This is a genomic window from Pseudomonas sp. TH07, from assembly GCF_016651285.1.
Classification (GTDB): domain Bacteria; phylum Pseudomonadota; class Gammaproteobacteria; order Pseudomonadales; family Pseudomonadaceae; genus Aquipseudomonas.
On record NZ_JAEKED010000001.1, the window covers coordinates 5,389,483 to 5,443,643 of the forward strand.

Here is a 54,161-nt window from a genome sequence, read left to right on the forward strand (position 1 = left end):
AGGCGGCAGTGAAGGACCTGGGCGCCAATAATCACGGTAGCCACCGACCACGCCCAGTACACCGCCCCGGTCAATGTTGGGCCCGCGATCCCAATCATCTGCGCTGGAACCTTTCCCCTTGTTGTCCTGGTGGCCATGGCCTTGGCCGCCTTGGGAGTTGCCCTTCCCATTTCCTTGGCCTTTCCCGTTGCCAGGATCGGCCAGGGCCGTCACTGAGCCTACGGCCAAAGCAAGGCAGGTAACAGCGGCTACAAGCGAGCGAGAATTAAACATGACCGTCTTCTCTGAAAGGGAATGCCCCCTTGAAAGGTAGACGGTATTGCCGACTTTAGTTCCGCATAATCCACACTGCTCGCTGCATCCGGTAACGGAGGACTGCTCTTAGTCCGGTATCGGGACAGCTGAGCTGGGTGGTGAAGTGCAGAACTGCTTACGAGCATCCGGCGGCGGTGGCGATAAAGCACCTGCAGCTACCAGCCTGGCACCCATCTCTCGCCCGGCAACCTGTGCCAGGCCACCGTCAGGAGAGGGGCGATCACCCGCGACAACCGGCACCACCACTTAGCCGCCCCGCTTCACTTCGACGTTGATCCGCCAGGTCTCCCGGCCCTCACGCCATGTAGTTCCAGAGCAGAAAGCCTTCGTGCCCATCATAAATACCGTGCTTTGTCATGGGCCTGCTCATTTGAGTGAAGCGCACTCGTAGCACCCATCGCCTGGACAAGGCTGGCAATGAAATTCCGCATGACGACTGAATACATGCTGGGCCGACCAATCGATCAGTGGGTCAGACGGGACTTAGAGTTCGTACTGAAATCCAATAATTAGCTGCGCAGTTGAGTTGAATCACAGCATTTAGTAGTTGAATTTAAAGGCTGCTTTCATTTGTCGAGATTTATCAACTCGCGCATCCGCTCTCCTATCATTCCTCGCAACCACGCACTATGAAACTCAATTTGTTCCAGAGAAGTACCATCAGCCAATCGATGTTCGAACAGCTTGCCCTTCGCCCCCCGATAAACGACGAGAAAATGGCCATCGTGATCAAACGTTGCGAGAACGTAAGGACGGATGGAAATGATTTGGCTAAATGGCACGCGCACTTCAGTGGCTTTTCGGCCACGACGAGTAATCGTGAGGGTCAGTAGCTGCTGCTTTTCGTCGAACGTGAAAGCCTGCACTTGAGGCTCAGAGACAATCCACGCAAAGAACGCACCAATGAGTACCGCAATGGCCAGCATTAACAGAATGAAGGATGACGCAGTGAGGCTCTCACCATACTTAGGCTGCACACCCTGTATGACGTCCGGCCCAGTGAAAAGGAGCGTCGCCAGCCCGTAGGCGGGTAAAAGCAGAATCAGCGCAAGAGAGAAACCAAAAACGCCCATACCGTTGCTTCCGATAATGGGTATTTCAGGGCCGTAATACCAAATAGACGGGTGGGCAGTGTTTGGCTCGCCAGGTGGTGTTGCTAAGTCGTTAGCTGGTCTTTGATGATTCATCTGGCTGTCTCAAGAGATTGCGGCGTAGACGTTACCACTACTACCGGACAGTCTGGAAACAGATCACGGGGGCTTTTCTTACCGCGCTCCGCACTTCGATTACTCACGTCAACCCGCGTAACCCTCCCCCTTCAAAGTCAGTTGCTATATCGGCAAGGAGAGGTTCTACGGCGCAAACTCACCCAAGCTTTCGCGAGCAGTCGAGATAGCGAACTCGAGCAACTCCAGAGGGACATCCTGCTCGAACAGGCTTACCTCAAAACGCAGCGTTTCGTCATTCCTGAATATCTCAAAGACCATATCGTTGCCACGCCAGCACTCAAGCCCCAAGCCGTCATGCCCCTTTGTCACGTGTGAGGCGGTAAAAAACGTGTATTCAACTCCGTGTACGACCACAGCGCACCTCCCTATCTGAGGTGGCAACGATACCTCTCCCCTCTATGACTTTGATACGGATAAAGCGGAGTTCAGTGGTGACATCATGCAAGCCAAAGATCAACTTGGGCACCAATTCGTGCGCCGCATAGCCTGTATCAAGCGATGTAGCCGTTCATTTGTCCTGATTCACCACTTCGTGCATCCGTGAGCCAATCATTCCTCGCAACCACGCAGCATGAAACTCCATTTCTTCCAGAGAAGTACCCTCAGCCAATCGATAGACGAACTGCTTGTCCTTCGGTCCCTGACACACGACGCTAAAATGGCCATCGCGGTCATAACTGGCGAACAAGTAAGGGGTGATGCAACTAATGTCGCTGAATGGCACCTGCACTTCGGTGGGCTTACGGCCGCGACGGGTGATAGTGAGGGTAAGCAGTTGCTGGTTTTCATCGAACGTGAAGGCCAGCACTTCAGGCGCAGAGAACATCCACGCGAAGACCAGCCCCATTAGCACAACAGAAACAAGCAGGAGTTGGATGAGCAACGACAACGTGAAACTAGACCCATCGCTGCGCGATTCACCTTGCATCGCTTCGAACCCGAGAAGGAGCAATATCGTCAGCCCTAAGCCCGGCAACGACCAAAGCAACATAAAGCAGAAACCCCAAATGGCCGAACCAGTGCTGCCAATGATCGGTAAGTCCGGGCCTCGATGCCAAATAGGTGGGTGAGCGCCAGGGTTTGCAGTACTTGGCGCGGCTAGAGGCGTTGCGATGAGATGAGTTGGACTTTGACGAGGCATCTAGCGGGCTCCAGGATGGCTGCGTAGACGGTACCACTACTACCAGACGGTCTGGCCCAGAGGCATCAGGTTTTTTCACGCCGCCCCCCCCAGTACCCAAGAGCAAACGCTAGGCAATCAGGGCGCTAACGAATGGGCGCACACACCGGAATTAAAGAGGTTGGCCATGGCCAAGACTGTGCAGGAACGCTCGACAAAAACTGCCAGGAAGCGAGTGGCACTTGCGGAGGAAGAATTGAGGCTTAGGGTTCGCTCTGGTACCCGCCAAGCCCTTGCCGACCTGATGGAGTGGTCAGCCATCACTGAGCAAGGCGAAGCGATGACGCTGATGATTCATCACCTGCATGCGCTGGGCTCCGCGAAGTGTCAGCCACTCTTGAATCCGCCGCGCCACAGTTACGAACCATCGCAAAACGTGGCGCGGGAGTTCCGCAACAAAAGCCTGCTCGCCATCCAGAAAGACCCTTGCGACGAAATCATTGAGCCCGCATAACCCACCCTACTCGCTGCATTCGGCAATGGCGGGCTATTCAACGCATCTCTTTTACACGATTCCACTCTGTCTTGAGAATTTGTTGAGCCAACTCGACAATTCGACCGCAGTTATCGTAGACGTTACTTCCTGGGGTGCTGGCGAATTTCAAAGCGCTGTTCACTTCAGCATTTAGCTTCTCGAAGTCAGGTTCATTGGGGTTTGAGAGCAGTTGTATTTTTGCTCCCAGTGAAAAGGCAGTCATTATCAATGTCCTCTTTTCCCCCTCCCACTTATCTTTCAAACCTGCCGCGGCCGATGGGTCATGGTCTTTGACGAGCTTAATGAACGCCCCGTGATCTTCGGTGCCAGTGGCGTGGACCTGTAACATACCGATTGCGGCGATGTATTCAGCGCAGGTGTTACGTAACTCGTTGATCCATGCTTGACTGCTCTCTTAAAGCGCTACTGCTTTAGCCAGGATCATCTGGCTGTGCGCAGTTTTCTTGAATGTAAAAATCGATACCCAGGCTCCTGCGAACACTGCCAAAGCCGTAAGTGCAAAGCCGACAAGGACCGTCCAATCAGTGCCTGAATCCACTATTGCTCTGATCTCTGGAGCTCGATTTAGCGTCACGACCAAATTTTCTATCGTCAGTTTCTACTACTAGCAGGATGTAATTCAACAACGACAGATACCCCAACCCAAACCAAATTGCCACCACCGGAACCCGGAGGGCAGCGCCTACTTGAGCTAAACGTAATGCCCGTACTTCACCGAGCAATCCACAAGATCGACAAGAAGCCTGACGGCGCTACGGTGATGAAATCGTCATCACTGTTGATCCAGAGAAATAACCTGGTTCAACTTTACCATTACTGTAAAGAGTAGATTTTAAAGATATAGCTTTAGGTACGCCCTCTATAACTGGAACTGAAACACCGTCTGCTGCTGACTTCCCTTCAATAGTCAGCCTGGAATACAAACTACCATCCACTCTCAACTTAACGCCCGAGAGGCTCTCCTTGCCTGCAGTTAAAATCAAGCTGGAGCCCCCAGTGCATTTTAATTGAAGTTGCGTTGCCGCCTCATTGCCATTCACATCATTATCATTAATAACACCATGTTTTATTGTTGTATTACCTGAAACAACACACGCTAAGGGAGGGGTAGCAACACGAGCACAAGATCCAATACGGGTTTCGGGGCGACCTGTCCCCGAATACTTATGTTGAACTCCAAATGATATACAAAAATCACTCGGCTTCTTGTAGGAGTTAGGAACAAATATAGACCCACTAAATGGTATATAAAAACCTTGCATTCTCATCTCCTCATACAACTCAGCCAATGAACCCCCAGCCGTCATATCTTTCCAGCGGTATTCGCTAAATACAGCATTTCTAAGCCACTGATCTTGCTCGCCAACTGCCACTATAAACAGATCACATTTAGTCGCACCCCAATCAGTACAATACCCGGAACCACTTCCAGACAACCAATCAGTAATAGTAAAGTAGTACCTAACACCACCTTGCTCATTTCGGCTTCCATTTGAAACCAGAGAAACCGCGTTAGCACTAGTAAAAACCATAAATAACAGTAAACATCTAACAATCCCACAAAAAATAACGGACTTCATTTCTTTGACTCTCAATATAGGCAAGAGTTAGATGACATATACTTATGCGCACATGTAAGCAACTATTCGCGAAGCGATCTAAGATCGCCGCTCTTAGGCACCCAGACTATCGGAAACTTCTGAAATTCAGCAGGAACTTTCCGACAACACTGATAGGTGCACTCGCTAAAATCATCCCGCTTAAAACTGTACACGGCGTCTACAACCAACGAATCACGCCAGTCGGCGAGGCAGGCGCACGCCTGGAGATAACCCATGAGCACCTTTGCAGTGTTTGGAATGACCCTCGATGTCGCCAAGACCGAGGCTCGCAAGAAAACGGCAGGCACCCGGAAGAGCCCGAAGGCCGTTGGCGGCGTAGAGCCGATCCCTGAAGCGGAATAGCTGGAGTTGGTCGCCAAGCGAACTGAAAAGATCATAGGGGGGTACGGTTCGCCAGCTCTCGCCGCTCTTCGACGCTCCGCAGTACGCCGAGCAGTTCATTTACGGCCCTGTTTGCAGCGGCATAGAGGCTGCAACACAAGCGTGGCACCCGCTGGGCATGCGCGCCGCCTGGTTTGCCGAGATTGAGCCGTTCCCCTCGGCGGTCCTGGCCCACCTATGTTCGCGCCGGCCAGCGAAAGCCCGCCAGCGTCATCGTCCGGGAGAACGTCCCCGGCGTCCTCAGCGACAAAGGGAACGCCTTCGGATGCTTTCTTGGCGCACTTGCCGGGGAAGACTGCGAGCTGCAGCCTCCAGGGAATAAATGGCAGGACGCTGGTTGTGTGTATGGACCCAAAAGAGCAATCGCGTGGCGGGTCCTGGACGCCCAATATTTCGGCCTGGCCCAACGACGCCGTCGTGTGTTCGTTGTCGCAAGTTCTAGAGACGGGTTCGATCCCACCGAGGTGCTTTTTGAGCGCGAAGGCATGCGCCGGGACACTGCGTCGCGCCGAGGCGAGGGGCAAGACGTTACCCGAACAGCTCCTTTCGCCCTTCCACTCCCGTGCGGATGTGGATACGTCTTCGCTGAATCCTTCGCCATTACGGCTGAATTAGGCCGCGCTACGAAGCGGCGTCGGCTTGAATGAAGGGTTAGGCCGCAGCAGTGCCCGCGGGGATCCAAAGATCATCGCCCTCAAGATCATAGGTGCGCTGCTCGCAGCCTCCATCTTTGCAGCGGACATAGGCAAGCATACGGGTCTCGCCGTCGCTGTTCGCCGCCAGCCAGTAGTAAGCGTAACCATCATCTGAGAACTCGCTATCCTGCCAAACTTCGACACTGGGATGAGATGCGCTAAGGCGAGAGAACACTTCCGTCGATTGGATAATGAAGATGTCGGACATACTCTTTCCTGTGGCCTAACACACGCGTAGATAGACGCGAACTTGCGAGCCTTAATGGACGCGATTGTTAATTGTGTTTCTGAAAATCAATTATAAATTTACACCAACTGGTGGATAGTATTCTCTTGCTGACGGCCGCGACGACTCTAGATTACGCTATCTGCACTGATATTGAAGTTATCCACCACCTGACAAGTCATCTTAAAGATGCAGAACCGAATTGCCTCCGGCGCCGTGCTCCGGCGCTTCGACCTTGACCCGCATCCCGATCAACAGCGCTGCGAGCAGCATCAGGATGCCGGCAGCGACAAATACGCCGGCGATGCCACTGAAACTGAACATAGCGCCCCCGGCAGCGGCACCTGCGGCGATCGCCGACTGCACCGAGGCCACTACCATTCCTCCCGCGCTTTCCGCCTGATCTGGCACCGCCCGGGCTACCCAGTTTGACCACGCCACAGGTACACCGCCGAAAGCCATGCCCCAGAGTGCCAACAACAATGCCTGACACGGCACAGAAGCAGGCAGCAACACCAAGGCTAATGCTGCAACGCCGACCAGCGCAGGCATCAGCACCATTGTCCCGCGCGGGCTACGTTCAAGTAGCCAGCCGGCCAACAGCGTGCCGACGAAGTTAGCCGCGCCGAACCACAGAAGCATCAACGCCAATCCTTCGGCCCCCACGCCGGTTGTGCTTTCCAGAAACGGCCGGATGTAGGTGAACAACGCGAAGTGCCCTGTGTGCACAAGCACGCAACCCAGCATGCCAACGGCAATGCCCGGACGCAGTAGCACTTCAAGCACCGTTCTCAACCGCGCCGTCCTGCGCGGCGCCAGCGGCGGCAGCGTGAAAAGCTGGAAAACCAGCGTCACTACCCCGACGGCGGCGGCCGCCACAAAAGCACTGCGCCAGCCATACAGCCCGCCCAAATAGCTGCCGAGCGGCACCGCCACCACAGTGCCCACTGCAATACCGCTGAAAATAATCGACAGGGCCCGTGGCAGTAGCGCAGCCGGCACTAGGCGCATCGCCACTGCCGCCGCCATGCTCCAGAAGCCGCCCAGTGCGATACCTAGCAAAATCCGCATGCTCAGCAGCACTATCAGGCTGGAAGAGAAAGCCACCAGCAAGTTGGAGGCAATCATCAGCGTGGAAAAGCACAGCAATACCACTCGCCGGTCGATCCCTCGCGTCAAGCCTGGCACCAGTAACCCGGAGAACAGCGCCACTACCGCCGTCACTGTCACCGCCTGCCCCGCCAGGGCTTCCGACACCCCTAGTTCAACGGCCATCGGCGTCAGCAAGCTGGCCGGAAGGTACTCCGCCGTCAACAATCCAAACACGCCCATCGCCAGCGAAAATACCGCCATCCAGGCCGGCGTCGTTGGCTCTAAATCAGCCTCGTTGCCAAAGCGCGCATCAGCTACAACGTCACACACCCCATTACTCATCACTAAACACCTCTGGAAATTATCTCAACCAGAAGTCTATGGACGCAGAACAGGATGTTCTATGATGCAAAATCTTTAGTTTTTGATCAAAACCCCGAAATGAATTCTCTAGATCAGTTCGCCTTATCGTCCGATCTCATCAACGAACTGTTGCGCGGCATGCGCCTGCGAGGCGTCGATTACCGTCGCATCCAGGCCGGCCCCTCTTTCGGGCTGGGTTTTGCGGCCAAACCAGGACACGCCTACTTCCACTTCCTCGCCGTCGGCACCGCCGTCCTGTGTGCGGAGGACGGCACTTTCTACGAGTTGTCGGCCGGCAACGCCGTGTTCATCGCTCAGGGTGAATCTCATCAACTTCTCTCAAGCCTGGACGTCCCCGCCCAAGACATCGGCAGCTTCGATGCGGCCCCTCTCGGCGACGCGGTCTGCGCCGTGGATGCTTCCCCCGGCGCCGATGTCAGCCCCACCACCATTATATTTAGCGGCTGCATGGAGTTTGAACTCGGAAGCATGCAAGGTCTCGGCGGGTTGATGCCTGATCTGATGCTGATTGATGCCAGGGGGCAGCGTTACCCAGGGCTTATGCCGATTCTCGCCTCCATGGAACGCGAAGTTCGTTCCGCACGCGTCGGCTTCGCAGGCATCCTCGCTCGCCTCGCCGACGTAGTGGCGGCAATGATCGTGCGCGGCTGGGTTGAATGCGCCTGCGGCAACGCTTCTGGCTTGGTGGCCGCGTTACGCGACCCCAGGCTAGCTCGCGCGCTTCTGGCCTTGCACCGAGAGCCGGCGCGTGACTGGAACGTCGCGGAACTGGCGGCGCAATGTAATACCTCTCGCTCGGTTTTCGCAGAACGCTTCCAGGCCACTATCGGCATCCCCCCGCTGCGCTATGCAACGGAGCTGCGAATGCGCCTCGCCAGTCAATGGCTAAGTCTCGAGCGACTGCCTATCGAAACCGTCGCGCAGCGCCTGGGCTACACCTCGCAGGCGGCCTTCAGTCGTGCCTTCAAGCGCATCACCGGCCAGCCACCCGGCGCCAGTCGGCAAATGGCTCGTTCGATTGCATCCTGAAGTACGAAGATGTGGAGTGTGCAGAGACGCTTGTATCGATCTGATAATCCCCCGATGTGAACGGCTGCTATGGCTTGTTACTCCCGATTACCTGCAATAGGTCTCGATTGCAGCCCTCGCAACAGGCAGCTATCACCGCTTAGCTGCAGTCAGCGATGGCGCATACCTACCCGTTTGCAGCCACCGGGCTTAAACCGTGCAAAAACCAGTCGAGGTTGCGGTGGCTATCGCTCCCTGAAACGAACCTACCGGTCTTATCGCTTATAACGGTCGCACCGACACTGGTGGCTGCCTACATGGTCATGACCAAATCCGCTACAGCTCGTCGCCTCAAATCGCGCCCCCCTCTAGCCTCGTTTAATGCATGCACATACAGCTTTAGAAAAGCAGTTGCCCCCACGCACAAACCAGCCAAGTGTCGCCAGCACCTTGATGACTACGAATTGCGGGTGGCGAACCCAGAAGCCCACAGAACCATCTGTAGCGCGAATTCGGGCGACATGCTCGACACCGACGCCATCGATCGGATGGAAAAGCTGGAAATCGTCGAACTGGCCAACGCAGCGTATTGGCATGCAGTCGAAACCCTAAATGACTGGGAACCCGGTTACTCGCCTGGGGCTTCTATGACCTCATGCCGCGAGCTGGCGGCCCACCCATAGGCAAGCTCAACGGCAGCATTTGCTTTCCAGAGGATTTAGTCGGCCAGATGGCAGCGCAGGTAATAGAAGAGAACAGAACACGTCGGCTTGTGTTCAGAACCAGCGCCGAAGCCTGGGCAATGGATGGCATGACGATCACAAAGCCAGACGGCAGCATTTATGACCCGGTGATCACCGGCCAGCGCACCAACGGGAAAGAGTATTCGAACATCGATGCCCCCGACGCATACCGGGCGCTGCTCGACACCGCGCAGGTCGCCCTGGAAAACCACGAATTCGAGATGTACCTGCGAGCCCGGCCTCTTCTTCTCGCTGCGGCTTTCAGCAAGTGCGCGTCGTGCCGAGACCACTTCGCGCTGAGAGAGGACTGCGAGGCGTGCGGAACTATGGGTTTTGTGGCGAAGGAAGGCTCACGCCAAAACCATCAAATTGCGGAGCAGAAATAAAAAGGGCTCGCCTGATAAATCACGCAAGCCCTTGATAAATATGGTGCCCGAAGCCGGAATCGAACCGGCACGCCCTTACGAGCGGGGGATTTTAAGTCCGCAATCTTTTCGTTATAGATCATATAGTTAGGCTTTGTTTTGCAACGCAATCAAGCTTAGTAGCTACCCTTACAGCCCTTTAAATCCAAGGGGCCTAAAAACTTTGCGGTGCAGAAATTGCGCCGCACAAGCCCCTCCCCTGGGTCCTGCCGACCGAACACAATCCCCTCAGCACGTACTGGCGCTGCCGATGCAAATCACCAGCGATATCACCGACCTCTTGCTGCGTAACTGGAAGTCGATTCAATCCTCACCCATCGACCAGCCATAGTACTGCTGCGCCCGACAAGAACTTGGCTGATGCACCTCCTGACGGGACGCTTATGGCCGAAAGCTGTCGCTTCCACGAACCTAGCTTGAATACAACAATGGCTGAGGGGCAAGGTTGTTCATAGCCAAAAACGGCAAACATCCAAGCCAACCTCCACCCTCAACTCATGCTCAATTGAGAGAGACTTCTCTTCAAATCGACGCTAAAAACAGGCTAATTGCGGAAGCGATTGCCCAAATTCCAGGCAATAAAAAACCCCGTAGATCATTGATCTACGGGGTCTTTAGAGTGGAGGCCGAGGTCGGAATCGAACCGGCGTAGGCGGATTTGCAATCCATATAAAACCTCCATGTTTTCAGCAAGTTAATGAGGAGCCAGTTCCGCAAGTGCCCTACTCTAGCAAGACTGGAGCCCACGTCCTAGAGGGGGCAGGATTTTGATTGCGGAACTGATTTACGCCCCCCCCCTAGAGGTTCAGAATCCAACGACAGTCGTCGCTCGATAAGGCTCTAGCTCTACCCCTTCGCCATCCCTCGTCAGCGCAGTCGATCCGATGATGGATTGGGCCGACGTATTCCTGAATACCTTATAAAACAAGCCTTACAGGCTACAAACTTTTGCTAAGCACCAATTTTTTACTACCGATCAGATTTCCGTAGCGGTGATTAGCCCTTGCCTTAGCTACTCACACCCTTAGAATCCTGTATGGACTCCTCATACAGGATTTTTTAAATGCGAACGGTTGTTAAATTAGTCTTATTTGCTGGAGTCATCGGGTGCCTTGCTTGGGCGATTATCAAGCCTGGATTCGACTCCGTGACTGCGGCCATCATGGCTCTTGGCACTTTGCTAGCAACGTTTATTTTGGACAAGAAGACAGAAGCGAGCCAATCACAAAACGTCGGAGCAAACGCGACAGGGATTCAAGCTGGCGGCGACGTTAATATCAATAAATGAGGCTAGGTATGTTGGGAGGCAAACAGGATCAAACTGTTGGAAATGGAGCAATCGCTGTACAAGCGACAGGAAATGTCAGCGTAGGGATGTCCTTCACAGAAGTGCGGGAGCTCTGTCAGCTCTTTCTAGAAAATAATTTTCCATCACTTCGAGCAGAAGCTAAAGCAGTTGCCGAAGACCATGTGCGGCAATTCTCAGCAAAGCTAGAGCAAAGGATCATCGATGCCGCAACGCAAATTGACCCTACAAAATTTCGAGACCCCGATGTGCAAGCGTGCTTGAACGACGCGGTCATTGCTGCAGCTCGTCGTGGTGAAGCTGCGAACCCTGATGTCCTTTGCACACTTGTGACTGAACGGATCTCGGCTCAGAACAATCACTTCAAGGATATCGTTCTATCTGAAGCCGTATTGGTTGTACCGAAGCTCACAGCCCAGCATATTTCTCTGCTATGCCTAACATTCTTCATCCAGTCAGTTACTTTCACCAAAATTACGTGTCTCGCCGATTTGGACGTTGGGGCGCAGCGAGTAAAGTCATTAGTTGAAAGCTGCGAAGGCCTATCGTTATCGCAAAAGCTACACGTGCAGTACACAGGGGCTTGTTCATATTTAAACATCAGCACGGGCGACCTCTATGAGGAAATCTGGAAAAATTTCAAACGATTTGGGCATATAGACAAAAATAGTTTTGAAATAGAACTTCGCGCAGGCGCCCCAATTTACACCGAAATAATAGAGTTGTACCGCCAGAATCAACTTTGGTGCATCACTCTTACGAGCGTAGGGCAAGCTATTGCGCTAGCTTCGCTATCTACACGCTTAGATGTTGACTTTTCTATTTGGCTGCGGTGATCGAACTTAATAACCACAGTGCGCACCTGTTACGACGGGCGCACCCAAAACGTGTAGGGATATATTAAATACTCGAGGAATAATCCCTTCAGAGATATGGATCTCACTGAATCTACGCCATAAGCACTCAATGTGCTCTCCCTCTAACTTGGAGGCTTACCCAATCAGCCTAAGCAATTTAACCCTCAAGGGATCAGAGCGAGAAGATTTTGCTGAGTTGCATTATTCTCAACACCCTTCAGCCAACCTTGCGAATCAACAGTAAAGCCTCCGACCTTAACGGGCATATAAGGATCAACATTCACGCTTATTTGATATTGCCTAAGTTGGCTTCCAAACTTTCCAAGGGCTACACCGATCACCGACGCAGCTCCCGCAGATAATAAAAACGCAGCCGCAACACCGAAAGAAACTCCATAAGTTGTACAGTCATCAACTACAACTACATTTTTGCCCTTAATTTTACCTTTATAGAAAGGGTTTATGTGAATAGTTTGCACCTGTTCTGTAGGGTCAGTCCTATCCCCCCCCCCGCCTTTGGATCGCTTAGAAGAAGCAGCATGACGGAAAAACAGAGGTTCACCTCGCTTTGAATAATGCACTCTAGACACTGTGGTACGCAATCTGTGCGTAAAATCACTGAGAACTTCATCATCGACATTGGAGCTATTTGAAGATGGATAGACCCCCCACATCAATCCGTCCACATCCTTTATGCCCGCCATCAATAAAGAGCGAGCAGTGACGGCAAGAAGAGCATTTAACCGACTCCCACCATTCTTTACAGTCGCTGTAAGTTTTTTTCCAAAAATCTGTTGAGTTATATCTTTACCGTACTCAGAGAGGTCCGCCAGAGCTAAAACCTGATAACCAGAAGCCTCAGCTTTATACCACCACTCCCCCCTCCAACTAGCAGTAAGCTGTATGACCTCTCTCAACTGATTATAATCGTCAACTCGAATACCAAGACTTTTTACTTGATTCGCATTAGACCATCCTGCCGCAACCAGAACAGCGCCACCATTTTTGCCCATCTGGACATCTTCGTCCTTTACTGCCAATACAATCACATCATGATCACTGAGCTTAAACTTCTCAGCATTTCTTGCTATGACATCTCCGTTCTGACGCCCTTTGCATTGCAAGAACTGAACTGAAGTACCCGCGAATGCCGCAGCAAACCATTCAGGCTCTGCTCCGTTTGAAACCAATCCCACAGGGTTATTGGCGGCACGAGTTTCAGCCAAAACCTTGACCAATTCCGGATCAACAACTCCATTGCGAATAACTGCATTTGGAGAGGACATTAAGATAAGCATCCATTCTTCCTTTATGAAATACAAATTATCTATAAATACTTAACTAAATTTTCAATTTGAATTGCTTACCTTCTTCATCCTTTCCTTCCCTCTGAGCTTTAACATCGACATCGACATTAATATTCTCATTACTGCCTATTCGTTCAGCTAATGAAGAGCTAGTGCCTCCATCGGGTGAAGCAAATTCATCTTTCGTCTCGTCCAGAACGATTAAAATTTCGTCTGATTCTGAGCAATCAGATTCGCCATCGAGGTTGGCTTTTTCAAAAACCTCAAAATCATCACTACCCACATCATCTGAAATATTCCCAGAATCAAAAAATAGGTCTTCGCTCACATACCTATAGATAAAATCTTCAAACTGTGGAATCTCAGCTGGCATTTCAATAGATGCCGCACCATATTGCTGCTCCGAGAATTCGAGTTCAGGCTTTAACTCATACGTGAGAGGTAAATAGAGATTTAATATTACTTTCTCATACTTCGCAGCAAACCTTACGGTGTGAGCTGTCCCACTCTTTACCCCCCACTCGACAGGAATTAATAAATCACACAATGCCGCTTGCAACCTATTTCGACGTATGAAATTTTCGGCACTATATGACTGATGCGGTAAGTATTCGGAGATCACACATCCGCCACCATCTAAAATTTTCCTTCTCAAACCCTCGGAACCCTTTGGATAGTTCCCTAAAATACCCGTCCCCAACACCGCTATAGTTTTTAGCCCGTAACGAATTGAGCCGAGATGTGCAAGTTGATCCACCCCCATCGCCAGCCCACTAACCGTTACACATTTAAATTTTACTAATGCAGCAAGAACCAGCTTAGATAAAAAAACCCCGTCCTCACTAGGTTGTCTAGTTCCGACTATGGCAACAGACTTGCAGAATAAAGCCCCCACGTCCCCTTGAACAAAAATCCAATACGGAGCATCGGGTATACTTTTCAACTTAGGAGGGAAACCGACTTCTTCTTTAAAAATCAGTCGAATATTTTCTGAATATAGGCTGCGTGCTAACACCAACCCTTTCTGCCAGAGAGTATCTTGTTGCGCTACAATGCTAGCAGCCCCCTCATCAAAGTCATAAAACTTATCGATGAGTTTACCTTCCGGCTCTCTCAGAACCTCCTTAAAGCTAACGCCTGATTTAGCTAGTTTGTAGAGTGTCCAAAACCCAACACCCTTTAACGTAGAGAGCGCAAGAAAAGCTATTTTTTCATTTCGCCAATATTCGCGTTTTTCTAATGACACATCGGCCGCCTTCATTGACTCTGTTGCCCTCGTCCCTGCTGTGCGATTCATAACGTAGTCAATAGAATCGCACAGAGCAAGGAACATTTTTCGAACTTTCCATCATGGGGACATCGGTAAGTGCCCCATCTAGGTGAGATTACCTCATGTGAAGCGAGCAGTTCCTATTACCCAACCCGCGACCCGTCTCTAATTCCAGCCTTGATTTTAGGTATTGGCCACCTCCGCCTGTTTCAAGCACGATATCACCGGAAAAACGAGCTATAGCGTATTCGCATCAAATGCCTATCTGCACGCGATTACCCAAAGCTGATCAAGCTTCGTGGTGTAGCTCTGGCTCATCATCCCTCGCCGCATACCCCAATCAGGATTGGTTGGTACGCTGGCCGATCGAAGTGTTCCCCTACCCCACCGGCCATTAATCTGATCAAGGACCGCCATCACCCTCGTGGCTTCGGCTGGCTGTGAGATGGCGAAGAGATCGTCGGTGTACTCGCCAGGCTGGCACAGGTTCAGCAGCATCACTTCCGCTTTGCTGTATTTGAAGCCGGGCCTGAACACACGATCGACGGCGTCAACCGCGGCCTTGGTCAGCAACCGGACATCGTCGGTCGGGTATGGCAGGTCCACTATCACGCCATTGGCGTACTTGGCCTCCTCCGGATTGAACATGCCGGTGCGGATGCTGACGCGAATCTTTTTGCACAGTGAGTTCTGGGCGCGGAGCTTTTCCGAGGCGCGCATCATGTAGGTGGCCACGGCCTCTTTGATCGGTGCCAGCTCCTTGAGACGCTTGCCGAACATCCGACTGCAGCAGATCTCCTGTTTCGGCGGATCGGGCTCATCCAGCTCCAGGCACGGCGTCCCGGCCAGCTCCCGCGCTGTCTTCTCGATCACCACGCTGAAGTTCTTGCGTAGCGTCCAGGGGTCGGCCTTGGCCAGGTCCATCGCAGTCTTGATGCCCATGGCGTCCAGGTGCGCTTTCATTCGCCGGCCAACACCCCAGACCTCTGACACGTCGGTGTTGCGCAATACCCAGTCCCGCTTGACCTGGTCACAGATGTTCACGACGCCACCGGTTTGAGCCTGCAGGCGCTTCGCTGTGTGGTTGGCCAGCTTGGCCAAGGTCTTGGTGTGAGCAATACCGACGCCGACCGGTATGCCGGTGCAGCGCAGCACCTGGGCCCGGATCTGCCGGCCGAGCCCGTCCAGGCCGTCGATCCCCGTAAGGTCGGCGAAGGCCTCATCAATGCTGTAGACCTCGACCGCTGGCACCATTGACTCGATCAGCGTCATTACTCGCTCGCTCATGTCGCCGTAAAGCGCGTAGTTCGATGAGAACGGGATGATGCCGTGCTGGCGAAGTTTCTGTTTGATCTGGAAATACGGCTCGCCCATCTTGATAAAGGGCTTGGCGTCGTAGCTGCGGGCGATGACACAGCCGTCATTATTCGAAAGCACCACAATCGGGACCTTGGCCAGGTCCGGCCGAAAGACCCGCTCGCAGCTGGCGTAGAAGCTGTTGCAATCGATCAGGGCAAAAACAGGCGGGGCTTTAGACATGGCTGCGCACTGTGCTGGTAATCACACCCCATATAGAGAGCTCGTCGCCTTCCAGGACATAGCGGGCCGGATACTTAGGATTCTCGGACAGCAGGACTACTTCCTTACCGCGTTTGCATAGGCGCTTGCAGACGGGATCATTGTTCAGCAACGCAACGACGACATGCCCGTGGGCCGGCTCAATCGAGCGGTCGACCACGGCCAGATCCCCTTCATAGATTCCTGCCCCCTGCATGCTGTCACCGATGATCGACACCAGGTAGACATGGGGAGCACGGATATTTAGAACCTCATCCAATGAGATATGCGCCTCGATGTGGTCAGCCGCCGGCGATGGAAACCCGGCAGGGACTTGGAAGAGGCACAGCGGCAGCTTCCGGCCGCCCTCGGCGATAGGGCCTAAAATTGAAAAGCTCATGACGCAGTCGCTCAATACTGTACGAATGTACAGTTAACTGTGAGAACTGCTTGCGGTCAATTTCCGTGTAGGACTTATCTGACAGGCGGATTGATATCAGCCGAGCTCGTCAGCGTATCCAGCGTCAGCCTCTTCCATAAGCTCTTTCCACTCCCACTTGTCGATCACGCCCCGCGCCACCAGGTCATCAGCAAGGGCCAACCTGGCGTCGTAGCGATCTTCAGGGCTCCCGGCTAAAAACTCAGGGTCGTTGAATAGCGCGTACCACGCTTCAAGCTCGTTGATTTTTTGGATGTCGATTTTCATGACGATGCGCACCGGTCGGGGTCTACCGTATTGAAAACGGCCACGCCGGGCCGTTCAGTACTTCCGACATGTGGAGGCAGCGATGTGCGGACGCTTCGTACAATTCGAGGGGATAGCGGTCTACATGGAAGAGCTGAGCCCGCAGCTCAAGCTGTTCAGCGGTTACGACGCTCAACCGATCAACCGGTTCAACGTCGCACCTTCGACGCGCGTGCAAGTGCTGCACGGCCAAGAGGACGGCCTGCATATAGATGCAGTCCATTGGGGATGGGCGCCCTTTTGGGCGAAGGGAAAGCGACCTGACCCGATCAATGCCCGGGTTGAGACCGTTACCACCGGCAAGTTCTTCAAACAGCTCTGGCCAAATGGCCGTGCCATCGTACCCAGCGAAGGGTGGTATGAGTGGGTAAAGGATCCCGATGATCCCAAGAAGAAACAGCCCTACTTCATCCGCTTAAAGAGCGGGCGGCCCATGTTCTTCGGCGCCCTGGCCCAAGTTCACCCCGGGCTGGAGCCGCACCAAGGGGATGGTTTTGTGATCATCACAGCGGCGAGTGATTCAGGGATGGTCGATATCCACGACCGCCGGCCGCTTGTACTGACACCTGAGCATGCGAACGAGTGGCTCGACCCAGAGCTATCGCCCGAGCGTGCTGAGGAAATAGCCAAAAACCTGTGCCAACCCACTGAAGAGTTTGAGTGGTACCCAGTCGGAAAGGCCGTAGGCAATGTGAAGAATCAGGGCCCGGAGTTGATAGAGCCTGATCAATCCAATGAGTAAATCCAAAATACAAGCGCGACCGCACAGACCCACGCCAAAGTCAGTAGAAACGACAGGCCAGCAAGCCGCTTATCCATCAATGCACCAGCATCATCTCAAAAAAGTTGATAGTTAGAGCATAGGCGGCGTGCAAGTTCCCATCATCGTTTCAGCGTGCTTATTTCCCGAGCGTATGCCTGGCATGCCCGTAAGGCGATCAGTCCTTGATCGCCGTCTCCGGCGATGGCGATAACTCGTTGAGCAGTCGCTGGATCAAGTCGGGCACGTGTTCTTCCATGAACCACGCCGCCGGAGCCGGCTGGCACTGTACAACCACCGGCCGACTCGTCGGCGTCGATAAGGACTGACAGCCGCACATCAGCAGTAGCCAGCCGGTCACACAGGCGAGCCTGATCGGTTTCGGATCGCACAACTCAAGCTCTTTACAACAGCCGGTAATCCGAAAACCTAAGCACAAACAGAATCCGGGAGATCGAGATAAGACCTGATATGCGAAGAGGGTCTATACAGCTGCGGCAAATAAATTCCAGTTAGCGGCTGAATTAAGCCTAAACATCAGAAAATCTTAATGACTGTAAATTTGTGTAACCTGTCTTGTAAAAGGTTAACCACAGACTACACTTGGGATTGACACATTGCTAAAAATTAAAAAACTCAACGGACTGAGGAAAGAATATGACTTTTGGAATAAACCAACACGTTTATGTCTCCAACAACTGCAGCGAAAATGTTTATGTATTGGCGTGTGAAAACCCGTACTGGGCTATTGCTGATTTTGCATTTGATGTTGGATTCATAGTATTGGGATTTACCGAAATTAAAGCTGGAATAGAGTGCGCAGAACTACCGAGTGAAATCAGTAAAACGTCCGACCTTTTTAAGTTGCTAAACGTTTGTAGAAAGATTGTGTTAGGCACTATTTCGGCTGGTTCACGCCCAACTGAAGCAGCCCACACAATTATTGATCAAGTAATGAAATATAGCGTCTCTATATCTCCAAACGACCACGTTGACGCCAGCAGCCAAGACGTACTTGGAATGTTTCTATCCCCCAGCGGGGTCGCGGGAATGCTAGGGGCCTCCACCATCACACTTTTAATTATGAAGGAGGGCGGCAAAGGAACTGTAATGTACAATACAAACCCTGACTACTCCTGGATATCCGAGTCAGATGGAATCTGGCGGGCCAAATATGGACATCTTTGGGTTCACCAGGACGACTACCCAGAGTACCGCTGGTAAATCAAGCGCAGTGAAAAGCTAGTTTAGCTTACAAAGAAAATCCGTGGGATCGAGTCACCTCGCTCCCACATCCAACTCAACATTACAATCATTAACTCTCTCTTAGACTATCCGCTGCCGACGTCTAGTCGATAACGTATTCGTCACCTTGAGCGATCTACTGACGTACTGCCGACCAAACGCAATGCCTATTTCCCAAGACCATCATAAGCCTGCTCGCAGTTCAGACCCCTTCCCCGGCTTTGATCAGCATCTGCCGCCAGGTCTCCCGCTCTTTCATCAGCGAGCTTGAACACGTCGGCAAGCACCAGGACGGCGCGGGAAGCTGCCTCGCTTGCGGCGGCAGTGCAGGAATGGCTGCGGGCCTCACTTGCGGTACTGCTGGCGGTTCGATCCGCTTCGTCCCGCACGCCACGATCAGCGCGAACAGCGGCACCAGCAGCAAAAGCCTCATCGTTCCTACGTTGTCCATCTTCTGCCGCCTTGGTGATTGATCGTTGATGGGCCTGTTCCTTTTCGCGCTCGGCGACTTCGGCCAGGGCCCAGGCCTGTTTGTCGCCGGCGTCACGGTCGGCCCAGCGGATTTTCCACTCATCATCCATTGTTGAGCGGCCATGCTCGTAGGCGCCCCAGACGGCAACAGCCACAAGCGCCAGACAGATCGCCGCACCCGCGGTGCGAAGGCTGATCACGCCAGCACCTTCGCGGCCAGGTCGCGCAGCGCTACGCGGTCCGTCTGGCCAGTCAGCCCGCCGTTGATAGTTCGGGTGATCTTGGCGAACTGCCCCGAGTCGGCCAGCTCATTGAGGCCATTCGACTGCCAGAACCAACCAGCGACCAGGGCGGCAGTCTCGGGCTGCTCCACCAGTTCAGGGTGATTCACCAGGTCAAGGCCCAGGGCGCCGCCGGCTGCACGGTAGTTGTTCGCACCGGTCAGCTGGATCAGGCCCCGGCCTCGGTACTTCCAGCCGTCGCCAGGCAACGCGTTACCCATCCGGCCGCCGTACGCGATGTTCGCGATCTGGTCCGGCTTGCGTGCCACTTGCGCGGCCAGGATGGCGTCAAAGCGATTTGGCCAAACCGCCTGGAGCCGATCGGCGCTGTAGTTCAGGTTCTCCACCATCCGCGTCAACTGGCCGGACTCATGCCCGACCTGGGCGATGAAGGCAGACATGCGCACCGGGGAGTTGATCTTGAAGCGCGCCATCGCTGCATTCAGCGCGGGCACAAAAAAGCCCGCGACTTGGCGGGCTTGGGGAAGGATCTGCAGCAACTGCTGCTGGGTGATCGGCATGGTGTTTCCTCAGGCAAAAATAAACCCGCTCGATGGCGGGTGGCGGTGTATCAGGCTGGCTTGAGTGGCCGGTGGGTTGAATCAGGGTAGCCCTCGGCGCTTTCGGTCCACGCTCGCAGTGCGAGCCAGTAGGCTTTCCAATCGGCGGCGGTGCCGGGGATTTGGTCATCTCCGAATTCGATGGCCGTCACGTTTTCGCGAGCGATAGGCATCTCGATTGCGCGCCATACGTCCTCGAGAGTGGACAGTTTTGAGCGTTTCAGACTTTCCGAAATCGCCCACGTCCCATTTTCAAGAGCGACATACAAGGCTGAAAATTCATCTTCAGGGCGCGGCCCGACCATCTCAACCATGCCAACAGTGAACCCCTCGGGCAGGTCTTCCGTCTCGATAATAGTTTGATCATTAAACCCGATTCTCGCAAAAACTATCATAGGGCAAGTCCTGTTTTGACTACGATAACGCGAATCGGAGACGGGACGGTGTTAGCTCCTGAAATCCCGAAAGGATCGCCTGTTTGGTTGCTCGACGTGCCGATAAACCCGGTGCCTGTTTGAACTACGATGTTGGCGCCGAACAGGTTAGCGCGGACCCCTATTGATGAGCCGGTCCCGGTTCCGACAAATTCAGGGTTGCCCCAGTTACCGGAAATTCGAATTTGCGCATAACAGGCAACGAAGAAACCGGGGTAGGGGTTTGCTACAAGATAACGGCTGTTTACCTGAGCAAGTGCCGGGGCAGCCTCTGTGCCACCGTTTGGGTATACGATTGTTGCTCCGAACGCCGAAGTGTTTAACTTGAGGTCCAGAGCCGCTTTCAAGTCCAATTGATCGGCCAGGCTTCCGGCTATTCCCCCCCAGGCCACGCCAGCTGCTACAGCTCTATAGGTCCCATCCCCTGCGAGAAATTTTGCCTGATCACCCGCGACCGGAGCCGGCACCAGACCTTTTGCCCCGGCAGTCGAAGCCGTAGCCCCCACCAGGGTCGGAACACCCGTTGTCGAACCCGTACCGCCCTGCTCCACGCTCAGCGCCGTAGTGAGCCCGGAGAGCGACGTAATATCGCTGTTCGCGCCGCTGGCTGCCTTACCACGGGTGACTATTTCGGCTTCTTCCGCAGACTCCGCAGCAGCCTGAGCCGACGCCGCTGCCGCCTCCTCAGAACCAACGACGGCATCCCTTGCCGCCTCGGCCCGCAGAGCCGCTTGACCGGCTGACGTCGCATCCTGCGAGGTCGACTCCTTGTTCTGGGTCGACAGGTCAGCGGCAGCAGTTGCGATATCCGCCTTGGCCACAGCCACGTCTTTAGCCTGAGCCGCGGTCGCTGCAGCTTCGGTCGCGGCCGTGACTTGCTCTTGCATGTCCGCCACGCCGCTGGCAATCACACTGGTCGCTGCGCGCAGTGCGTCGGCCGAGTCTTTGACGTAGCCCTGCATGGGTGCGAGCGAATAGACCCCACCTGAAACAGGCTCGCCCTGATAACTCGGCGCGATGGACAGAGCGATGTCACTCGCGATGTTGGTGACTTCGTACCATTCACCGTCAGGTCCTCGGAATGCATCACCCACTCGCGAGTTTGCAATGAAGGAGGTGCCCGCACCAATAACGGCATTAGAACCTTGGGTTACGGAAACCGTGCCCGTTTTATACCATGTCATTTGTTTGTCCTAAGAGATGGGCTTAGCGAACACAATTGGGATATAGAAAGATAAAGAGTTACTAACCCCTACAATGAAAGGTACAACCCTGTTATTTTCGTACTCCCAGGTACAGTATAGTTTTGCGTATGTTGTACTAGAGCTTCCAACGTCCATGCCAATGGTATTTATCAACATGTAGTCTCCGGTATCAAGAGGCGAGTAAGCCGTCCAGTTACTCCTTCTTTGACCCTGACCAACAGTAGATGAACCTATGTAAGTCCAGTTTGTTATCGTTCGCGTGAACTGTGCACAAGGCGTTCCGCTGTCAAATAGAAGTTTGGAGCTCCCATCCCAAATTCGAAATCCATAAGTTGCAACCTCTCTTGATTGGAACGCGGCGCAGAAGAATTTTCCTCCACCGCCCCCAATAAAAGAAAACCCCGTCCAGTTGCCAGGGCCGCCACTAATGGTTGCATATTGAAACGTGGTACTTGCATCCGGCCTGACAAATACCAGGGGCGGCTCCTGCGTGGTAACCGCGGGGGAGAAGCCGGCGCCCCCTGCATACCTACCGGATTGCAAAACGACCAATCTTGAAAACTCAGAATCTAAAGTAACTACGTTATTGTTGTTGGTAAATTCAAGACCATAAGACATCTATCTATCCTTCATAACCAAAAGCCTTTGTATTCCCAGGCCAATCACCGCAGTAGAGTGGGATCGATTGCCAAACCAAACATAAACCCCGCCCTCGACAACTTGTGGCTCAAACTGAACCGCATAGGCATTTTGCGCATTTGGGTCTTGGGGGTATGCGCCAATTGGGAGGCATACAGCAGAGTGTGTTGATGGGCTGACTCCGGGAATACTTATGTAGGTATTCCTAGGCCCTGAGTTATTAGGTACTCCTCTGCTGACAAGCCCTGAATACACAACTCTTACCGTGAACGAGTTCTCATCCAGTTCAAGATTGCCGGTTGGGCCCCATACCCTTATCCCATAGCTCATGCGGAAAGATCTCCCCACTGGAAGCGCTTGGCATCGTTCTCGTCGAAGACTTTGCCGCCGCGGTGATTGATGGTTTGGCGCCCACCAACACCGACGGTGCTGTTTAACTCAAACTCACCGGTGACGAAATTGATCATCAGTCCGGTTTTCCCCGGGACGTAGTTGGCCGACTGGATACTCTGGGTCAGCTTTGCCACGCCAATCGAAGCGTCCTGGATGAACGCCGAGCGCATAAACACCTGGCCGCCTTGCACGGTGAAAGGCGTGAAGACCTGGCCGCCAGCCAGCGTACTGACGATCGCGAATCGATCCGCACTCACCAGGAACTGGCTTCGAAGCACTCCCTCTTCGTCCTGCTCAATACCCAGACCAAAACCAGCCGCCACCAACTGGCCGTCGGCGTTAACCTGCATCTTCACCGAGTACATCGTGGAAAACTTGCCGTCGGTGTCGGCCTGGGCCCGGCTTACCGTTTGGATATCCGCAGAGTTATGCTCGATCTTGACGCCGATCTGCTGGATGGCCTGGGCTGTCGCCTGTCGATCGCTCACAACAACGCTCTCGAGCTCGCTCACTGAGCCGCTGACTTCGCCCACCTTTGCGCTGAGCTCGGTCTGCCGCTGCACCATGGCCTCGTTCTGCGAGGCGCGCGTCTTCACTTCCTGCGCGAAACTCGCCGAAGCGTTGTAGCCCTGGAGCGCATCGGCAAGATCGCCCTCCCCGTTGTCGTCCCGATAGGACGCCTGCAGCGCCTGGAGGCTCGACGCCTGGGCGGTGACCACACCACCCAGCTCAGTGATGCTGGTGGTGTTGGTCTCCACCTGGCGCGCCAGGCCATTGGCCGTGACCAGCACCTGGCCAACGTCCACCCAGTAGTCGATGTTCGGCGGCGAGGTATCGACCGGCACCAGCTTGGTGGCCTGATAGATCCGCTTGCCGACCACCACCAGGTCGCCCTCGAGGTAGACCGAATCGGGGTCGTAGGCCGACAGCCCGTCGAGCGCATCGATCTGCGCCTGCAACCCGGGGATCTTGTCGAGTTCATCGTTGATGTCGTCGCCCAGCTCAGTGCGGCCGATCTGCCCGGCGATCAACTCCAGCACCGGCGCCGCGTCGGCACTGGCCATCCCCATCACGCCATTGCCGACGGGATAGAACGGACCGACATTGCCGGTGCGGTCCACCAGGCGCGCCCAGAAGAAGAACTGAGCGCCGGCAGAAAGCGCCTGCATGCTGTAGTTGCTTTGCGGGTGCGCTAAGTCGGCCAGCTTGGTGGCCACCGACAGATCATTGGCCTGGCCATACCACAGTTCGGTGCGCTGGGTGTCCTCGGCGCCTGGTGGGAAGCCCCACCGAATTCCGATGCCGAACAGTTCGCTGGTGGTGGACAGGAACGCCACCGCCGGCGGCAGGCCCGTTTTGCCTTCCAGGTTGGTCAGGTTGGAGCTCTTCCAGATCGAGGAGATCTCGAAGGCGCTCACCGAGCGGACCCGGGCCAGGTAAGCGCCCGAGTAAATGCCAGTGACGTCTACGCTGGTCGATCCAGTCCGCTGCAGCTTGATCCAGTTGCCGTTGTCCTTACGCCACTCCACGTCGTACGCGACTGCACCGGTCACAGCAGGCCAGGAGACGTTCATGGTATTGACCGCCAGGCCCTGGTCCACCGAGTAGTTCGACGTGATGTCGACACTCGACGGCGCCGGCACCACGGTGGTCGGTACAACGCTGATTGGCCGCTCCTCCAATCGCGCGCCGGTGTCGATGTGATCGAACTTGCTCGGGTCGTACTGAACTGCCGAGATTTCGAAAACGCCAGGCTCTGGCCGAGCAACACTCACTACTCGATAAAGCGGGATTGCCAGGTCGTCAGCATCCAGCGCCCATACCAGCTCCGGCTCGGGCGTCACGGAATAAGCCACCGTGACCGTGACCTGCCGGCCGCTCACAAGCTCAACGGTGCGCCCTTCGCACTTGCCATCTGGCAGGTTGAGAATCAGGCGATCGCCGGGCTTGGCCTGGGTATCACGGTCCAGCGTGATGACCTTGCCGTTCACCGCCGAGATGCGCCCGCCCACCGGCCGACCCGCAAGCAATTCGTCCGCGATGGGGATCACGTAGCCAGGCAGCGGGATGCGCCCATCCAAACCGACTTTGAACGTAACAGCCCTGTCCTTGGAGTTCGTAAGCAATGCCCACTTACCGCGGCGCTGCGCCTCAGATTCGCGTGTGCAGCCGATCGCGCTGATCTCCAGCGGGTTGTCGCCGTAGCGGCGCTGAAGCTTCGGATCGGTCACAGGTGTGACGTCCGTGTCGTAATTGTTTGCCGGGTTGTCGTAGCTGATCAGCGCGCGGGTGTACCTGGTGCGCTCAGATGCACTCGAGTAAGTGAACTTGCCGTCGATCACATTCGCCCGGGTGTAGGCGAAGTCGAAGTCGGTCGCGCGCGGCATATCCGCCAGGGTGAATACCTGGCCCTGGGCCCAGTAAGTCATGCCTCGGTAGATCGCCGAGATATCACGCAGCAGCGACCAGGCGTCGGCCTTGCTCTGCAGGTTCAGGTTGCAAATGAATCGCGGCTCCTGGCCACCCTTCCCGTCCGGCACCAGCTGGTCGCAGTACTGCGAGATGCGGTACAGCTCCCACTTGTCCACCATCCACGGCTTGATACGACGGCCAAGGCCGAAACGGTCGTTCGTGGTGATACCGTAGGTGTGCCAGACCGGGTTGTCGGTCCACGCCTCTTTAAAGGTGCCGTCCCAAATACCCGAATAGGAGCGGGTCCGAGGATCGTAGTTGGTCGGTACCTGCCACTTCCGGCCATCGCACTCTACGGTCACCGCAGGGATGCTGCGGAACTGCTCGGCTGAAAACTCAATGTAAAGCAGTGCAGTGTTCGGGTACCGGATCTTGGCGTCGATCACCTCCGTGAAACCAGCGATCTGCATGGTGTCGGAGATTTTGTTGTTGTTCTGGTTTGGGGTCAGACGAGTGATCCGCAGCAGCCAGCCAGTCGTAGCTCGCGGCAAATTGATACGACGGGTGCGCTCATAGAGGCTGGTGGTCTTGCCAGATACCGCCTCGTTCAGCACTTCCTGGTAAGCGCCGCCGTCCGTGGCCAACTCAACCTTGTAGCCGATCGCATAACCGTTGATGTTGCCGCCGGAATCAACGGACTGCAGAGCCGGCCATGCGAAACGCACGCGTACGGCCGAAAGCTGGATATTGGAGATCGCACGCACCCACGGCGTGCCGCTACGCAATTCGGTGCTGATCGTTGTCTCATTCTCTACCGATGGGATGCCCTGAATGTAGGTTTGGTCCACCGCCCCAGTGCGCCACTCCCACTTCACGTTCGGGAAGTTCATGCTCCCCTGTGGGTCTTGCAATGGCGTGTTGTCGAGAAGGATGTCGCGGCCGGTGGGAATGCCTTCAAAATCACCCTCACCCACAGCGATCAGCATTTTGGCGATGGCAACAGAGCGAAGGCTATCCGGCGCCTCGGTAGGCGTTTTGGGTTTATCTGAACCGCCTTTGGCGCCTTGGATCTCGATCTTCTCTGCTGCGCCCATACTTTTCTCCAGGCAATAAAAAACCGCCTCATGGGCGGCTGCGGTGTTAAGTGTTGCGACTACATCTGGTCTTCGGCGTAGATGGCTGCACTGATGATTGCGCCACCCCACCGGCGGCGGCCTGCGCAGAGCGAAACTGGGTTACCGGAAGCCGTGGTGTTCTTGGCGCTGCCGAAAGCGTAGCCCGGCGTGTTCTCTGGCGCGGCGCTGGTTTTGAGGCCTGAGGCTTGTGGACTCAGCATTTGGATAACGCCGCCAGCGACAAGGCCAATACCGGCGCCAATGAGCGGAGTGCCGAACGGTGTGGCTGAAAATATGACACCGACGACGATCAGAATCGCGCCGACGATTGTTTGAAGGACTCCCCCCCGTTTGCTGCCCACCACCACTGGCGCAATACGAATATCACCGGCACCGCTGTAGGTAAGCTCCTTCTCGCTGATGTTGCGCTTGTCGCGGAAAACTGCGAACTCCAGACCTCGCGACTTGGAGTTCGACAGGAAGCGCTCGAAGCCAGGAATTTGGACACACAGGGCCTTAATGGCCTCGGCCGGAGACTTCACCGCGAGCCTGAAAGACTTACCGAACTGCCTCAGTTGCCCATGCAGGCGAATAGTTGTCATCGGTTGGTAGTTGATCGCTGATACCTGCATCACTTTCTCCGGGCAATAAAAAAACCGCCCGGAGGCGGCTTAATGATTTCGTTTTTCAGTCGTAGTCGACGTAGGGGCCAATGTAGAAGCCGGCCAAATCTCCGCTGATGCGATATAGGCTTTCCTTGCCAGTCTGCACTGTGGCCGCGATGGAGCGAATTGCAGCGCCTGCACACAGCCCTGATCCGGCAAGCCCGGCACCGAGGCTTGGTGAGCCTGGCGGAAGGTAAAAGGTAGCCCGCTGACCGGTACCAATTTTCGCAGCCTTGCGCCCGTCTACATAGACGACAATATCGCAGCCCGAACCAACAGCACCGGAGTCGCGAACAACCGTGACCTTCCCGCTTTCACCAGCCGGCTTTGTCTGAAAGGCATAAACCTCATCCGAAGGCACTGGCTTCGCATCCCTCACTGAAATCGCAGACGAAGCACACCCCGCCAGCATCGCCACCGCAACTATTACTACGAGAAATCGCATATCACCCCTTAATAAATAAACAAAGCATTATATATTGAGACTGAAGCGAAAAATGATTGCCGCACGCCAAGCAAAGCCTCTCAACTTATATAGAAAAAACCTCAAACTCCTCACTTGAATGCTGTCGGCGTAATATCAAGATTATTGTAATATGTTATACGACGCCTAATTACATCCCCAGCCTTTAAGTTCACTTCGCGCTCAACCACTGGCGACCCCTTAAGAGAGACCCCGAGGATATGTGTTCCAGCCTTGAGGCCGAACTTTACTACCTCGCGCGGCCGTATCGCAGCAGCTGGCTTTCCGTCAATCGAAAAGTCGACATTAATAGCTCCTTTACCCTCGTACCCGCCTTTATCTCGAGTTACGACTAGTGTCGCCTCGTCATTTTCACTGTAAGCGAACTGACGATCCAAAGAAATTGGTTTTGCTTCTTGGGCTGTCACTGGTTTCCCAGAGCATCCAATCAGAAGACTAGCAAGCAAAGCAGTACCTATCAGAGGACATAAGATCTTAAAGCCACTATTAAACATCTACCACTCCCAGTCGACATTCATATTGCAGTTGGAGAAAGCTCAATCCCTTGCATAGTTATAGAAATCCTGCGCCTCATCGTTTGCCCAGGCAACAACTCAATCTCCGACTCAACCAATACCGAACCATCACTGACCGCTAGAATATGTGTACCTTGAGTTAAGCCAAATCTTCCTACCTCACCTTGCCCGAAATCTGCTGCCAGTGTCCCGTCAACATATAGCTTGATTTTCAGACCAACTTGATACATTCCACTGTCACGGGTAACAACTAACTCAGAATCACTTTTTTGCTTGAAGGCGTAAATTCGGTTTGGTGGCAAAGGGTCAGCCTTATCAGCTGATATTGGAGTGTTAGAGCATCCTGCCAGCATCGCCACCGCTACCGCAGCTATCAAGATCCGCATGTCGTTCCCTCTCTGGTTTGGCAGGACTGTAGCACTGAGGGAGCAGATGCAAAAAGCCCAGCGCGGGTACGACCAATGAGGCTGAAACCGGGATATCTTCTGCTCGCAAAGGAAAATGCGTCTGGACTTGGCTGCCTGCTTGCATACTTTCCTCCTGCGGCCTTGCCGCATCATGCTGGTTGTTTTGCATCTTTGTGCCTGAGGATCAGTCGCGTTCGGTCATGCCAGGGACCGCCATAGACGATGATTTCGGACGGCCTGCCGTACAGGTGGTGCAGAAGGAATGGGCCGGGGCCGAACGTGCCCGACTCTTCCCCTGGTAGCGATGGATTAGTACCCAGGTAGATCCCAGCATGGTTTGGGTGAACTGCCCGCCCTACCTGCATGACAATCATGTCGCCGCGTTGCGGTTGGTCAACGCGAACAAAGCCGGCGGCCTCGTAATGCTGCTCGTACAGGCTGGCGTTCTCCGCGCTCTCCCACCAGCCATCAGCACGCTGGAAGGCTTCGAACTCAATCCCCCATTCGCGCCGGTACCAATCAGCGCAGACCTGCCAGCAGTCCCAGGCGCCGTGTACAAAGGGGCGCTTGAGCAAAGGCGTGTTGCCGATCGGCGTTATCGTTCGCAGGTCACCCTCTGGCCAACTCAAAATATGCCAGGGCAAGGCCGTGGCTTCACACATGGCCAAGTCATGCGGTGACGGCCTGCTGGTGGCATCCGGGTGCGAGTGGACAATGCCGATCACCTCACCAAGGTCTTCCGCCGCGGCGTAGTCCTCGGGATCGAGCCGGAACTCATCGTTCGGCTCCGAGGCGATATTCCGGCACGGAAAATACTTCTGTTTGCGGCCGATCGACAGCAGCAGACCGCAGCACTCTTTCGGGTACTGCTCGGCCGCGTGCGCCCGGATGGCTGCAATGATGTGCTTGAGCATTTTCAACTCCTGGCGATCAAGCTCACGGCGGGGAATCCACCAAAACTGAGCTCGTTGTTCTCACCGAAGCGCAACTTGCAGGACGACAAACAGCCCTTGCATTGGTCCAGGGCCGGGTCATCCGTTGGGTTGTCCTCATCGTCGAACATGGCCGCTCCGGTGTAGCCGCAATCTGGCCCACGGTAACCATTGGTCATCGCCCAGTGGCAGAACGTCGTCATCTGCCGGCCCGGTAGACCGTGGTTATCAATCTCGCCCGGTGAAGACAGCTCCCAGACCACGGCCTCGCCGTCCTCGCTGGTTTTCTGGTCGATGTACCAGATTTCCAATGCTTCCTGAGTCGGGTCTGCAGTTGGGTTTCCGTCGGGGAAGTTCGCCGCGTCCAGGTACTGAGCGAGGGTCTCTCGAACAGTCAGCTTGAACTTCAACAGATCCTCGAAAGCCAGGCACAGCGCAGTGACGCGGCCGTTGATGTTGCCAGCGGCGAACGTTGGCCTGGTCGCCGTGCCGTCACTGCCCGAGGCAATGCCCTCGATCTGCACGGGCCAGGCTGCGTACTCGGCGCCCTGCCACCAAATCGACTTGGCGGGCAGGTCATCCTCCGAATGCTCGTAGGCCAACAACTCGTCCGGCGTGTGCGGGATCGCATGCCCGTGGAAACGCAGGTAATCCGCGCCGTACTCCGTCCCGTCAATTTCGAACAGGCGAATCTCGGCGCCGGGCTCCAGTTTCTGGATGTCCGTGATCAGTGCCATGGGTGGTTATCTCAGGGGTGGAAGGTTTGTTCGAAGGTTGCGGTGATTGCGTAGACCGAGCCGCCGCGGTGGACTGGCTTATAGCCGTTGCACTTGTAGAGGCCCAGATCGCCCAGGGGGGGCTCCCAGAGGAATCCCTTTGCCCCCTTGTGCCGATCGATGAAGTCCATGATGTCTTTGATCCGATCCTTCATGCCGGTGAAGGTGACCGGCCAGGACTGGGATTTGTTGTTGATCCCGTCCTCGGTTGACTGCGCGTAGCCATCGCCAAACTGCTTGGTGCGAACGCGCTGTTTGATCTCACCCTCCGCGCCCTTCTCCGTCGCCCAGGTAAATCGTTCGATTGCCATAAATCATCCTTTTACGTTTCGGCTGCTCACGCCGCCTTGGCGCCACGACTTGGCGATCTCTTCTCTCGCAACAGTCCGCATCCGCTCCTGCATATTTCGCTGGAACAGCTCTGTATCAAGCTCGTCGCCTTCCGACTTGCCCGACTCTTCGTCCGTAATGACCATGATCGGCATGGTGAGGCTCACCGTGGTCCCGCCGCTACCCCCGCGGCCAGTCATCGCAGCCATCCCAGGCCCACCACCAGCAGTCAGCGGCGTCACGCTACCGCCGTTTGCACCGGTCATCAGGTAGGACTTCCCCCCCTCGCTATAGAGTTCGGGACCAAGCTCATTCACCTGATACAGAGAGTTTGGATCGACCGGTCCGCCGGCAGCTCTGTAGCCAGAGAAGTCGACACCGGTATACCCAGCCGGAGTGGAGCCAGCAGAAGTCGGAGTTGAGCCACTTCCGGTGAAGTAGCTGGCTGTTGCACCCACCAAGCTACTCAATAGCGCCGAGCTAGCCTGGCGGGTAGCAATGCGAGCCATGTCAGCGAGTATCGACTTGGTGAAGTCCGCAAACGAGAGCTTCCCGGTCATGGCAAAGTTGACTACGGCATCCTCCATTGAGCTGAAGGCGTTGGTGAACAGGCTCTTGGTCTGCCCGGCAATGTCCCGCGCCGAATCCAGGTAGTTGGCCCAAGCCGATGTCGCCCCCTTGGTCCAATCACTCTGCGCCGCCTCGACGTCGGCATAGTTCTGCCGAATCTGGTCGGTGGCGGCCTTGTTTGCGTCAGCGAGAGCCTGCGACTTGCGCTTGAACTCCTCCTCCGACATGTTCCGCGAGGGGTCAGACTTCTGGTTGGCCAGTTCAAGCGACTGCTGAGCAAAGCGGTCTTGCTGACTGTTAAGTTCGCCGTTTAGAGCGTTCTGGCGGTCACCCTGGCCGACGCCGATGACCGCACGCCGGCCGCCCAACTCCAGTGCTCGTTGTTGCTGAGCCAGTGCCTGAACATAGGTTGTGATCGCTCGTTCTTGCTGAGCCAAGCGGCCAGTCTCGTTCGCCGCCAGAACATCCAACTGACTATCAGCATCCTTCTGCGCCTTGACCATGGCCGCACGCGCATCTGCGATCTTCTGGTCCAGCTGGATACGCTGCGCAGCCGATGTGCCGGCCTTCCCTTTTGTAGCCTCGAGCGCTGCAATCTCAGCTTCATACGCCGCCGAAACCTCGTCGCGCTCGTTGCCGATCATGGCCTGGCGCTTCAGCAGGTAATCGGCCTGAGAGACCAGGCCAGCCTTCTGGGCGGCGTCCAGTTCCTTCTGGGCATTCTTGTACTCGGCCAGGATGCCGGTGAGCGTATTCTTGGAGTCGTTGAAAGCAGTTAGGTCGACGGAGCCAGCGGCAGACTTTGGGTCCTTCTTCTGCTCGTCGATCGCCTTGCGCAACTGATCGTATGCACCGCCGAAAAACTTCTTCCCGTCAAACTGAACACCATCCAGCAGCGCCGACTTCTGTCCAGTCTTTTCCGAGTCCTGATAGAGCGTTTTGAACTGATCGTCGAGCTTCTTGTAGGCCTCCTGGCGCTTGGCCAACGGGTTCAAGTTATCCATTTGCTTGTCCAGTTCCTTCTGGACCGCAATCAGTTCTCTGTTCGTGTGAGTGTTCTCGCCTATCGTTGCAGTCAGTCCTTCACTGGCAGATTGCCGAGCTTTGAGCGCAGCGAGCTTGGCCTCCAATGCCGGCGTCGAGTCGTCATTCTCGCCGTCACCCAAACCCAAGAAGGAGTTGAGCGAACTGAGCCCGTTGGAAACAGCTCCCGCAACACCGCCACCTTTGCGCGTGTCCAGCACCCGCTGGGTAATCTCGATTTGCTTGGCAAGATCAGGAAAGACCTCCGACCGAATCGCCGAATAAGCCCCCTTGATAGCGACCTTGATGTCATCCCAGTCGCGCTCAATATCAGATAGCGATGCCCGGTAAGCTTTCAGCCGCTCCTGAGCCGATTGGTTCAGATTCTCGCTCAGCACATCCAGGGCGCGCTGATGATCGCCTTGATCATCGATCGCCTTGATCACTTGGTACTGCTCAAACGTCAGCAGGCCGTACTGGTCACTGATCTTTGAGGCGGCCTCTGTAGCGGTGTCGCCAGCGTTTGCCAACGACTTGGCAATATCACCTGCTCCTTTACCGGTGACCTCGCCGATCGCAGAGGCTGCCTGTGCCAGATTTTGCATCTGAGTACCGCTGGTAGCGGCGCCAGAGGCAAGAGCTATCACGGCTTCGCGAGCGCCAGACAAATTGCCAGTCAGCATGCCAGCCGATTCGCTCATCGCCTTAAGGCTGGATATCGTCTGACCAGCGTCATTCGATCCGCCATTGATTGCGCTGTTGAATTCCCGGGCCTGTTTCATCGCGTCGAAGAACGCGTAGCCCAGCCCGCCAATCACTCCGGCAAGCGCGCCAGCAGGCAGTAGCAATGCCGCCATGCTTTTCGCAGAAGCCCCCGCCCCGGCTCCCAGCTGTGCAATTGCTCTGGCCCCGCTTCCCCAGTCGCCCGAGGAAAGCGCATTACTCAGTTGCATGACGTTTTCTTGCGCTTGGCGCGTGCCGAGCTTCAGTTTGTCGAATGCACTGGTGGTTTCAGTAATCCCAGATCGGTCTTTGCCAATTGTTGCCAGTCTTTCAGCATAATCCTCGGCGTTGATTCCCCCGGCCTTATACAGATCGTTAAGCGCCTTTTCACGAGCCTCCAGCCTGGCCAGTTTTGCAACCATAGGGTCAATGCTGTTGACCGTGCGTTTCAGCGCTTCGATTCGACGATTTTCAGCCTCAACTAGCCGATTTTTCTGCGCCAACTCCCGAGCTTCGGCTTTCTCGATCTTGTCGAAGGACTTTCCGAGACGGTCTTGATAGGCCTCCTGCTGTTCAATGGTGACCAAGCCGCCCTTGCGGGCTCGCTCCAGCAGTCCCTCTGCCTGGATCAACTTCTCCATGCTATCGATGTTGCCGGTCATCGCCCTGTCGAGCTGGCTGATGATGGCGATTTCACTGGCGGCGCTTGTCCCGGCCTTCCGGCTGGCGTCAACCTGGCGCTCCTTGGCGCTGGTAGCTTTATCGATGCCCTGGGCGGCCTCCGCCTCCGCTTGGCTGATCTTCCTACCGGTGTTGGCCAGGCCTTCCCCCGCCTTACCAAGGTCGTCGACGGCCTTCTCTGCTCCTTCGGCCGCATCGACCAGTTTATCCAGGTCATTGGTAGCCTTGACCGCCTGCGACGACTCAACAGCAATGCCAAGCGATGCGAAGTTGGTGCTCATTTGTTGTCTCTCTGTTCCGCCATCACCTGCAGGGCCTCAGCTTCCATGTGCCGGATATCGCTGAAGATGCTTTGCCGTTCGCTGGCGGGCACACCACACATTCGAATGACGCTCGGAAGGACGGCATAGTCCAGGCCAGTAGCGCCGCACGCGCCCACGCGCCATTGGGTACTCATTGCCTCGAAGACGGTGAAGGCCGGCCAGTTATCTGGCCAGACCTCACAGTCCTGTCCGGAGAGATCGCCGACCAAGAAGCCAAAGGTCTTCAACTCTTCAGCCGAAGGACCTTGCGCGTACAGGGCACGTGCGGCGCTTAGGAGTTTCCCAAGCGGGATTGGTTGAAAGCCTCGGAATATGCAGCCAACACAGCGCTGGGTACCGAGACAATGGAGCTGACGAGGATGCGGATATTCTCGTCGTTCAACTCCTCCTCAAGCTCCCAGCCGACCACCACCGCCTTGACCTGATCCACCTGCAGATCGATCTGGGCCGCGGTAAACGACTTGAGGTCCATCTCCTCGACCTTCAAGCCAAGCGCCTTGTGGCGCTCTCCCCAATCGGCATACAGATCGGCGAGCGCGGTTCGGTCCAGGTACTTGAACTCGAACCCGACCTGCACTGGATCGCCGCCAACCTGAGGAACCATGACGGTCGCGTGAAAGGTCGGTTTCTGGATCAGCGTGAACTTGGCCATGGGTTAGATCACCGCAGTGAGGTAGCGAGTGGGCTCGGACTGCAACGCCAGGCTCACGGTACGAGTGAGCAGGTTGTTGCGGGACACGGCCGGCTGCTTGGAGAACGAGGTGTATGCCCCGTAGAACAGCGTGTCGTTACCTGGAAGGTTCAAGCGAGCGGCTTCGACCTGCTTCCCGGCATCGGCCTTCATCAGCACACCGTTGAAAGGCTGTGCAGGGTCATCAGCGATAGTCAGCACCATACTGGCCGCCGACTTGTCGGTGGGGATCTGCTTGCCCTGATCGTTCTCGAGGAACACCACATCCAGGTAGTTCTGCTCGCCGCCGGAGAAGGCCAGGTCAGTTACCTGCGGGATCTGTACCCAGGTCAGCACCTTCTTCAGGGTGCCCGCACCGTTGCCGGCCGGGAAGATCTGGGTATCAGCAGTGTCGATACCTTCCAGGGTGATGGCGGCTGCAGTAGCAGCCTTCACGCGCACGACCTTGTTATCCAACTTGCTCCAGCCGGAGGTGATCAGCACGATGTCACCGGCATCGAGATCAGCACCGACGACAGTAGCCACTGCCTCTGCGGCGTTGGAGATGGCGGTAAACGGCAGTGCAGCCTCATAGGTGGCTGCGTGCTGGAAAGTGCCGCCGTTAGGAATTTTGTATCCCATGGGTTTTTCCTCTTTGCAGAAATGACAAAACCCGCTCAATGGCGGGTTCTGGGTTTGCCCAATGGGCGAATTAGTTGGTGTCTGCGCGGTACTGGAACGACGCGGCGACTGTGTAGCTGCTGTCGTCCGGAATGCCTGGGCCTGGTTCGACCGGGGTCATGGTCACCACTTCGAAGCTGGCTCGCTGTAGCCGCAGGTAAATCGGGTACAACGCAGCGAGCTCTTCAGCGATTGACTCAGCAGCGCCGGCGCCGGAACCCGAAGGCGTCACGACGCTAACCTGGAACACGCCAGTGAACGCTCTGTGATCACCGCTGAGGGTGTTGCTGTCGGTGCCGGCCGGGATAGCAAAGGCCCGTAAGTAGGCTTCACCGTCCGCAGGCGTGAATTCGACGTTCTCATAGGCAATTCGCAGCGGTTTAAACCGTGCCGCAGCCCAATCTCTCAAGCGTTTCTCGTACAGCTGCCGGATGATCAAGTGGCTCATATTTGGTTGTTCCTGATGGCTTCGGCGACGATTTGCTGAAAGCGGGCCAGTGTCACTCGCACCATGCCGCCGGGCGCCTGCCTGGAGTGGCCGTACTCGAGCGGAATGCCGTACGGCAGGTTGTTCACTATGTAGGCCGTCTGCCCCGCCGTCAGTGACTGCACCTGCGCCCTAAGCACCGCGATGGTCACGCCGCCCGACGGATCAATCGCATCCAAGACGCCGTCGGCCGGGGTATCGATCGAGAACTGCCAGTTACCCCGGAAACGCCCGCCAACGTAATCCTTGCCCGCGACCAGACCGTTCACATTGAAGTTCTGGTCACGCTCGGCCTTGGTCAGGGGCTTGGCGTACCTCACGCCTCGGCGCAGCTTGCCCGACTTGGTGAAATTGCCTTCGTCCAGGTTGATCAGTGTGTTGCGGACCGCCACTTTGAAGTCGTAGTCATCAGCTGCGCGCGTGTTGACCTGCCGTTGAGCCACGTTTGCCGCCCAGATCTCCGGGTTGCCCACCGGTGACATGCGAATCACGCTGCTGCCGATCTCGATCACGATTTCGCGGATGGTGGCGTCTATACCTGCCTGGGCCTGCTCGGCGAACTGCCGAATGTTCTCGGCGAAGCTGCCGCTCTTGCTCACGAAATGCGAGGACATAATTTAGCTCCTCATTAATCATCACTCGTAAAAAAACCCGCTTGGAGGCGGGCTTTCGAATAGTTACGGTCATCGCAAAAATGAATGCGTGAGCTCAGTATTCACTCAAGGACTTCGCAGCCTCGAGGTCCTGGTCTACACATGCCTTCACCAAACTATAACCGTACTTACGCATCTGCTTCATGCAGCGTGCCACAGTCTTCTTATGCTCATCTGGGATTTCATTCAAGCCAGCTACTGCTTCAAGATCTTGATCAACACAGGCTTTCACCATTACTGATCCGTACTTATCCATCTGTGACTTGCAACGATCAATGATTTCCTTTTTGACATCTGTGTCTGCATGTGCAGCGACTGAAAAGAAAACAGCCGCACCAACAGCAAATACAATACCGCGCATATCCATATACTTTACTCATAGCAGGAAGATAAGGGCACAACGCTATTACGCCCTCAAATCTTTGTCCACCAATCAATACCAGCAATGCTAAAGGCACTTTTAACGCCTATGTCTTGCTAGCAACACCAGCGCGAATCTTAACGCTCGTACTCCTTCGAGTCGGATCATGACCTCAGCTGAAACTCGTACAGAATCGGCGTCCCGGCAGGGTTGATCTCTTTCAAAGGGGGAATGATCGTCCAAGCTTTCCCCTGTACCACCACTTTACTTAGCAGGCTGGGAGCCGGACCCAGGCCGGCGGCCGCGATCTTCAGCTTTTTGTCGCCGACCTTGATCAGCGTGTTGGTATGGAATTCTTGCCCGGTGAAGTCCAGGAGGATGCCTTGGGCTATGCGCTCAACCACAGAGTCAGGTGAGGTCGTGCTGGTATCCGGGTCGTACTCACCCTTGATGATGTCGCGGATGGTCACGGGTTGGCCGAACTCTGTGATCATATCCAGAGCCACCACGGCCATTTCTTGGTAGAAGGACATCATCAATCCTCATGAAAGGAAAACAGGCTTTGACCGACGACGAGAGAAGCTCATGCCTGCTAGACATTGCTCTGGAGTTATACGAGGCAACTTTGGAGAACAGGCCCGACAAACTGACGGTGAAGATCGAAATGCGCGACACCATTTCGCATGTACTCGCTGACACCGTCGCTTCTGGTATCGCCGAAGATCTTCAGGATGAATTTGCCCCCCACTGCATTCCTTTTGACGAAGAGAAGTATCTCAGCACGTGCGTATTAGCTCAGGTGGTAGCAGGCGGGAGGTCGGCGCTACTTAAGGCCTATAAGGTTCGGATACTTGAAGCTGATATGGGCGGTTACGCTCGAATAGCAAACAGTCCGCGTCGCTGCAAATAATCCGCAAATTGAGTCGCGCTCGGTCGATCCGGCGCCGCCGGTAACAGCCGATTACTGGTGCTCGGGATAGCCGCGTATTGCCGCGTCACAGCCCCCTCAACACGGTCCAGCAGTACCGCGCCTTTGCGTTTCTCCACCGGGTCGATGTCGTCCTGGTGGATCTCGGCGGCCAGGGCCATCTGGCCGTATTGAATCCGCGCTGGCAGGTAGTTGTTTGGCTTGATTTCATGATCCAATAACACTTCCCGGCGCGGCCAGGACAAGGCCTGCTCGCTGCTGGTCTTGCGTCCTTTCCAGGTCATGCCATCCATCGCCAAGGCGGCCCGGCGAAGCAATGCTTCCTGTACAGGTACCTCAGCGGGAATGGCAACGCCGAACTTCACGGCATACATGGCCAGATCCGCGGCACTCGCATAGCTTTCTGCCTCAGGTTTGCCGGTGCCGTCCTCGATGATGAGTGTCATGCGTCAACTCGCTGGAATGGTTTGAAGATTGGCCGCCGGATCTCCAGCAGCCACCAGTATCACGCCTTGGGCAGATCAGCGACGATCTTCTCCAAGGATTCTTTCGAGGCATTCGCACGGTACTGAACCTTCGCCTCATCGAGCTTCGCTTTCAGCGCGGCAATTTCACTTGCGTCATCAGCCAGCGGATCAGCGGCCTTCTTCAGCGCTTCGACCTCACCGCGCAGTGCATCGACGGTCGAGAGCAGCCCGTCGCGCTCGGTGGTCAGTTCGCCAACCGAAGCATGGATGGTGCCGAGCACATCAAACAAGCGCAACGCCAGCTCGCCAGACTCGGGTCGATGAATCTCGCCAGCGTCCAGGCCGTCAACCAAGATCTGGATCGATCCATGTTCATCACGCAAAAGGGCGATGACTTGTTCCAGATCGGCCTGATTGGCGGCGCCAACAATCTGCACCCGCTTAGCCTCCTTCACCGACACGTCGATGCCGAGCGCTTCATACGCGTCGACCACACTCGGCCAATCGCCAATCACCAGCACGCTGGTCACACCCGCTTCGGGCTTATCGAAGTGTTCTGGGTTGCGGTAACGCTTCTCCGGGTCGAAGCCGTCAAGCTGGTTGCTGTAAGTCAGTTCCATAGGGTTCTCCAAGGCGGCCATAACTGGCCGCGCGCTGAGTTGAGGCTTAACCGCCAGAGGCAGGAGGCGTTGCAGTCAGCTTGATCATCACGCCGGCGGTGACCTTGTTGCTGCCAGCGTGCTTGACCCAGTTGGCTGCAGAACCAACTGCAGCCAGGGTCGGGTTGGAGCCGCCAGTGGTGGCTTTCCAGCTGTAACCCAGCACATCGATGTTCACAGTGCCTTCAGCGCGGTAGCCGATGCTCAGGTTTTCTTCGTCGTTCACATCGTAGGAACGGAAGCCTGGGGCTTGGGACTCAGTGATAGTCACCGCGTTTGGCAGCAGGCCGAAGATCACGTCGGCCGGAGCCGTGTCGGTCACCAGTACCGGCTTGCCCAGGGTGCCAGGCAGGCCGCCGTAGATCACAACGCCCGCTTCTTCGTAGATCTTGTTGGTGATGGCTTCATCGACAATGTCGAAGTAGGCACTGGAGTGCATGACCCACAGAGCGATCCGGCCGAACTTGTCGCCGAACTTGCGCATGCCACGGGTCAGCGTCTTTTTGCCATCGGTTTCGATGTTGGCAGAGACCACCATTTCAGCGTTGGAGCCGATCGCGGCGCGCAAACCAGCAGTGGCGTACTGGATGAAGCCTTCCAGCGTCGCGTCGGCCACATCAGCACCGACGATCTGGGAGAACTCCTCGACCGGACGACCGCGACGCTTGAACGCCTCTTCGGTGGTCTGGTACGGGCCGTACTTCCAGGGAGCCTTGACGCCGACAGCTTCGCCGGCGCTGATCTTCTTTGCGGTTACCTTGCCGTCAGAGTTGACGTCGCGGTGCTCCAGCGAGCCATTGAGCTTGTACAAAGCACGCTTGCGGAAATCACCTTCGATCAGCTCGTTGTCGAGCACCATCGCGCCATTGGAGGATGCGTTGAACACATCGAGGTTGTCCTGGACACGCTCCAGGTATGCGGTTTGCGCCTCATCGTTGTAGATGATCAGGTCGCTGTTTACGGTTGTAGCCATGGGTCAATCCCCTTACTTGGGCAATTGCAGATATGCGGTTTGGCCGTGCTTGCGCTGGAAGTCGCGCTTTTGCTCGGAGGTCATTTCGGAGCGCTTGAATGCAGCCTTGCCGCTACCCCCGCCCGGGGCAAATGTTCCTGAAGCCCTTGGCCACAGATGGGGTGCGCTTTCGCGCAGAGATTCCGCCCACTCGAGAGGAGTCAGAGGGGTCTTGCCGTCTTTGCCGAGAATGACCTGACCGGATTCATCAACAGCGACTGCATCGCCATCTTCGTTAAGGGTAAACACGCCTTTGGCGCGCAGGATGATGTCGTCGGTTGCTTCAGGGAGCGCACCGGCTTTCAGTGCGGCGCCACGTACTGAATCGCCCAGGACTTTGCCCTGGAACTTTGCAGCGAAGGACTCAGCCTTCTCGGCGCGTTCGCTGACGGTCTTCAGCTGCTTGTCGTAATCACCACGCAGGCGCTCGGTGCGGCGGTTGAAGACTTCGTCCACCTTGCCCTCTGTCAGCAGCTTGGTTTCTTCGTCCTGGCCCGCGCGACTGAGCAGACCTTTCACGGCATCGATGTCGATGCCTTCAAACTGGGTTTCGAACTGGGTCAGTTTGCCGGTGGTTTCCTTTAGCTTGCCCAGCAGCTCCGAGTTCTTGGTTTTCAAGCCCGAAACGGATGCTTCAACGGCAGTCGCGATAGCGGCCTTGATTGCCGGGTTTTCCAGATCGATTTCGTTTTCTTCTGCCACTGTGATGCCCCCCTTGGGTATGTTTTGCCCGCTTTGCAGGCATAAAAAAACCCGCCGAAGCGGGTTGATAGGTTGTAAGTCCTCAGTACCTGAGCATCTTCAAGCTACACAATCCCTCATCGCCGGTGACGGATTGGTAAATCTGATCAGTGAGAAATAGAAGATCTGATCTGGCCTGAGCGACCTGCGAGAGCGAGCGATTGGGATCAGATATGCCGATGGAGTACTTACGGACTTCTTTCTTTAGCCATCCTTGCGTGAGGATGCTATTCAGGACCAAATTTATAGCCTCGGAGTGTTCGAAGTGTCTATTTTTACGATAAGACCTGATCCAAGAGATTGCCCTTTTACGAATAGCAAGACGCTCCGCCACATCACCAGACCAACTTGGGTAAAACACAACAACCAGTAGTTGAGACAGCTCGTTCCTTTCATTTTCAGGTATGAAACTCAACACCTTGCACGTCCTTTCGCTGTAGTGATTTCGGTGGACTATACGCCAGCTTGCTCGAACGCCAACGGCTCCAGACTTTTCATCTGAGCCAGAGTTAGCGGCGCAAGGTTTCGATCAAGCTGCAGCTCCGCGAAACGCTCTACGGTCAGGCCGCCCTCACGGAAAAGCTTGGCCCTCTTTGGACCAATCGCTGCATCCTGAAACGCTGCTGGTTGCTGCTGTAGCCAGCGGTAGTAGTTGAGGCTGGCGTTAACCTGCCCTGCCCCATCAGCGCCCACCGCAGCACGCGTCGCGCTCTTGGCGAATATCTCGCTGAGCTTGGTCAGCAGGATGAACGTGGTTCGGCAGTTCGGGTGGAACGGCGGCCTGGGACCAGAGTCGACCGGGAACCGCCGCTTATCCATCGACCGGCAGGTCTGACTGGTCTTGCTGTCCAGTGTGGCGACCATCTCAATCTCGGACACGATGTCCGTATTGGCCTTGGCCACCTCCATCCGTGCCTGGGACGACACATGCTGAATAGCGGTGTGCACGACCGTACTGGCGTTGCGGCTGGTGGTCGCGAGGATCCCATCTTTGTAGCCGGCAGCCTTGGTGCCTCGGATATTGCGGATAATCTGGAAGTTGGTCTGTCCTTCGAAGAAACCCTGCCTGATTGTGCCAGTGACGCGTTCGCGCTCAGCAACAGTCCAGCCCTTGATGAAGGCCTTCAGCAGCTTTCCGCCGCCGGTACCACGCACGCTGAGCGGATTCGTCAGCACCGCTGTGCGTATTGCAGCCGCTGTGGGGGCCACAACATCGAGCGACACACCAACTGGCGCCGACCTGGCCAGACTGGTCGCTTCGAACTCAGCCTCGTAGTTGGCGATATCCACCAGGTCGAGATTCAATTGCGCGCTGTAGCGATCGAAGATGCCCAGCAACAGACTGTCTACCTCCTTCAGCAGCGCCTCCAGCCGCTTCGTGCTGTACTCGCTCAGGTCCGACTGGGTGAGCCTGTCTCGGATCGAGCGATCAATCTCCTTGAGGAAGGGAGCGAACTTGCCCACCTCCCCCGACTTCAGCTTTTCGAGGAAGACAGCGTGCCGGATCGTGGCGTCAAGGATTGCTTGGTTTGCCGCCATTTGGTGTTACCTCGTCATCCAGGCCCAGGCCGTCGCCTTGCTCTTCCAGCTCGCCGTCGATCTGTTGGTCGGTGCGCTCTGGCGCAATCAGCCCAAGCTTACGCAGGTAGGCCCGAAGATCCGCTTTCGCGAAGCCGCCGTTCTGCCACAAGCCAACCAAGGCCGTGATCATCTGCGGGTCAGCGGTGAGCTCGACGAACTCTTGGTTGACCTGGTAGGCGACCTTCTTGTCGGCGATGCCCATGTAGGCGCAGCACCACATGATTGCCCGGGTGTATGCCTCGCTGACGTTCGCCACGCAGCCAGCCAGGATCGATGTCGATGCCGATTGATCGCCGCGCGACTCAGTAGCGGTCTTGGTGGCAAGTGAAGCAACCACCATCCTCGCTCCCAGTTCGATCATCATCTGGTTCTTGTCAGCCATGGCCTCTTTGACCAGGGTGTTCGGTAGTGGCTGCGCATAGGCGAAGGCACCGCCGGCAGGAAGCAGCATTGGCGCCCGGGAACCGACGTAAATGCCGTTTTTCTCCATGTGGTCACGCCATTGCTCATCGAGCCCAGAGATATAGGGCTGAGCTTGCCCACACCAGAAAACGCTGTCCTCATAGTCAGCACTGTTCCGGTAGTGGCCCAGGTTGATCATGGCGATGTCGTAGAGAGGCGACTCGTCGATGCTCGGGTCGTTGTTCTGGGCGCCGACGAAGGTGAACGGGATCTCTTTGAGACGCCCCGTCACGCCTTCAGGCCTGAATTCTTCGGTGACCGCCAGCGGTCCTCCATTTTCGGGCCCGGACTTGCGCCAGACCCGGCAGACAAAGCCATCATCTTCTAGTGCTAGTTCCCGGTACTGCTCAGCCGTCTTGTAGCCGAATCCGTCGGGTATTTCCGGCGACTCGCGCAACACCACAAGCGTCAGCACACTGTGGCCATTCACCATCCCGGTGCGCCAGTTGATGATGTCCTCGGCGCAGTACGACAGGATCACCGAGTGTCCGCCGATACCGTCGTCCTGGTGATAGTCGACGTACAAACCGTGGCGGCCAGCTTCAAGCACCTTCTCAAGCGTGCCCTGTGAGTGCTGATAGATGCTCACCCCGGAACCGTTGGCGTTGTCCTGCAGGTACTCCAGCTTCTTCGATACCGTCAGTGTCGGGTCTTTGTGGAAGGCCAGACCCAGCAAGCCGTTACGGGTGTGGCCGGTGGCGTTCTTGAACACCGCCCGCTCACGGTAAGCCCGGTTCCGGTCTTCGTTCTCCGGCGACTTATCGTGTGCGTTGATGTACGGCAGCCGATCGACAACGCGATGCTGGCCCGCGCAGACGTCGCGAACGGTCGCCCAGCGGTCCAGCACTGCCGTGTATTCCGCCCGCTTGAAGGAGACGTCGTTGCTCATCGGGCGTATCCCATTTTTATAGAGGTGACGATCGCTTTGATCGGATAACGCTTGGCGATGAAGTAGCCGGCCGCGTCGTTCATATGGTCGTGACCCTTTTTCGGATCTTTGTCCGGCTCGCCCTTGTCGGTGTAGGTCTGTCGCTCCAGGCACAAGGTGAGCTGAGGGCACTGGTCGATGTTGACCTTCAGTCGTCGCTCACCGTAGGCATTCAGGAACATGGCGTTCACCGAGTTCACGCGGTCCTTCACGCCAGGGTTTGTGGAGTCGACGATCACCGTGAATTTTGCTTTCTTCAGCAGCGACAAGTCGGATTCGCTCGCGTTTTTGCTGCTGGTGTTCTGCCCGCTGGCGTCGGGATAGACCGCCACCGAGTGCCCAGGAAACCGTGCCTGGATCTTCTCGATCATCTCAGGCGTGTCCCGAACACCGTGAAACTCATCCAGAGCCATCGGCAGATCGTTACGCACGACATAGACCACTGCCGCCATCTTCATGACGTTGAAGTCCATGCCTATATGCAGAGCCTCGCCTGGCTTTATCCGCTCGCTGGTTCGGCATTCGTCACGATTGAATGTGTAGTAAACGACACCGGCGTAGTTCTCGAAGCCAGCCTCATACTCTTGCCGGAAGGTGCGCGGGTCCATCTTCCTGCGAGCGGCCTCCAGTTCTTCAGGAGGAACGTTGCCGCCCTGCAATGACATGTACTGCCAGCTCTTGTGGTCAGGCTCACCACCTGGCTTGCCGTCCAGATACGTGTCATAGCAGTGATTGAAGCCTTTCGGTGTGCCAATACGCAGCGCGTGGCCACCCTTTCGCACCCCGACATCCGGAATCGTGTACTGACAGGTCGAAAGCATAGGCCGCAGTACCTCTTCCCACGCGGCCCAGGGGCAGTCCGCCCATTCATCCACCAGGACGAAGAACAGACCAGAGCCCCGCAGGTTGTCGTAGTTGTCGAGACCCACCACGCGCATAACGTGGCCAGACTTGAGAGTGATCGAGCATTCCGTCTCGTTTGGACGGTGTGCGCGCCATGCCTCGGGAATGGCTTGCTTTAGGCGTCGCCAGAACACGCGCTTAGCTTGCTTGAAGGTCGGCGCGCCGTACCAGATCTCATCCTCAACGCTTACGCCCCACTCAGCAGCCAGCCTGGCAGCGCGGCGCATCTCGGCTTTGCCCAAGAATGTCTTGCCGAACCGGCGACCACACACCGCATCGCGGAAGCGAGCCTCAGGCTGGAAACCCCAGCAATAAATGTTCGCCTGCTTGGGCGTCAGCTTTACCGGTGGGTCAAAGGTACGGGGTAGCGGGGACATTCTCATCAGGCTCCAAGGTGTACTCAGCAACGGCGTGCTGCTGGTCCGCTTGCGAGCCCAGAGGTTTCTCAGGTTCAAGGCGACGATTCACGTAAACGTCGCCCACCTCTTTGGCGGCCTGCTCGTACAACTGAGCGGTCAGCGCCAGGTTGCGCATACTCTCGGCCTTCTCAGCCATTCGCCCTAGGCCACGAAGCCGGTAGGCGCGGTTGGCGATGGGTATCTCTGCGGTCTCTTCGCGGAATCGCTTGCGAGTGTCGTGGAACAGGGTCTGCCACTTGGCTGCCAAGTTCACTCCGGCGCGCTTGGTGGGGTCGTGCTGCTCCACCTGCTGGCGGGTTACATCAACATCGAATTCTTGTTTCACCGCTTGTGAGACTTGCGTCGGAGTGTCGAAACACGCCAAAGCCTGAACGATGAACGCTTTCACATCGTTTTTCAGGACTGCCATAGATTGGATTCCGTCTCATGCCTGTCTCATATCAGGCCGACTTGAGCAGACAGGTTCCGCAGGCCCTCGCAATGTTCAATTTCCCCACTTCAGCAGGACTGTTTGCAGCATCCACCAACGCTTGAACGTCAGGGCTCGCACCATAGCGGCGGACCACGCCGACGAACTCCTCTACATCGTGTCCACGCATCTCAAGCTTGGGAGCGCCTTCCTTGGTGAAGGCTGGCTGGCCGTACTTATCCATGGCGTGTGCGATGTGATAAAGCTCATGCTCTACCAGGGCGCAGAAGTCGGTGTCGCTGCACTCGGCGCAGTAATCGGCGGCCAGGGTGATGATGAAGGCCGGTACGTCGCCGAACCAATCACGCATCTGCTGTTCCATACGGGCTTTCTGCCAACCGCCGGCGCGGAACGCTACCTGCTCGGCTTGGCCCAGGACTGTGCGGCCCTGCCTCTCGAAGCTCGACGACGCCCACATAACCTGGATGCCTGCATCCAGTAGGTGGGCATGGTCTGGGTTGTGAATGCTGCCGGTGTCGGCAAGGATCTCCACCTGTAGCCACTCCCATACATCGGGGGCCGGGATCAAGCGGACGCTGAAGTCAGATAGATCGGACACCACAAGCAACGTCTCAGATGGCATCGGTCTGACCATAGGTAACATAACCCTAAATATGAGCCATATATTGAACCAAGTTAGAGTCAATCACATAAAGAATACAAAACTCAAGACCGCGAAGGGATAAGACACTGTACCTTCGTCATCTACGGAAGCCGTTCTCTATACGGATAACATCTGGCATCAGGTACAAGAAGTTGCCTCGCAGGCTTAAGGAGAACCTACAAATTGAGGATTTGTTTCTTTAAAAATAGCGTCGCATGATTCTTTTAGAGATGCAGGGATATTTTTCACCTCATAAGTCTTATAAGCATCCAAACACAAATAATAACCGTCATTGACTCCCGTGACTTTGTCCGAAATATATTTCACTGCCTCTGCAACAGTGGTTAGACTGGTGGGATCAAGCTGTGTCGACGGCGCTACCGTAGTGGTCGCGCTTCCAGCAGTACTTACCAAGGCAGAGCGAGCCGCATCTAAGCCCTTCTTTAGAGAGTCAATGGACGCCTTCATACGGATTCCCTCGGGACTTTTTTTGCCTTCATCGTCCATTTTATTGTAGTCAGTTTCTGAGGTATTAATCTGGGCAGTCAGATCCATTACTTCTTTAGCTTGGTTAGCGGTGCTGGATCCGCTCAGTGCAACGTTTGGCCCTCTTACCACACCAGTTAGCTGTTCAATCGCCATGATCGCAACAGTATTTCGCTGATTGCGAGTCAGGAGCATTTGATATGCAGACGCATTAATTGCACCGTTGGCGTACGCTTGGCAGATACTGAAAAGCTGGTCACGCAGCAACTGTATCGATTGAGTTCGTAAACCTATGTTTGCAGCAGACTCTTGAAAAGCGATTGACAGCGCAGCAACATCCGCTTTCTCCGCAGTGGCGGACCCAGCAAGAGTCTTCAGCGCGTCAGGGCTAGGTTCCGGACAAACGACACGTAGGCCGCCGTTTTTGCTTCCGTCAGCCTTATATGTAGGCAGTTCCACGACAGTCACTACACGGTCCTCCGCCTGGAGAGTTCTAGTCGCCAAGTAAGGCGCACACCCTGCAGTCGCGAGAACTGAGCTTATCAGCGTAGCAATCTGGAGTACATTCATGGCGATTCCCTTCGGCTAGATTACCGTCTGAATTACCGGCAACCAAAAGCATAGCCAACAATTATGGCATCACAACATCACAATAGTGCGGGAGATAGAGAGGCTTTTGCACTGACCGTCTATTGTGCTCCCATCTCCGTTGGTAGAAACATGACTTACTGAGTTCCGAACTTTGTCACGTCCTATTTCCCTTACTCTTATCACACGCTGGGCAGTGCTCGCAGTTCAGCGTCCGGCAGAGCCAGACCTTCACCCGCCGCCAGTACGTGACCACGACCTTGCGCATTCGAAAGTGTGGCTTGGACTAATCAGTCTTGCGGCTTGGAAGCTTGAAGTCCGTCACACGGTCGGCAATGGTCCGGATCTTCTCGACACCCAGGAAGCCAACCCAGCCACCCACAAAGGTGGCCATACTCTGAGGCAGCGAGAAGAACTCAAGACCACTAATGATCGTCAGGGACAGGCCACCACAGATTGCACCCTCTACGATCATTTGGCGTCGAGTGCCGCCACCGTAGGTAATTCGAAGCACTGCCATCGCACAGGACAACGCAGCCGCATAGAGGATTGGCGAATGCTGGCTCAACCACGCAAGCGCAATCGCCCAGGTGTCTGGTTTGTCTGGCATGTTTGGCATCTCGGTTCCTCCCCGTCAGGGAGTTAGGAATGTTGCAGGCCGTGACCTACAGATTTGAATCAGCCCCAGCAGCACTCCCGGCTTGGAGCGATGGGTGTGGTGGAACCGAAAACGAAAAGGCCCTCGACGAAAGCCGAGGGCTCATGATTACCTTCTGATGAGCTGGGTCGATGTTCAAATCTGCGACCACAACTATCCTTATCGACATGGCCGCACTAAACGGATCGCCGCATCTATTTTAGGTTACAGCAGGTCATATGTGATCCACACATATCCGGAAGGATTTGGACTGACCCACAATCCATGACCCGCCGGAATTTCAATTGGATACTGCAGATAACTCGCAGTCTGCTCCAATCGAGCGATAACCGGTTTGGTTGTGTCATATGGATACATAGGTGCCGCGGTTCCGGTTTGTACGGAACCACCGCCAGAGCCACTGAAAACGCCTGTTCTGATCACCACACCATTCACGTTATCAACGGGATTAATGATCTGAGTGACTCGAGAAAAATAGTCAGACTTGAAGTGCGTGCCAATTTTTACTGGTTCCATTTTTTCACCTTTTGAGTCGAATGATTGGTCGCGGAGAATTCCGCTTTCATGTCGCTCAAAGGCGATAAATTGAAGCTCTTGGCTTTCTCGAATGGCGGGCTGCAGAAGCAACCCCACCGGGACCTTGAAGGCAATATGCAAAAGCCCCGCATTATCGCGGGGCTCCATGTGGTTTCTTAGAACACGTTGTCCCAGGTGTAACTACCGGTTTTCCACTTGTGGTCCGGATAGAAAACACGAGGCGGCTTGATTGTCGGGGTGTACCCGAAACGAGCCCAGATCGGGCGCTCGGTTACGATCGAGAAGCTACCATTCGCCTGCAGGCGGATAGTTGCACCAGGATGACCACCAGTGCCGCTCTGCCACACTGGGACATTGTTTGCTGCGTAGATGACCAGGTTACCGTCGGCCTGCATCACGCACTTCGCGGCGCCTTTGTTCTGGGTGTAAGTCGCCCAAACAACGCTGAAGTTCGGACCGTAAACCACCAGGTTGCCATCACCTTGGAATACAAGGGAGTGGTCACCGGCGCTATAGAGCTGACCCGGAACCAGCTCGGTATTACCGCCGATAATCATTGCGGCCCCCACTCCTGGAGTGAACGGACGGCCGTTAGGTGCATACCAGTGAGGGATGGTGTCGACAGTTACGATGTTCCCGTCATCCTGAACCTGGGTGAACGCGCGCAGCGATGCATCTTCACGGGAGCCCATAGTGGGATCGCTCGGGGTAGTCGACCAAATACGACCGCGCAATGGGTCATCCAGGACGAAGCCATAGTTCATGAAGACCATCATGGGGTCTTTTTTGTTGCCCTTGCTCACATTCGTGAAGGGAGTGTTCTGGTCGGCGACCCATACCGCTTGGGCGCCGTCATAGAGCGCAAGGTTGCCATCAGCCTGAAAAATCAGCTTGAAGCGCTTGCTGGGAGACTGCAGATACTGATTCGGCGCCATATAGTAGCGAGCCGGCAGTATAGAAGAGCCATTGTCGGTAAAGTCGTATCGAATCCAAGCCATATTGTCACCTATTGAGTCGAATGATTGGTCGCGGAGAATTCCGCTTTCATGTCGCTCAAAGGCGATTGCTCGAGGCTCGAGGCCTTCACATGATTCAACGTCCCGCATCGGGAACATTTGATCTGGAGCTCTGTGAACTCACCTACACGGGCGAGTAATCTTCTGCATTTGCCACATCTGCATTCTTTTAACATCTGCAAGTCCATTTGTTTTTCTGCTAGGCTCCGTACCGCTCGCGCGAGCAGTGAGGGCCTTGGCCGGCTTGCAGGCTAGCTCTGCGATCTGGCGACTTCGTTGGGTGTTCGCGCACTTTCTGAAGTCGCCCTCTCTTTACCGCGCCCATGAAAAAGCCCCGAACTTGTCGGGGCTTTTTGCTTTCTGGCGGGTATCTCTTCTACCGCATATCGTCGGATAGCGGCGTTTCTTCATCCGCCTCTGGCGTCGTCCTTTCACCTGGATCCCTCCAATCGTCCGGACGATCTTCTGTTGGATTCTTCAAAGGATCGTACTTATTGGGATCTTCAGGATCGAGCGTTGGCTCGTCCGAACCAGGTTCAGGGCTGGATGGGATAGAACTCTGGGTTTGATCTTGAAAACTCGTATTGGTAGACATAGCCACCTCACCATTAAGGCCAAGACTGTCTGGGCCGTATGAGTTGGAAGCTTGCCGGCGAGCCGCGTGCATTCGAGTCGATGAACGGGCAATAAAAAACCCGACTCACGGGCCGGGCTTTCAATTTTTCAAAGAGAGTTGCCGAAGGCAAAACTCTAACAGTGGGAAAATATTGCCACCAGCCGCACGGGAAGTCAAGCAGCCTCTTTCATCTTATAAATTACTGCAGCTACAGGACTCAGTGCACGTCGATCAATATCCTCACAGCACTCGAAAATCAATTGGATTACACCTCCCCAATCGCGCTCCCAGTTGCACGACTCAAGACGAATTTCGTACACCTGCCAAAGCCAAGTTCGGAATTTCTCCGCGTTCGCTAATGGGTCTTCACTAGAAGATTGGCCGCCCTGGTGCATGTGCCGGTACCGACGCATTACGCCTTTCACCACGAACTCAAGCTTCTCCCGTTTGATCGCAGTCATCCGCGGCGACTTACTCTGCACCATCAGGAATACCACCTCCTCCGCTGCCTCCCGGACATCGTCGTCCTGGTCGGCTGCGTACATGTAGTCGCCGAACACACGTATCTGAGGATGCAGCCTCGCAATAGCCGACTGGATATGTCCTGCCAGTGCGCCATGTACGGCGTGATTGGCTGAGGGGCCTCGTTCTGTCTTCTGAACCACTACCCCAAGTATCTCTGTGTCAGATGTCTGGCCGGGGGCCGGGTTATAACCGCAGTCATGCCATGCCTGGCGCGCCGAGTTGATCTTCATGCTGCTGCATCCTTTCTGAGTTCTCTGGTTTTTGCTCGGTATTCAGCCTTGATGGCCTTGATCTCATCGACGGTGTATTTGCGTGCCTCATGTGGCCCTTCAAGCCAAGCCAACTTCTCGGCGCCGATGCGTAGCACCAGGCGAATGCGGTACTCCACGGCGTTGCCGGACAGATTTCGATTGCACTTCACGCACTGCCGATGGATGTTCAGCGGTTCGAAGCGCAGCTCCGGGCAGGCGCCGACGGAACGGTAGTGCCCGGCGTCCCAACGGCTCCCGGTCATGAGGTCGCTGTCATTCGGCGTCGAATCACAGCTGATGCACGGCAGGTGCGCGTCACGCAGGCGCACGTACTCATTCACGGCCGCCTGGGCCTCGCGCAAGTGATCCGCCCTACTCTTCAGCATTTCCTTGCGGACCTTGATCTCGCGCCGACCTACATCCGCCAAGGCCTTGCCCGCTCTTGCCTGACCTTTCTCCGACTTTCCATGGGCGATGGCGCACTCGATCTCGCCGCACACCGCCTGCGAGCTTCTGGAGGGTGTAAACATCACTCGGCAGGATGGGCAGCGCTTTCGGCGTGCGCCGCCGGACTTGAGCGGTGTTTTGCGCTGCAGTGGGGTGCGCTTCATGCGGCCTCCTTAAATGCTTCGAACTCGGCCATTTCGGTCAGGCGCTCTTCGGTGAGCGTTGGCCAGTCATGCAGCACCAGGTACGCGCAGCACTGGCGCCAGAAGTCTTGGAATGTCTCCTCTCCCATCGAGTCGTAGGAAAGGCTTCGGGGTATCTTGCGTGTGAGCTGGCCGAGCCCGGGGATATCGAACAGTTCCTCGTCGCAGTACACGCCCGACTCCAATTGCAGCGCCTTGATTGCGTCGTGAGATTGCTTTCCAGAGAACCGATCGATGTTCTGGCTCAGAACCCGGCCAAGGCCGTGAACCAGACCGTTAAAGCGTGGGTTGCGCGGCTGCTTGAGGTCGGCGCGGATCTTCGTGTTGATCCGAAACTCCCGTTCTCGAAGGAGCGAGCGGTCAGCGTCGGAGCAAGGCACAAACGCGGCAACCTCTTTGCCAGTGGCCGGATCGACCAGGCGGCGCAGCACGAGGTAAACGGGCATCGGGCGGGGTTTGGCTGGCTTGGTCATTGCGCCGCCCTCTTCTCTTCCAATTCCTGGGTCTGCTTGATCAGAAGCGCCCGGCGATCCGCCAATTCGTTGGCCGCTTTTATCCGGATTTCGTCTTGTTGTTCGGCCGCAGCCCTCCGTATCTCAAGCATTGAATTCCTCACCAGTTCAAGCTTGTTACGAAGCGCCGGAGCGGGCTGGGTAACGGCACCGGTGAGCAGCCCAGCTATTGCCCGCCCGTCCTCGGAGACAGGCTCAACACTCAGGTCTGCCAGGTACTTCTTGCCGTGCTCGCTCGGGATACGTTTCAGCTCAATCGCCTTGGTTACGGCCTGAATACGACGATTGGCGTCGAATCCCACGGAGACGTGCCAGTTGACAGCCTTGGCGTCATCTCGGGCCTGACCGACAAACCGCTCGTAAGCGCTGATGAACGCCATTCGGGCACCGACTTTGTCGCCGGCATCGAGGACAGGCTTCGCGGCGGCCAGGGCCAGCTGGATCTCGTCGGTCAGCACCACGGTTTCGAATTCGTCGTTGGTGGTCATCGCGATGGCCCAGGCCTCGTCCTTCCCTGGACGGCCGTCGGAGGTCTGGACACGCTGCAGGATGTCGGCCATGGCCAGCTTGCCCTTCACCTCGAAGCGGCAGGCTTTCAGGGCGGCTTTGACGACGGGCACCGAGTAAGCGCAGAGGTCTTCAGCCATCATCGCGGCGGTACCAGGGTTCATTTCCTGGCCCATGGCTTCGGCGGTTGCGCAAATGGCAGCGGCCAGGCCAGCGACCTGCTGGTCGTTCATTTCAGAGGTATTCATTGCGGTCACCTGCTTGGCGTTTGGCCAGAACCATCTGGGCGGCCTGCTCCGCTGCGGACTGGTTCGCCTCGGTCCGTTCCATCTGGCGGGCGGTTGTGCCGTTGATGCGCTGCCCAGTCACCCACTGGGTGTGGTAGCTCTCGGCATTGGCAAGCAGCTCGTTGAGGCTGTGGCACTTGCGCAGAACAGCGGCATCGCTGGTTTTGAGGAAGTGGGCTGCGACGTGGTGGGCGACATCGGCGCCAAGGCGGTCGACCAATTGGCCGAGTTGGCCGCCGACTTTGGCATTCCACACCGGCCAAGTGCTGTAGCGCTTGCGGTAGGCCATCGCGTAGTTCGCCCAGGCCTTGAAGGTTTTGCAGGCCTGGTCTTTGGGGCCCGGCATATCGGCGGGGATCTCGACCCGTGGAGTGTCGGTGCGATCAACCACCAGCACCAAGCCGCGGGACTGAGCCGGCTTGCCGGTGGCGTCCTGCAAATCCTGATTGGTTTCCTGATTGGTACCCTGATGATTGGTATCCTGATTTGTCGGAGATTTTTCCGACCCTTGCTCGGATTTTTTTCCGACCTTGCTCGGAGATTTTTCCGAGGTAGATCGGATTTTTTTCCGACCCTTATTGTTTGGAGGGGTCGGATATTTCTCCGACCCATCAAGCTTCTGGTTCCACTCGATAGCCTTCACGGTAAGGCGAAAAAGCGTAATGTTAGAAGTGCTGGAAAGCTCAATCAAACCGGCCTCTTCAAGGGCCTTCAGCATGCGATAGGCCGTGTCCGGCTTATCAGTGAGCAGCGGCAGTTCCTCAATGATCTTGGCCTTGCTCAGCGCGAAGAAGATCCCGTCATCAGTCTTGATTGGCTTGGTCCAGCTCGGGCAGCCGTAGACGAAGGCGAACAGCAGGGCCTGCTGAGAATTCAGCCCCCACTCCAGCGCTTTTACCTGGTTAATCGTGACGGTGTATTGCATGTCAGGTCTTCCCGACCTTAGCGGCCAATTCAAGGAAGCGATCCACGTACCAGTGAGGCTGGGTTTCGCGGGGGCACTGGGGGCTGGTGAGGTTCTTGCCGTAGGCCATGCCCTTCTCGGTCACGGACCAGAAGTCGACCATTTCCTGCTTGGAGTTTTTGCGCTGGAGCAGGGTCAGGAAGCCGTGAGCCTTGAGTGCAAGGTTGAAGGCGCGGGCTGTGCTGGCGATGGCGTGATCTTTGATCAGGGCGGTGATTGCCTTGGTCGGCATCGAAGAGCCGCCAGCGGCATCTGTCGCGGCGTCCACGGCATAGCCTGGGAGGAATTTGGCGTCCAGGCCGTTGTTGGAAGCGATCTTGGCCAGCATCAGCATCTTGCTGGAGTTTGCAGGCCTCAACAGGCGATCGAAGCACTCCAGAATGGCGAGCTCGCCGATGATCTTTGGATTGCTTGGCAGTGCGCGGGCGCGCTCACGATCCTCAAGCGCCGTCATGCGATCGAACACCAACGCCTGAAGCTCGTAGCTGTACGACATGGCGATCAGGCAGGCTTCACGCTTGGGGAACACAAAGCACTTTTGTACGCGGCTGCGGGCATCAAGGTAATCGGCTGAAAATTTAGCCGATTGATCGGCACCGAGAACACGCGGCACTTTGGCGATCAGGTTCTTGTGCGTCAGCGTCGGCTGGCCCTTCTCGCGCTTGGAGTTGATGAAGTCAACCAACTCAAGGCTGGACATGGAAACTCCGCGCGCCACGTTTTCAGATTGCGAAAAACGTGGCGCGAGAATGTTTGG

Annotated in this window: 63 protein-coding genes and 2 pseudogenes (2 of these 65 only partly in view); 10 read left to right on the forward strand and 55 right to left on the reverse strand. The window is 55.8% G+C overall.

All coding sequences use genetic code 11. The features are described 5' to 3' along the window. From JFU57_RS24640 to JFU57_RS24650, 4 genes are all read right to left on the reverse strand, one after another. Positions 1-273 carry the 5' portion of an anti-virulence regulator CigR family protein gene (locus tag JFU57_RS24640; RefSeq protein WP_201131064.1) on the reverse strand. The gene continues 189 nt to the left of window position 1, outside the view, so only the first 273 of its 462 coding nucleotides appear in the window; its start codon is at positions 271-273; its stop codon lies off the left edge, out of view. Between the two features lie 608 nt (positions 274-881). Next, entirely contained in the window at positions 882-1,502 is a 621-nt protein-coding gene (locus JFU57_RS24645; protein ID WP_242487523.1) for a hypothetical protein, read from the reverse strand. Positions 1,503-1,667: 165 nt separating this feature from the next. Beyond that, the gene (locus tag JFU57_RS33515; RefSeq protein WP_078473068.1) at positions 1,668-1,898 is read right to left on the reverse strand and encodes a hypothetical protein; all 231 of its coding nucleotides are present in this window, start codon (positions 1,896-1,898) and stop codon (positions 1,668-1,670) included. A 154-nt stretch (positions 1,899-2,052) separates the two neighbouring features. Further along, positions 2,053-2,685 (reverse strand): hypothetical protein, encoded by a 633-nt coding sequence (locus JFU57_RS24650; RefSeq protein ID WP_242487522.1) that lies wholly within the window; start codon positions 2,683-2,685, stop codon positions 2,053-2,055. A 166-nt stretch (positions 2,686-2,851) separates the two neighbouring features. Here JFU57_RS24650 and JFU57_RS24655 point away from each other — a divergent pair, with 166 nt between their 5' ends. Further along, complete coding sequence (locus tag JFU57_RS24655; protein WP_201131065.1) at positions 2,852-3,178, forward strand: hypothetical protein; 327 nt, start codon at positions 2,852-2,854, stop codon at positions 3,176-3,178. Positions 3,179-3,215: 37 nt separating this feature from the next. Here JFU57_RS24655 and JFU57_RS24660 read toward each other — a convergent pair whose 3' ends face one another. Next, on the reverse strand, positions 3,216-3,422 hold the full coding sequence (locus tag JFU57_RS24660) for a hypothetical protein (RefSeq protein ID WP_153050276.1): 207 nt from the start codon (positions 3,420-3,422) through the stop codon (positions 3,216-3,218). A 550-nt stretch (positions 3,423-3,972) separates the two neighbouring features. Continuing rightward, the gene (locus tag JFU57_RS24665; RefSeq protein WP_201131066.1) at positions 3,973-4,800 is read right to left on the reverse strand and encodes an MrpH family fimbial adhesin; all 828 of its coding nucleotides are present in this window, start codon (positions 4,798-4,800) and stop codon (positions 3,973-3,975) included. A gap of 255 nt (positions 4,801-5,055) precedes the next feature. On the opposite strand from JFU57_RS24665, the gene JFU57_RS33465 reads away from it, so the two are divergent. Then, positions 5,056-5,184, forward strand: coding sequence for a hypothetical protein (locus JFU57_RS33465; protein ID WP_274609830.1), 129 nt, complete (start codon positions 5,056-5,058; stop codon positions 5,182-5,184). Positions 5,185-5,281: 97 nt separating this feature from the next. After that, positions 5,282-5,807: pseudogene (locus tag JFU57_RS24670) on the forward strand (DNA cytosine methyltransferase); the annotation flags it as partial. 67 nt (positions 5,808-5,874) lie between these two features. On the opposite strand, the gene JFU57_RS24675 reads toward JFU57_RS24670, so the two are convergent. Beyond that, the gene (locus JFU57_RS24675; RefSeq protein WP_201131067.1) at positions 5,875-6,126 is read right to left on the reverse strand and encodes a hypothetical protein; all 252 of its coding nucleotides are present in this window, start codon (positions 6,124-6,126) and stop codon (positions 5,875-5,877) included. A gap of 201 nt (positions 6,127-6,327) precedes the next feature. Then, positions 6,328-7,578, reverse strand: coding sequence for an MFS transporter (locus JFU57_RS24680; protein WP_201131068.1), 1,251 nt, complete (start codon positions 7,576-7,578; stop codon positions 6,328-6,330). A gap of 99 nt (positions 7,579-7,677) precedes the next feature. Between JFU57_RS24680 and JFU57_RS24685 the strand changes: the two genes are divergently transcribed. The 4 genes from JFU57_RS24685 to JFU57_RS24700 all read left to right on the forward strand — a co-directional run bounded on the left by JFU57_RS24685 (position 7,678) and on the right by JFU57_RS24700 (position 11,938). Further along, complete coding sequence (locus tag JFU57_RS24685) at positions 7,678-8,649, forward strand: AraC family transcriptional regulator (protein WP_201132192.1); 972 nt, start codon at positions 7,678-7,680, stop codon at positions 8,647-8,649. Between the two features lie 709 nt (positions 8,650-9,358). After that, complete coding sequence (locus tag JFU57_RS24690) at positions 9,359-9,757, forward strand: hypothetical protein (RefSeq protein ID WP_201131069.1); 399 nt, start codon at positions 9,359-9,361, stop codon at positions 9,755-9,757. 1,102 nt (positions 9,758-10,859) lie between these two features. Beyond that, positions 10,860-11,084: a hypothetical protein gene (locus JFU57_RS24695; RefSeq protein ID WP_201131070.1), complete on the forward strand. Its 225-nt coding sequence runs from the start codon at positions 10,860-10,862 to the stop codon at positions 11,082-11,084. A gap of 8 nt (positions 11,085-11,092) precedes the next feature. Then, positions 11,093-11,938 (forward strand): LPO_1073/Vpar_1526 family protein, encoded by an 846-nt coding sequence (locus tag JFU57_RS24700; protein WP_201131071.1) that lies wholly within the window; start codon positions 11,093-11,095, stop codon positions 11,936-11,938. Positions 11,939-12,123: 185 nt separating this feature from the next. Here the strand turns inward: JFU57_RS24700 and JFU57_RS24705 are convergent, their stop codons facing one another. The 5 genes from JFU57_RS24705 to JFU57_RS24725 all read right to left on the reverse strand — a co-directional run bounded on the left by JFU57_RS24705 (position 12,124) and on the right by JFU57_RS24725 (position 16,799). Continuing rightward, entirely contained in the window at positions 12,124-13,257 is a 1,134-nt protein-coding gene (locus JFU57_RS24705; protein WP_201131072.1) for a phosphoribosyltransferase, read from the reverse strand. 43 nt (positions 13,258-13,300) lie between these two features. Beyond that, positions 13,301-14,599, reverse strand: a complete 1,299-nt coding sequence (locus JFU57_RS24710; protein WP_242487521.1) for a DNA-processing protein DprA — start codon at positions 14,597-14,599, stop codon at positions 13,301-13,303. 198 nt (positions 14,600-14,797) lie between these two features. Then, complete coding sequence (gene umuC, locus JFU57_RS24715; protein WP_201131073.1) at positions 14,798-16,075, reverse strand: translesion error-prone DNA polymerase V subunit UmuC; 1,278 nt, start codon at positions 16,073-16,075, stop codon at positions 14,798-14,800. Continuing rightward, on the reverse strand, positions 16,068-16,493 hold the full coding sequence (locus JFU57_RS24720) for a LexA family protein (RefSeq protein WP_201131074.1): 426 nt from the start codon (positions 16,491-16,493) through the stop codon (positions 16,068-16,070). The genes umuC and JFU57_RS24720 overlap by 8 nt, the downstream gene beginning before the upstream one ends. A 96-nt stretch (positions 16,494-16,589) precedes the next feature. Further along, positions 16,590-16,799, reverse strand: a complete 210-nt coding sequence (locus tag JFU57_RS24725) for a hypothetical protein (RefSeq protein ID WP_201131075.1) — start codon at positions 16,797-16,799, stop codon at positions 16,590-16,592. A gap of 82 nt (positions 16,800-16,881) precedes the next feature. On the opposite strand from JFU57_RS24725, the gene JFU57_RS24730 reads away from it, so the two are divergent. After that, positions 16,882-17,580, forward strand: a complete 699-nt coding sequence (locus tag JFU57_RS24730; protein ID WP_201131076.1) for an SOS response-associated peptidase family protein — start codon at positions 16,882-16,884, stop codon at positions 17,578-17,580. 140 nt (positions 17,581-17,720) lie between these two features. Here the strand turns inward: JFU57_RS24730 and JFU57_RS33325 are convergent. Further along, positions 17,721-17,984: pseudogene (locus JFU57_RS33325) on the reverse strand (lysis protein); the annotation flags it as partial. Positions 17,985-18,255: 271 nt separating this feature from the next. On the opposite strand from JFU57_RS33325, the gene JFU57_RS24735 reads away from it, so the two are divergent. Next, the gene (locus tag JFU57_RS24735) at positions 18,256-18,822 is read left to right on the forward strand and encodes a hypothetical protein (protein ID WP_201131077.1); all 567 of its coding nucleotides are present in this window, start codon (positions 18,256-18,258) and stop codon (positions 18,820-18,822) included. A 188-nt stretch (positions 18,823-19,010) separates the two neighbouring features. Here the strand turns inward: JFU57_RS24735 and JFU57_RS24740 are convergent, their stop codons facing one another. The 20 genes from JFU57_RS24740 to JFU57_RS24835 form a co-directional block, all read right to left on the reverse strand. Next, the gene (locus tag JFU57_RS24740) at positions 19,011-19,514 is read right to left on the reverse strand and encodes a DUF2514 family protein (RefSeq protein ID WP_201131078.1); all 504 of its coding nucleotides are present in this window, start codon (positions 19,512-19,514) and stop codon (positions 19,011-19,013) included. Next, positions 19,511-20,116 carry a glycoside hydrolase family 19 protein gene (locus JFU57_RS24745; protein ID WP_201131079.1) on the reverse strand — a complete coding sequence of 202 codons (606 nt, stop codon included), beginning with the start codon at positions 20,114-20,116 and terminating at the stop codon, positions 19,511-19,513. Before JFU57_RS24745 ends, JFU57_RS24740 begins: the two co-directional genes overlap by 4 nt. Positions 20,117-20,166: 50 nt before the next feature. Next, positions 20,167-20,550 carry a hypothetical protein gene (locus tag JFU57_RS24750; protein WP_201131080.1) on the reverse strand — a complete coding sequence of 128 codons (384 nt, stop codon included), beginning with the start codon at positions 20,548-20,550 and terminating at the stop codon, positions 20,167-20,169. Beyond that, positions 20,547-21,773 carry a hypothetical protein gene (locus JFU57_RS33330; protein WP_242487520.1) on the reverse strand — a complete coding sequence of 409 codons (1,227 nt, stop codon included), beginning with the start codon at positions 21,771-21,773 and terminating at the stop codon, positions 20,547-20,549. Before JFU57_RS33330 ends, JFU57_RS24750 begins: the two co-directional genes overlap by 4 nt. Positions 21,774-21,782: 9 nt before the next feature. Next, the gene (locus JFU57_RS24760) at positions 21,783-22,412 is read right to left on the reverse strand and encodes a hypothetical protein (RefSeq protein WP_201131081.1); all 630 of its coding nucleotides are present in this window, start codon (positions 22,410-22,412) and stop codon (positions 21,783-21,785) included. Between the two features lie 347 nt (positions 22,413-22,759). After that, a complete protein-coding gene (locus JFU57_RS24765; protein ID WP_201131082.1) occupies positions 22,760-26,332 on the reverse strand; it encodes a host specificity protein J in 3,573 nt (1,190 codons plus the stop codon). Between the two features lie 59 nt (positions 26,333-26,391). Then, positions 26,392-26,985: a tail assembly protein gene (locus JFU57_RS24770; protein WP_201131083.1), complete on the reverse strand. Its 594-nt coding sequence runs from the start codon at positions 26,983-26,985 to the stop codon at positions 26,392-26,394. Between the two features lie 55 nt (positions 26,986-27,040). Next, positions 27,041-27,463: a hypothetical protein gene (locus JFU57_RS24775; protein ID WP_201131084.1), complete on the reverse strand. Its 423-nt coding sequence runs from the start codon at positions 27,461-27,463 to the stop codon at positions 27,041-27,043. 553 nt (positions 27,464-28,016) lie between these two features. Then, positions 28,017-28,403, reverse strand: a complete 387-nt coding sequence (locus JFU57_RS24780; protein WP_201131085.1) for a lipoprotein — start codon at positions 28,401-28,403, stop codon at positions 28,017-28,019. 170 nt (positions 28,404-28,573) lie between these two features. Beyond that, complete coding sequence (locus JFU57_RS24785; RefSeq protein WP_201131086.1) at positions 28,574-29,338, reverse strand: C40 family peptidase; 765 nt, start codon at positions 29,336-29,338, stop codon at positions 28,574-28,576. A gap of 2 nt (positions 29,339-29,340) precedes the next feature. Next, complete coding sequence (locus tag JFU57_RS24790) at positions 29,341-30,093, reverse strand: phage minor tail protein L (RefSeq protein WP_201131087.1); 753 nt, start codon at positions 30,091-30,093, stop codon at positions 29,341-29,343. Between the two features lie 11 nt (positions 30,094-30,104). Then, the gene (locus tag JFU57_RS24795) at positions 30,105-30,443 is read right to left on the reverse strand and encodes a phage tail protein (RefSeq protein ID WP_201131088.1); all 339 of its coding nucleotides are present in this window, start codon (positions 30,441-30,443) and stop codon (positions 30,105-30,107) included. A 3-nt stretch (positions 30,444-30,446) separates the two neighbouring features. Further along, a complete protein-coding gene (locus JFU57_RS24800; protein WP_201131089.1) occupies positions 30,447-33,740 on the reverse strand; it encodes a phage tail tape measure protein in 3,294 nt (1,097 codons plus the stop codon). Beyond that, on the reverse strand, positions 33,737-34,009 hold the full coding sequence (locus JFU57_RS24805; protein WP_020300105.1) for a DUF1799 domain-containing protein: 273 nt from the start codon (positions 34,007-34,009) through the stop codon (positions 33,737-33,739). Before JFU57_RS24805 ends, JFU57_RS24800 begins: the two co-directional genes overlap by 4 nt. Positions 34,010-34,053: 44 nt before the next feature. Then, positions 34,054-34,434, reverse strand: a complete 381-nt coding sequence (locus JFU57_RS24810; protein ID WP_201131090.1) for a phage tail assembly chaperone — start codon at positions 34,432-34,434, stop codon at positions 34,054-34,056. A 3-nt stretch (positions 34,435-34,437) separates the two neighbouring features. Beyond that, positions 34,438-35,094, reverse strand: coding sequence for a phage tail protein (locus JFU57_RS24815; RefSeq protein WP_201131091.1), 657 nt, complete (start codon positions 35,092-35,094; stop codon positions 34,438-34,440). 70 nt (positions 35,095-35,164) lie between these two features. After that, positions 35,165-35,581, reverse strand: coding sequence for a phage tail terminator-like protein (locus JFU57_RS24820; protein ID WP_201131092.1), 417 nt, complete (start codon positions 35,579-35,581; stop codon positions 35,165-35,167). Next, a complete protein-coding gene (locus tag JFU57_RS24825) occupies positions 35,578-36,234 on the reverse strand; it encodes a hypothetical protein (RefSeq protein WP_201131093.1) in 657 nt (218 codons plus the stop codon). Before JFU57_RS24825 ends, JFU57_RS24820 begins: the two co-directional genes overlap by 4 nt. Positions 36,235-36,328: 94 nt before the next feature. After that, positions 36,329-36,640, reverse strand: a complete 312-nt coding sequence (locus JFU57_RS24830) for a hypothetical protein (RefSeq protein ID WP_201131094.1) — start codon at positions 36,638-36,640, stop codon at positions 36,329-36,331. A gap of 158 nt (positions 36,641-36,798) precedes the next feature. Continuing rightward, on the reverse strand, positions 36,799-37,167 hold the full coding sequence (locus JFU57_RS24835) for a hypothetical protein (RefSeq protein ID WP_201131095.1): 369 nt from the start codon (positions 37,165-37,167) through the stop codon (positions 36,799-36,801). A 29-nt stretch (positions 37,168-37,196) separates the two neighbouring features. Here JFU57_RS24835 and JFU57_RS24840 point away from each other — a divergent pair, with 29 nt between their 5' ends. Then, positions 37,197-37,544 (forward strand): hypothetical protein, encoded by a 348-nt coding sequence (locus JFU57_RS24840; protein ID WP_201131096.1) that lies wholly within the window; start codon positions 37,197-37,199, stop codon positions 37,542-37,544. Here JFU57_RS24840 and JFU57_RS24845 read toward each other — a convergent pair. The 21 genes from JFU57_RS24845 to JFU57_RS24945 all read right to left on the reverse strand — a co-directional run. Beyond that, the gene (locus JFU57_RS24845) at positions 37,505-38,008 is read right to left on the reverse strand and encodes a DnaT-like ssDNA-binding protein (RefSeq protein ID WP_201131097.1); all 504 of its coding nucleotides are present in this window, start codon (positions 38,006-38,008) and stop codon (positions 37,505-37,507) included. The two genes, JFU57_RS24840 and JFU57_RS24845, sit on opposite strands and share 40 nt — an antisense overlap. Positions 38,009-38,067: 59 nt before the next feature. Further along, a complete protein-coding gene (locus JFU57_RS24850) occupies positions 38,068-38,649 on the reverse strand; it encodes a hypothetical protein (protein ID WP_201131098.1) in 582 nt (193 codons plus the stop codon). Positions 38,650-38,695: 46 nt separating this feature from the next. Beyond that, positions 38,696-39,661: a major capsid protein gene (locus tag JFU57_RS24855; protein ID WP_201131099.1), complete on the reverse strand. Its 966-nt coding sequence runs from the start codon at positions 39,659-39,661 to the stop codon at positions 38,696-38,698. Positions 39,662-39,673: 12 nt separating this feature from the next. Next, positions 39,674-40,402, reverse strand: coding sequence for a hypothetical protein (locus tag JFU57_RS24860; protein ID WP_201131100.1), 729 nt, complete (start codon positions 40,400-40,402; stop codon positions 39,674-39,676). A 492-nt stretch (positions 40,403-40,894) separates the two neighbouring features. After that, a complete protein-coding gene (locus JFU57_RS24865; RefSeq protein ID WP_201131101.1) occupies positions 40,895-41,980 on the reverse strand; it encodes a minor capsid protein in 1,086 nt (361 codons plus the stop codon). Continuing rightward, positions 41,955-43,373: a DUF4055 domain-containing protein gene (locus JFU57_RS24870; RefSeq protein WP_201131102.1), complete on the reverse strand. Its 1,419-nt coding sequence runs from the start codon at positions 43,371-43,373 to the stop codon at positions 41,955-41,957. The genes JFU57_RS24865 and JFU57_RS24870 overlap by 26 nt, the downstream gene beginning before the upstream one ends. Continuing rightward, positions 43,370-44,692 (reverse strand): phage terminase large subunit family protein, encoded by a 1,323-nt coding sequence (locus JFU57_RS24875; RefSeq protein WP_201131103.1) that lies wholly within the window; start codon positions 44,690-44,692, stop codon positions 43,370-43,372. The genes JFU57_RS24870 and JFU57_RS24875 overlap by 4 nt, the downstream gene beginning before the upstream one ends. Next, entirely contained in the window at positions 44,667-45,143 is a 477-nt protein-coding gene (locus JFU57_RS24880; RefSeq protein ID WP_201131104.1) for a DUF2280 domain-containing protein, read from the reverse strand. The genes JFU57_RS24875 and JFU57_RS24880 overlap by 26 nt, the downstream gene beginning before the upstream one ends. Before the next feature lie 31 nt (positions 45,144-45,174). Beyond that, the gene (locus JFU57_RS24885) at positions 45,175-45,798 is read right to left on the reverse strand and encodes a putative metallopeptidase (protein ID WP_201131105.1); all 624 of its coding nucleotides are present in this window, start codon (positions 45,796-45,798) and stop codon (positions 45,175-45,177) included. A gap of 174 nt (positions 45,799-45,972) precedes the next feature. Beyond that, the gene (locus tag JFU57_RS24890; protein WP_201131106.1) at positions 45,973-46,761 is read right to left on the reverse strand and encodes a hypothetical protein; all 789 of its coding nucleotides are present in this window, start codon (positions 46,759-46,761) and stop codon (positions 45,973-45,975) included. 406 nt (positions 46,762-47,167) lie between these two features. Next, complete coding sequence (locus JFU57_RS24895) at positions 47,168-47,500, reverse strand: phage holin, lambda family (protein ID WP_201131107.1); 333 nt, start codon at positions 47,498-47,500, stop codon at positions 47,168-47,170. Positions 47,501-47,743: 243 nt separating this feature from the next. After that, a complete protein-coding gene (locus tag JFU57_RS24900) occupies positions 47,744-48,223 on the reverse strand; it encodes a hypothetical protein (protein WP_201131108.1) in 480 nt (159 codons plus the stop codon). An 8-nt stretch (positions 48,224-48,231) separates the two neighbouring features. Continuing rightward, entirely contained in the window at positions 48,232-49,074 is an 843-nt protein-coding gene (locus tag JFU57_RS24905; protein WP_201131109.1) for a putidacin L1 family lectin-like bacteriocin, read from the reverse strand. An 8-nt stretch (positions 49,075-49,082) separates the two neighbouring features. Then, entirely contained in the window at positions 49,083-49,268 is a 186-nt protein-coding gene (locus JFU57_RS24910) for a Com family DNA-binding transcriptional regulator (RefSeq protein WP_201132194.1), read from the reverse strand. A 200-nt stretch (positions 49,269-49,468) separates the two neighbouring features. After that, entirely contained in the window at positions 49,469-49,687 is a 219-nt protein-coding gene (locus JFU57_RS24915) for a hypothetical protein (RefSeq protein ID WP_201131110.1), read from the reverse strand. Positions 49,688-49,881: 194 nt separating this feature from the next. Continuing rightward, on the reverse strand, positions 49,882-50,463 hold the full coding sequence (locus JFU57_RS24920; protein WP_201131111.1) for a hypothetical protein: 582 nt from the start codon (positions 50,461-50,463) through the stop codon (positions 49,882-49,884). Beyond that, entirely contained in the window at positions 50,460-51,095 is a 636-nt protein-coding gene (locus JFU57_RS24925) for a recombination protein NinG (RefSeq protein WP_201131112.1), read from the reverse strand. Before JFU57_RS24925 ends, JFU57_RS24920 begins: the two co-directional genes overlap by 4 nt. Beyond that, positions 51,092-51,607: a hypothetical protein gene (locus JFU57_RS24930; protein ID WP_201131113.1), complete on the reverse strand. Its 516-nt coding sequence runs from the start codon at positions 51,605-51,607 to the stop codon at positions 51,092-51,094. The genes JFU57_RS24925 and JFU57_RS24930 overlap by 4 nt, the downstream gene beginning before the upstream one ends. Further along, on the reverse strand, positions 51,604-52,401 hold the full coding sequence (locus tag JFU57_RS24935) for a hypothetical protein (RefSeq protein ID WP_201131114.1): 798 nt from the start codon (positions 52,399-52,401) through the stop codon (positions 51,604-51,606). The genes JFU57_RS24930 and JFU57_RS24935 overlap by 4 nt, the downstream gene beginning before the upstream one ends. Further along, positions 52,388-53,365: a phage replication protein gene (locus tag JFU57_RS24940; RefSeq protein ID WP_201131115.1), complete on the reverse strand. Its 978-nt coding sequence runs from the start codon at positions 53,363-53,365 to the stop codon at positions 52,388-52,390. Before JFU57_RS24940 ends, JFU57_RS24935 begins: the two co-directional genes overlap by 14 nt. Before the next feature lies 1 nt (position 53,366). Continuing rightward, a protein-coding gene (locus JFU57_RS24945) for a Rha family transcriptional regulator (RefSeq protein ID WP_201131116.1) crosses the window boundary here: on the reverse strand, positions 53,367-54,161 show its 3' portion. The gene runs 30 nt beyond the window's last position; the window shows 795 of its 825 coding nt (coding positions 31-825); the start codon falls outside the window, past its right edge; the stop codon is at positions 53,367-53,369.

Bases quoted from the DNA above. Each gene is read 5' to 3' on its own strand.
- JFU57_RS24750 (WP_201131080.1), bottom strand. From the start codon at position 20,550: ATGATAGTTTTTGCGAGAATCGGGTTTAATGATCAAACTATTATCGAG.
- JFU57_RS24825 (WP_201131093.1), bottom strand. From the start codon at position 36,234: ATGTCCTCGCATTTCGTGAGCAAGAGCGGCAGCTTCGCCGAGAACATT.
- JFU57_RS24935 (WP_201131114.1), bottom strand. From the start codon at position 52,401: ATGAATACCTCTGAAATGAACGACCAGCAGGTCGCTGGCCTGGCCGCT.
- JFU57_RS24735 (WP_201131077.1), top strand. From the start codon at position 18,256: ATGACTTTTGGAATAAACCAACACGTTTATGTCTCCAACAACTGCAGC.
- JFU57_RS24865 (WP_201131101.1), bottom strand. From the start codon at position 41,980: ATGGCGGCAAACCAAGCAATCCTTGACGCCACGATCCGGCACGCTGTC.
- JFU57_RS24675 (WP_201131067.1), bottom strand. From the start codon at position 6,126: ATGTCCGACATCTTCATTATCCAATCGACGGAAGTGTTCTCTCGCCTT.
- JFU57_RS24875 (WP_201131103.1), bottom strand. From the start codon at position 44,692: ATGTCCCCGCTACCCCGTACCTTTGACCCACCGGTAAAGCTGACGCCC.
- JFU57_RS24665 (WP_201131066.1), bottom strand. From the start codon at position 4,800: ATGAAGTCCGTTATTTTTTGTGGGATTGTTAGATGTTTACTGTTATTT.
- JFU57_RS24810 (WP_201131090.1), bottom strand. From the start codon at position 34,434: ATGGCCAAGTTCACGCTGATCCAGAAACCGACCTTTCACGCGACCGTC.
- JFU57_RS24895 (WP_201131107.1), bottom strand. From the start codon at position 47,500: ATGCCAAACATGCCAGACAAACCAGACACCTGGGCGATTGCGCTTGCG.
- JFU57_RS24775 (WP_201131084.1), bottom strand. From the start codon at position 27,463: ATGCGATTTCTCGTAGTAATAGTTGCGGTGGCGATGCTGGCGGGGTGT.
- JFU57_RS24760 (WP_201131081.1), bottom strand. From the start codon at position 22,412: ATGTCTTATGGTCTTGAATTTACCAACAACAATAACGTAGTTACTTTA.
- JFU57_RS24780 (WP_201131085.1), bottom strand. From the start codon at position 28,403: ATGCGGATCTTGATAGCTGCGGTAGCGGTGGCGATGCTGGCAGGATGC.
- JFU57_RS24690 (WP_201131069.1), top strand. From the start codon at position 9,359: ATGGCAGCGCAGGTAATAGAAGAGAACAGAACACGTCGGCTTGTGTTC.
- JFU57_RS24700 (WP_201131071.1), top strand. From the start codon at position 11,093: ATGTTGGGAGGCAAACAGGATCAAACTGTTGGAAATGGAGCAATCGCT.
- JFU57_RS24920 (WP_201131111.1), bottom strand. From the start codon at position 50,463: ATGAAGATCAACTCGGCGCGCCAGGCATGGCATGACTGCGGTTATAAC.
- JFU57_RS24765 (WP_201131082.1), bottom strand. From the start codon at position 26,332: ATGGGCGCAGCAGAGAAGATCGAGATCCAAGGCGCCAAAGGCGGTTCA.
- JFU57_RS24905 (WP_201131109.1), bottom strand. From the start codon at position 49,074: ATGGCTTGGATTCGATACGACTTTACCGACAATGGCTCTTCTATACTG.
- JFU57_RS24910 (WP_201132194.1), bottom strand. From the start codon at position 49,268: ATGTTAAAAGAATGCAGATGTGGCAAATGCAGAAGATTACTCGCCCGT.
- JFU57_RS24785 (WP_201131086.1), bottom strand. From the start codon at position 29,338: ATGCTCAAGCACATCATTGCAGCCATCCGGGCGCACGCGGCCGAGCAG.
- JFU57_RS24800 (WP_201131089.1), bottom strand. From the start codon at position 33,740: ATGAGCACCAACTTCGCATCGCTTGGCATTGCTGTTGAGTCGTCGCAG.
- umuC (WP_201131073.1), bottom strand. From the start codon at position 16,075: ATGTCTAAAGCCCCGCCTGTTTTTGCCCTGATCGATTGCAACAGCTTC.
- JFU57_RS24770 (WP_201131083.1), bottom strand. From the start codon at position 26,985: ATGCAGGTATCAGCGATCAACTACCAACCGATGACAACTATTCGCCTG.
- JFU57_RS24705 (WP_201131072.1), bottom strand. From the start codon at position 13,257: ATGCTTATCTTAATGTCCTCTCCAAATGCAGTTATTCGCAATGGAGTT.
- JFU57_RS24855 (WP_201131099.1), bottom strand. From the start codon at position 39,661: ATGGCTACAACCGTAAACAGCGACCTGATCATCTACAACGATGAGGCG.
- JFU57_RS24660 (WP_153050276.1), bottom strand. From the start codon at position 3,422: ATGACTGCCTTTTCACTGGGAGCAAAAATACAACTGCTCTCAAACCCC.
- JFU57_RS24885 (WP_201131105.1), bottom strand. From the start codon at position 45,798: ATGGTCAGACCGATGCCATCTGAGACGTTGCTTGTGGTGTCCGATCTA.
- JFU57_RS24645 (WP_242487523.1), bottom strand. From the start codon at position 1,502: ATGAATCATCAAAGACCAGCTAACGACTTAGCAACACCACCTGGCGAG.
- JFU57_RS24880 (WP_201131104.1), bottom strand. From the start codon at position 45,143: ATGGCAGTCCTGAAAAACGATGTGAAAGCGTTCATCGTTCAGGCTTTG.
- JFU57_RS24915 (WP_201131110.1), bottom strand. From the start codon at position 49,687: ATGTCTACCAATACGAGTTTTCAAGATCAAACCCAGAGTTCTATCCCA.
- JFU57_RS24815 (WP_201131091.1), bottom strand. From the start codon at position 35,094: ATGGGATACAAAATTCCTAACGGCGGCACTTTCCAGCACGCAGCCACC.
- JFU57_RS24730 (WP_201131076.1), top strand. From the start codon at position 16,882: ATGTGCGGACGCTTCGTACAATTCGAGGGGATAGCGGTCTACATGGAA.
- JFU57_RS24720 (WP_201131074.1), bottom strand. From the start codon at position 16,493: ATGAGCTTTTCAATTTTAGGCCCTATCGCCGAGGGCGGCCGGAAGCTG.
- JFU57_RS24835 (WP_201131095.1), bottom strand. From the start codon at position 37,167: ATGTCCTTCTACCAAGAAATGGCCGTGGTGGCTCTGGATATGATCACA.
- JFU57_RS24900 (WP_201131108.1), bottom strand. From the start codon at position 48,223: ATGGAGCCCCGCGATAATGCGGGGCTTTTGCATATTGCCTTCAAGGTC.
- JFU57_RS24820 (WP_201131092.1), bottom strand. From the start codon at position 35,581: ATGAGCCACTTGATCATCCGGCAGCTGTACGAGAAACGCTTGAGAGAT.
- JFU57_RS24930 (WP_201131113.1), bottom strand. From the start codon at position 51,607: ATGACCAAGCCAGCCAAACCCCGCCCGATGCCCGTTTACCTCGTGCTG.
- JFU57_RS24870 (WP_201131102.1), bottom strand. From the start codon at position 43,373: ATGAGCAACGACGTCTCCTTCAAGCGGGCGGAATACACGGCAGTGCTG.
- JFU57_RS24655 (WP_201131065.1), top strand. From the start codon at position 2,852: ATGGCCAAGACTGTGCAGGAACGCTCGACAAAAACTGCCAGGAAGCGA.
- JFU57_RS24925 (WP_201131112.1), bottom strand. From the start codon at position 51,095: ATGAAGCGCACCCCACTGCAGCGCAAAACACCGCTCAAGTCCGGCGGC.
- JFU57_RS24680 (WP_201131068.1), bottom strand. From the start codon at position 7,578: ATGAGTAATGGGGTGTGTGACGTTGTAGCTGATGCGCGCTTTGGCAAC.
- JFU57_RS24830 (WP_201131094.1), bottom strand. From the start codon at position 36,640: ATGGATATGCGCGGTATTGTATTTGCTGTTGGTGCGGCTGTTTTCTTT.
- JFU57_RS33330 (WP_242487520.1), bottom strand. From the start codon at position 21,773: ATGACATGGTATAAAACGGGCACGGTTTCCGTAACCCAAGGTTCTAAT.
- JFU57_RS24695 (WP_201131070.1), top strand. From the start codon at position 10,860: ATGCGAACGGTTGTTAAATTAGTCTTATTTGCTGGAGTCATCGGGTGC.
- JFU57_RS24725 (WP_201131075.1), bottom strand. From the start codon at position 16,799: ATGAAAATCGACATCCAAAAAATCAACGAGCTTGAAGCGTGGTACGCG.
- JFU57_RS24940 (WP_201131115.1), bottom strand. From the start codon at position 53,365: ATGCAATACACCGTCACGATTAACCAGGTAAAAGCGCTGGAGTGGGGG.
- JFU57_RS24745 (WP_201131079.1), bottom strand. From the start codon at position 20,116: ATGCCGATCACCCAGCAGCAGTTGCTGCAGATCCTTCCCCAAGCCCGC.
- JFU57_RS24845 (WP_201131097.1), bottom strand. From the start codon at position 38,008: ATGACACTCATCATCGAGGACGGCACCGGCAAACCTGAGGCAGAAAGC.
- JFU57_RS24650 (WP_242487522.1), bottom strand. From the start codon at position 2,685: ATGCCTCGTCAAAGTCCAACTCATCTCATCGCAACGCCTCTAGCCGCG.
- JFU57_RS33465 (WP_274609830.1), top strand. From the start codon at position 5,056: ATGAGCACCTTTGCAGTGTTTGGAATGACCCTCGATGTCGCCAAGACC.
- JFU57_RS24710 (WP_242487521.1), bottom strand. From the start codon at position 14,599: ATGTTCCTTGCTCTGTGCGATTCTATTGACTACGTTATGAATCGCACA.
- JFU57_RS24790 (WP_201131087.1), bottom strand. From the start codon at position 30,093: ATGGCACTGATCACGGACATCCAGAAACTGGAGCCCGGCGCCGAGATT.
- JFU57_RS24795 (WP_201131088.1), bottom strand. From the start codon at position 30,443: ATGGCAATCGAACGATTTACCTGGGCGACGGAGAAGGGCGCGGAGGGT.
- JFU57_RS24685 (WP_201132192.1), top strand. From the start codon at position 7,678: ATGAATTCTCTAGATCAGTTCGCCTTATCGTCCGATCTCATCAACGAA.
- JFU57_RS24850 (WP_201131098.1), bottom strand. From the start codon at position 38,649: ATGGAACTGACTTACAGCAACCAGCTTGACGGCTTCGACCCGGAGAAG.